Annotated in this window: 54 protein-coding genes (2 of these 54 only partly in view); 43 read left to right on the top strand and 11 right to left on the bottom strand. The window is 64.7% G+C overall.

Annotated features, from left to right (window positions below; genetic code table 11):
- The 8 genes in view from ABID59_RS01890 to ABID59_RS01855 are tightly spaced (at most 27 nt apart) and all read left to right on the top strand, a layout consistent with a single transcriptional unit that may run on beyond the window.
- On the top strand, nt 1–723 hold the 3' portion of the coding sequence (locus ABID59_RS01890; protein ID WP_354082261.1) for an ABC transporter ATP-binding protein. Its footprint begins 318 nt before the window's first position; 723 of the gene's 1,041 nt are visible here — the last part of the coding sequence; the start codon falls outside the window, past its left edge; its stop codon occupies nt 721–723.
- On the top strand, nt 720–1,595 hold the full coding sequence (locus tag ABID59_RS01885) for an ABC transporter permease (protein ID WP_354032336.1): 876 nt from the start codon (nt 720–722) through the stop codon (nt 1,593–1,595). The genes ABID59_RS01890 and ABID59_RS01885 overlap by 4 nt, the downstream gene beginning before the upstream one ends.
- A complete protein-coding gene (locus ABID59_RS01880) occupies nt 1,592–2,398 on the top strand; it encodes an ABC transporter permease (protein ID WP_354032335.1) in 807 nt (268 codons plus the stop codon). Before ABID59_RS01885 ends, ABID59_RS01880 begins: the two co-directional genes overlap by 4 nt.
- An 8-nt stretch (nt 2,399–2,406) precedes the next feature.
- A complete protein-coding gene (locus tag ABID59_RS01875; RefSeq protein ID WP_354082260.1) occupies nt 2,407–3,543 on the top strand; it encodes an NAD(P)/FAD-dependent oxidoreductase in 1,137 nt (378 codons plus the stop codon).
- A gap of 27 nt (nt 3,544–3,570) precedes the next feature.
- Nucleotides 3,571–3,867, top strand: a complete 297-nt coding sequence (locus ABID59_RS01870; RefSeq protein ID WP_018641635.1) for a (2Fe-2S)-binding protein — start codon at nt 3,571–3,573, stop codon at nt 3,865–3,867.
- Complete coding sequence (locus tag ABID59_RS01865) at nt 3,864–5,282, top strand: FAD-dependent oxidoreductase (protein WP_354032333.1); 1,419 nt, start codon at nt 3,864–3,866, stop codon at nt 5,280–5,282. The genes ABID59_RS01870 and ABID59_RS01865 overlap by 4 nt, the downstream gene beginning before the upstream one ends.
- Nucleotides 5,279–6,400, top strand: coding sequence for an NAD(P)/FAD-dependent oxidoreductase (locus tag ABID59_RS01860; RefSeq protein ID WP_354082259.1), 1,122 nt, complete (start codon nt 5,279–5,281; stop codon nt 6,398–6,400). Before ABID59_RS01865 ends, ABID59_RS01860 begins: the two co-directional genes overlap by 4 nt.
- A gap of 15 nt (nt 6,401–6,415) precedes the next feature.
- Nucleotides 6,416–6,763: a RidA family protein gene (locus ABID59_RS01855; RefSeq protein ID WP_354032331.1), complete on the top strand. Its 348-nt coding sequence runs from the start codon at nt 6,416–6,418 to the stop codon at nt 6,761–6,763.
- Between the two features lie 5 nt (nt 6,764–6,768).
- Here ABID59_RS01855 and ABID59_RS01850 read toward each other — a convergent pair whose 3' ends face one another.
- Nucleotides 6,769–7,686, bottom strand: a complete 918-nt coding sequence (locus tag ABID59_RS01850; RefSeq protein WP_148754036.1) for a LysR family transcriptional regulator — start codon at nt 7,684–7,686, stop codon at nt 6,769–6,771.
- 128 nt (nt 7,687–7,814) lie between these two features.
- Here ABID59_RS01850 and ABID59_RS01845 point away from each other — a divergent pair, with 128 nt between their 5' ends.
- From ABID59_RS01845 to ABID59_RS01830, 4 genes are all read left to right on the top strand, one after another.
- Nucleotides 7,815–9,107 (top strand): MFS transporter, encoded by a 1,293-nt coding sequence (locus ABID59_RS01845; protein WP_354082258.1) that lies wholly within the window; start codon nt 7,815–7,817, stop codon nt 9,105–9,107.
- A gap of 55 nt (nt 9,108–9,162) precedes the next feature.
- Nucleotides 9,163–9,663, top strand: a complete 501-nt coding sequence (locus ABID59_RS01840) for a GAF domain-containing protein (RefSeq protein WP_354032329.1) — start codon at nt 9,163–9,165, stop codon at nt 9,661–9,663.
- Nucleotides 9,664–9,675: 12 nt separating this feature from the next.
- Nucleotides 9,676–10,923 (top strand): metal-dependent hydrolase family protein, encoded by a 1,248-nt coding sequence (locus tag ABID59_RS01835; RefSeq protein ID WP_354082257.1) that lies wholly within the window; start codon nt 9,676–9,678, stop codon nt 10,921–10,923.
- 131 nt (nt 10,924–11,054) lie between these two features.
- Nucleotides 11,055–12,668, top strand: a complete 1,614-nt coding sequence (locus ABID59_RS01830; protein ID WP_354082256.1) for an ABC-F family ATP-binding cassette domain-containing protein — start codon at nt 11,055–11,057, stop codon at nt 12,666–12,668.
- Between the two features lie 251 nt (nt 12,669–12,919).
- On the opposite strand, the gene ABID59_RS01825 is transcribed toward ABID59_RS01830, so the two are convergent.
- Nucleotides 12,920–14,248, bottom strand: coding sequence for a dicarboxylate/amino acid:cation symporter (locus ABID59_RS01825; RefSeq protein WP_354082255.1), 1,329 nt, complete (start codon nt 14,246–14,248; stop codon nt 12,920–12,922).
- Between the two features lie 124 nt (nt 14,249–14,372).
- Between ABID59_RS01825 and ABID59_RS01820 the strand changes: the two genes are divergently transcribed.
- The 12 genes from ABID59_RS01820 (at nt 14,373) to ABID59_RS01760 (ending at nt 32,242) form a co-directional block, all read left to right on the top strand.
- A complete protein-coding gene (locus ABID59_RS01820) occupies nt 14,373–15,692 on the top strand; it encodes a solute carrier family 23 protein (RefSeq protein WP_354082254.1) in 1,320 nt (439 codons plus the stop codon).
- A 76-nt stretch (nt 15,693–15,768) separates the two neighbouring features.
- Complete coding sequence (locus ABID59_RS01815; protein WP_148754030.1) at nt 15,769–16,620, top strand: SDR family oxidoreductase; 852 nt, start codon at nt 15,769–15,771, stop codon at nt 16,618–16,620.
- 228 nt (nt 16,621–16,848) lie between these two features.
- Nucleotides 16,849–17,961, top strand: coding sequence for a hypothetical protein (locus tag ABID59_RS01810; RefSeq protein WP_354032325.1), 1,113 nt, complete (start codon nt 16,849–16,851; stop codon nt 17,959–17,961).
- 190 nt (nt 17,962–18,151) lie between these two features.
- The gene (locus ABID59_RS01805; protein WP_354032324.1) at nt 18,152–22,102 is read left to right on the top strand and encodes an autotransporter family protein; all 3,951 of its coding nucleotides are present in this window, start codon (nt 18,152–18,154) and stop codon (nt 22,100–22,102) included.
- A 240-nt stretch (nt 22,103–22,342) separates the two neighbouring features.
- Nucleotides 22,343–22,741: a hypothetical protein gene (locus ABID59_RS01800; protein ID WP_430640192.1), complete on the top strand. Its 399-nt coding sequence runs from the start codon at nt 22,343–22,345 to the stop codon at nt 22,739–22,741.
- 33 nt (nt 22,742–22,774) lie between these two features.
- A complete protein-coding gene (locus ABID59_RS37380; protein WP_502916391.1) occupies nt 22,775–24,193 on the top strand; it encodes a hypothetical protein in 1,419 nt (472 codons plus the stop codon).
- Entirely contained in the window at nt 24,121–24,942 is an 822-nt protein-coding gene (locus ABID59_RS01785; RefSeq protein WP_354082253.1) for an NAD-dependent protein deacetylase, read from the top strand. Before ABID59_RS37380 ends, ABID59_RS01785 begins: the two co-directional genes overlap by 73 nt.
- Nucleotides 24,943–25,083: 141 nt before the next feature.
- Nucleotides 25,084–27,168: a hydantoinase/oxoprolinase family protein gene (locus tag ABID59_RS01780; RefSeq protein ID WP_354082252.1), complete on the top strand. Its 2,085-nt coding sequence runs from the start codon at nt 25,084–25,086 to the stop codon at nt 27,166–27,168.
- Between the two features lie 2 nt (nt 27,169–27,170).
- Nucleotides 27,171–28,829, top strand: coding sequence for a hydantoinase B/oxoprolinase family protein (locus tag ABID59_RS01775; protein ID WP_354082251.1), 1,659 nt, complete (start codon nt 27,171–27,173; stop codon nt 28,827–28,829).
- A gap of 449 nt (nt 28,830–29,278) precedes the next feature.
- On the top strand, nt 29,279–30,994 hold the full coding sequence (locus ABID59_RS01770) for a pyrroloquinoline quinone-dependent dehydrogenase (RefSeq protein ID WP_354082250.1): 1,716 nt from the start codon (nt 29,279–29,281) through the stop codon (nt 30,992–30,994).
- Between the two features lie 94 nt (nt 30,995–31,088).
- A complete protein-coding gene (locus ABID59_RS01765; protein WP_354082249.1) occupies nt 31,089–31,436 on the top strand; it encodes a c-type cytochrome in 348 nt (115 codons plus the stop codon).
- A gap of 38 nt (nt 31,437–31,474) precedes the next feature.
- Nucleotides 31,475–32,242: a substrate-binding periplasmic protein gene (locus ABID59_RS01760; protein ID WP_354082248.1), complete on the top strand. Its 768-nt coding sequence runs from the start codon at nt 31,475–31,477 to the stop codon at nt 32,240–32,242.
- 86 nt (nt 32,243–32,328) lie between these two features.
- Here the strand turns inward: ABID59_RS01760 and ABID59_RS01755 are convergent, their stop codons facing one another.
- On the bottom strand, nt 32,329–32,973 hold the full coding sequence (locus ABID59_RS01755; RefSeq protein WP_354082247.1) for a glutathione binding-like protein: 645 nt from the start codon (nt 32,971–32,973) through the stop codon (nt 32,329–32,331).
- Between the two features lie 107 nt (nt 32,974–33,080).
- Here ABID59_RS01755 and ABID59_RS01750 point away from each other — a divergent pair, with 107 nt between their 5' ends.
- On the top strand, nt 33,081–33,749 hold the full coding sequence (locus ABID59_RS01750) for a TetR/AcrR family transcriptional regulator (protein WP_354082246.1): 669 nt from the start codon (nt 33,081–33,083) through the stop codon (nt 33,747–33,749).
- A gap of 5 nt (nt 33,750–33,754) precedes the next feature.
- On the opposite strand, the gene ABID59_RS01745 is transcribed toward ABID59_RS01750, so the two are convergent.
- Nucleotides 33,755–35,722 (bottom strand): methyl-accepting chemotaxis protein, encoded by a 1,968-nt coding sequence (locus ABID59_RS01745; protein WP_354082244.1) that lies wholly within the window; start codon nt 35,720–35,722, stop codon nt 33,755–33,757.
- Between the two features lie 109 nt (nt 35,723–35,831).
- Nucleotides 35,832–36,797 (bottom strand): 2-hydroxyacid dehydrogenase, encoded by a 966-nt coding sequence (locus ABID59_RS01740; protein ID WP_148754020.1) that lies wholly within the window; start codon nt 36,795–36,797, stop codon nt 35,832–35,834.
- Between the two features lie 144 nt (nt 36,798–36,941).
- Here ABID59_RS01740 and ABID59_RS01735 point away from each other — a divergent pair, with 144 nt between their 5' ends.
- The 4 genes from ABID59_RS01735 to ABID59_RS01720 all read left to right on the top strand — a co-directional run bounded on the left by ABID59_RS01735 (nt 36,942) and on the right by ABID59_RS01720 (nt 39,750).
- Complete coding sequence (locus ABID59_RS01735; protein ID WP_354082243.1) at nt 36,942–37,310, top strand: YciI family protein; 369 nt, start codon at nt 36,942–36,944, stop codon at nt 37,308–37,310.
- Nucleotides 37,307–38,608: an RNA polymerase sigma factor gene (locus ABID59_RS01730; RefSeq protein WP_148754019.1), complete on the top strand. Its 1,302-nt coding sequence runs from the start codon at nt 37,307–37,309 to the stop codon at nt 38,606–38,608. Before ABID59_RS01735 ends, ABID59_RS01730 begins: the two co-directional genes overlap by 4 nt.
- A 101-nt stretch (nt 38,609–38,709) precedes the next feature.
- Nucleotides 38,710–39,246, top strand: coding sequence for an SRPBCC family protein (locus tag ABID59_RS01725; RefSeq protein ID WP_148754018.1), 537 nt, complete (start codon nt 38,710–38,712; stop codon nt 39,244–39,246).
- A gap of 90 nt (nt 39,247–39,336) precedes the next feature.
- On the top strand, nt 39,337–39,750 hold the full coding sequence (locus tag ABID59_RS01720; RefSeq protein WP_148754017.1) for a VOC family protein: 414 nt from the start codon (nt 39,337–39,339) through the stop codon (nt 39,748–39,750).
- 74 nt (nt 39,751–39,824) lie between these two features.
- On the opposite strand, the gene ABID59_RS01715 is transcribed toward ABID59_RS01720, so the two are convergent.
- The 4 genes from ABID59_RS01715 to ABID59_RS01700 form a co-directional block, all read right to left on the bottom strand.
- Nucleotides 39,825–39,980, bottom strand: a complete 156-nt coding sequence (locus ABID59_RS01715; RefSeq protein WP_347340241.1) for a hypothetical protein — start codon at nt 39,978–39,980, stop codon at nt 39,825–39,827.
- A gap of 626 nt (nt 39,981–40,606) precedes the next feature.
- Nucleotides 40,607–40,951, bottom strand: a complete 345-nt coding sequence (locus ABID59_RS01710; protein WP_148754061.1) for a hypothetical protein — start codon at nt 40,949–40,951, stop codon at nt 40,607–40,609.
- Between the two features lie 285 nt (nt 40,952–41,236).
- Entirely contained in the window at nt 41,237–41,674 is a 438-nt protein-coding gene (locus tag ABID59_RS01705) for a hypothetical protein (RefSeq protein WP_354082242.1), read from the bottom strand.
- A gap of 171 nt (nt 41,675–41,845) precedes the next feature.
- Nucleotides 41,846–42,634 carry an SDR family NAD(P)-dependent oxidoreductase gene (locus ABID59_RS01700; protein ID WP_354032313.1) on the bottom strand — a complete coding sequence of 263 codons (789 nt, stop codon included), beginning with the start codon at nt 42,632–42,634 and terminating at the stop codon, nt 41,846–41,848.
- A 202-nt stretch (nt 42,635–42,836) separates the two neighbouring features.
- Between ABID59_RS01700 and ABID59_RS01695 the strand changes: the two genes are divergently transcribed.
- The 5 genes from ABID59_RS01695 to ABID59_RS01675 all read left to right on the top strand — a co-directional run bounded on the left by ABID59_RS01695 (nt 42,837) and on the right by ABID59_RS01675 (nt 45,531).
- The gene (locus ABID59_RS01695; RefSeq protein ID WP_354082241.1) at nt 42,837–43,241 is read left to right on the top strand and encodes a YciI family protein; all 405 of its coding nucleotides are present in this window, start codon (nt 42,837–42,839) and stop codon (nt 43,239–43,241) included.
- A 59-nt stretch (nt 43,242–43,300) separates the two neighbouring features.
- Nucleotides 43,301–43,666, top strand: coding sequence for a YciI family protein (locus tag ABID59_RS01690; protein ID WP_148754012.1), 366 nt, complete (start codon nt 43,301–43,303; stop codon nt 43,664–43,666).
- A 128-nt stretch (nt 43,667–43,794) separates the two neighbouring features.
- On the top strand, nt 43,795–44,547 hold the full coding sequence (locus ABID59_RS01685) for a TetR/AcrR family transcriptional regulator (protein ID WP_354082240.1): 753 nt from the start codon (nt 43,795–43,797) through the stop codon (nt 44,545–44,547).
- A 119-nt stretch (nt 44,548–44,666) separates the two neighbouring features.
- Entirely contained in the window at nt 44,667–45,161 is a 495-nt protein-coding gene (locus ABID59_RS01680) for a DUF2852 domain-containing protein (RefSeq protein ID WP_148754010.1), read from the top strand.
- 190 nt (nt 45,162–45,351) lie between these two features.
- Nucleotides 45,352–45,531, top strand: coding sequence for a hypothetical protein (locus tag ABID59_RS01675; protein WP_354082239.1), 180 nt, complete (start codon nt 45,352–45,354; stop codon nt 45,529–45,531).
- Nucleotides 45,532–45,558: 27 nt separating this feature from the next.
- Here ABID59_RS01675 and ABID59_RS01670 read toward each other — a convergent pair whose 3' ends face one another.
- Nucleotides 45,559–46,722, bottom strand: a complete 1,164-nt coding sequence (locus tag ABID59_RS01670) for an acyl-CoA desaturase (protein ID WP_354082238.1) — start codon at nt 46,720–46,722, stop codon at nt 45,559–45,561.
- Between the two features lie 471 nt (nt 46,723–47,193).
- Here ABID59_RS01670 and ABID59_RS01665 point away from each other — a divergent pair, with 471 nt between their 5' ends.
- Nucleotides 47,194–47,904 carry an SDR family NAD(P)-dependent oxidoreductase gene (locus tag ABID59_RS01665; protein ID WP_148754008.1) on the top strand — a complete coding sequence of 237 codons (711 nt, stop codon included), beginning with the start codon at nt 47,194–47,196 and terminating at the stop codon, nt 47,902–47,904.
- A gap of 40 nt (nt 47,905–47,944) precedes the next feature.
- Here ABID59_RS01665 and ABID59_RS01660 read toward each other — a convergent pair whose 3' ends face one another.
- Nucleotides 47,945–48,463, bottom strand: a complete 519-nt coding sequence (locus ABID59_RS01660) for a DUF2231 domain-containing protein (RefSeq protein ID WP_354032308.1) — start codon at nt 48,461–48,463, stop codon at nt 47,945–47,947.
- A 399-nt stretch (nt 48,464–48,862) separates the two neighbouring features.
- On the opposite strand from ABID59_RS01660, the gene tolQ reads away from it, so the two are divergent.
- The 8 genes from tolQ to ybgF all read left to right on the top strand — a co-directional run.
- Nucleotides 48,863–49,579, top strand: a complete 717-nt coding sequence (gene tolQ / locus ABID59_RS01655) for a protein TolQ (RefSeq protein ID WP_027532430.1) — start codon at nt 48,863–48,865, stop codon at nt 49,577–49,579.
- A gap of 43 nt (nt 49,580–49,622) precedes the next feature.
- The gene (gene tolR / locus ABID59_RS01650) at nt 49,623–50,075 is read left to right on the top strand and encodes a protein TolR (RefSeq protein ID WP_148754006.1); all 453 of its coding nucleotides are present in this window, start codon (nt 49,623–49,625) and stop codon (nt 50,073–50,075) included.
- 4 nt (nt 50,076–50,079) lie between these two features.
- A complete protein-coding gene (tolA, locus tag ABID59_RS01645; RefSeq protein WP_354082237.1) occupies nt 50,080–51,039 on the top strand; it encodes a cell envelope integrity protein TolA in 960 nt (319 codons plus the stop codon).
- Nucleotides 51,040–51,062: 23 nt separating this feature from the next.
- The gene (tolB, locus tag ABID59_RS01640; protein WP_187435174.1) at nt 51,063–52,430 is read left to right on the top strand and encodes a Tol-Pal system beta propeller repeat protein TolB; all 1,368 of its coding nucleotides are present in this window, start codon (nt 51,063–51,065) and stop codon (nt 52,428–52,430) included.
- Nucleotides 52,431–52,675: 245 nt separating this feature from the next.
- The gene (locus ABID59_RS01635) at nt 52,676–55,012 is read left to right on the top strand and encodes a putative bifunctional diguanylate cyclase/phosphodiesterase (protein ID WP_354082236.1); all 2,337 of its coding nucleotides are present in this window, start codon (nt 52,676–52,678) and stop codon (nt 55,010–55,012) included.
- A gap of 169 nt (nt 55,013–55,181) precedes the next feature.
- Nucleotides 55,182–55,910: an N-acyl amino acid synthase FeeM domain-containing protein gene (locus ABID59_RS01630; RefSeq protein ID WP_148754002.1), complete on the top strand. Its 729-nt coding sequence runs from the start codon at nt 55,182–55,184 to the stop codon at nt 55,908–55,910.
- A gap of 253 nt (nt 55,911–56,163) precedes the next feature.
- Complete coding sequence (pal, locus tag ABID59_RS01625; protein ID WP_148754001.1) at nt 56,164–56,652, top strand: peptidoglycan-associated lipoprotein Pal; 489 nt, start codon at nt 56,164–56,166, stop codon at nt 56,650–56,652.
- 184 nt (nt 56,653–56,836) lie between these two features.
- Nucleotides 56,837–56,918 carry the start of a tol-pal system protein YbgF gene (gene ybgF, locus ABID59_RS01620; protein ID WP_354082235.1) on the top strand. Its footprint extends 941 nt past the window's final position, so the window shows 82 of its 1,023 coding nt (coding positions 1–82); the start codon lies at nt 56,837–56,839; the stop codon falls past the right edge of the window.

Raw genomic sequence — 56,918 nt, 5'->3', positions numbered from 1 at the left:
CGTAACGAGCTGGCCGAGCGCGTGCGTGCCGCGCTCGCAATGGTGGGCCTTGCCGGTTACGAGGAGCGCCATCCGCGCCGCATGTCCGGCGGCCAGCAGCAGCGCGTCGCGCTGGCGCGTGCGCTGGTAATCAAGCCGAGCGTGCTGCTGCTCGACGAGCCGCTGTCGAACCTCGACGCAAAATTGCGCGAGGAGATGCAGATCGAGCTGCGCCAGATCCAGCGCACCATCGGCACCACCACGATCCTCGTCACCCACGACCAGAACGAGGCGATGTCCCTGTCCGACCGTATCGTGGTCATGAGCCAGGGCAAGATCGAGCAGATCGGCACACCGCAGGAGACTTATGAGAAGCCGGTCTCGGCCTTCGTCTCGCAGTTTTTGGGCAAGACCAACGATTTTGCCGGGACGATCGATCGGACTGCAATTCCGGCGCGGTTGGTGGCGGGCTCCTGGAGCGCGCCGGCGCCGGCCGGGCTCAGTGGCCCTGTCACCGTCAGCATTCGTCCTGAACGTATCGGCTTTGGCGATGAGGGCCTCGGCGCAAAGATCGTCACGCGTATCTTCCAGGGCAATCACTGGCTGTTCCAGTGCGACAGCGAATGCGGCCCGGCGATCGTGATCCGCCAGAATGATGGTGAGAGGCAGCCAGCCGAAGGCGACGCCGTTCGTCTCACTTGGCGCCCCGAGGACATGAGCGTGCGTGCAAGGACCGTCACATGAGCGGGGTCGCCGAGGAGCGCAACGCGCGTGCACCTTGGGGGCTGACGGCGCCTGCCCTGATGCTGTTCGTCGGTGTGCTGCTGATCCCGCTCGCGATGACCGTGATGCTGTCGTTCCACGATTGGGGCCAGTACAAGGGCATCGAGCCGGTCTTCATCCTGAAGAACTGGCAGGAGATCGCCACCGATCCCTATTACGCAGAAATGTTCTGGCGGACGTTTCGGATCGCGATCCTGACCACGCTGCTCACCGCTCTGCTCGGCGCGCCCGAAGCCTACATCCTCAACCGCATGGACGCACGCTGGAAGAGCTTTTTCCTGCTCGTGATCCTCGGGCCGCTGCTGATCTCTGTGGTGGCGCGCACGCTCGGTTGGGCGCTGCTGTTCGGCGGCAACAACGGCCTCGTCAACAAGCTCTTGATGTCGGCCGGGGTGATTCGCTTCCCCATTCCCTTCATGTTCACCGAGACCGGCATGGTCGTCGCGCTCGCGCATGTGATGATGCCGTTCATGGTGCTGTCGGTCTGGGCCGCACTGCAACGGCTCGATCCGCAGATCGAGAACGCCGCGATGTCGCTCGGTGCTGGTCCCGTGACTATCATCCGCCGCATCATCATGCCGCAGATCATGCCGGGCGTGCTGTCGGGGGCGATCATCGTGTTCTCGCTCTCGGCCAGCGCCTTCGCGACACCCGCGATCATCGGCGGCCGCCGCCTCAAGGTCGCGGCGACGCTCGCCTATGACGAATTCCTCAACACGCTGAACTGGCCGCTCGGCGCAGCCGTCGCCACGCTGCTGCTGGTGGCGCTGGTGCTGATCGTGGTCGGCAGCAACGCGCTGATCGAACGCCGCTACGCCGAGGTGTTCCGATGAGACGGAACGGCCCGTTGGCGCTGATCTTTCACACCATCTTCGTTGTCGTGATGGTGGCGCCGATCCTGGTGGTGTGCCTCGTCGCCTTCACCCCCGAAGGTTTTCTGTCGCTGCCGACCAACGGCTTTTCGCTGCGCTGGTTCAGGGCGATCGCCAACTATCCCGAATTCATCCACGCCTTCTGGGTCAGCCTTGGGTTAGGGGCGCTGTCTTCCTTCGTAGCGCTGCTGTTCGCGGTGCCGGCGGCGCTCGCGATAGCGCGCTATCGCTTCCGCGGTCGCGACGCGCTGGCGGCGTTGTTCCTGTCGCCGCTGATGATCCCGCATGTCGTGCTCGGCATCGCCTTCCTGCGCTTCTTCACCTCGGCCGGGCTCGGCGGCAGTTTTACGGCTCTGATCATCGCCCATGTCATCATCGTGTTTCCGTTCGCGCTGCGGCTGACGCTGGCAGCGGCAACCGGCATGGACCTTTCGGTCGAGATGGCGGCGGTCTCGCTCGGCGCCGGCGGCTGGACGCTGTTTCGCCGTGTGACCTTGCCGCTGATCCTGCCCGGCGTCATCAGCGGCTGGGCGCTCGCCTTCATCCAATCCTTCGACGATCTGACCATGACCGTCTTCCTCGCAGCGCCCGGCACCGAGACGTTGCCGGTGCGCATGTTCCTTTATATCCAGGACAACATCGATCCGCTGGTGACGTCGGTCTCGGCCTGCGTGATCGCGATCACCATGACCGCCCTCATTCTGCTCGACCGCTTCTACGGGCTCGACCGCGTGCTCGCCGGCAAGGGCGATCCGGGACGATAGGAGAACTCATGTCAGGAGAATACGACGTCGCCGTCGTCGGCGGCGGATTGCTCGGCTCCGCCATTGCCTGGGGCCTGGGCCGGCTTGGCAAGAGCGTGGCCGTGCTGGACGAAGGCGACATCACCAAGCGCGCCTCACGCGCGAACTTTGCGCTGGTCTGGGTCCAGAGCAAGGGGCTCGGCATGCCCGCCTATACGGTGTGGACCGTGCAGGCGTCGCAAGCTTGGGGCCGGCTGGCCTCCGAATTGAAGCAACAGACCGGTCTCGACGTCGCGCTTCAGCAGAACGGCGGCTTTCATCTCACCCTCGGCGAGGACGAATTCGGCCAGCGCGCCGAGCTGGTCAAGCGCATGCACAACCAGGCGGGTGCTGCCGACTACAACATGGAGATGCTGTCCGCCTCCGAGGTGAAGAAGTCGCTGCCGCTGATAGGGCCGGAGGTTTCGGGCGGCAGCTATTGTCCGCTCGATGGCCACGTTAATTCGCTGCGCACCTTTCGCGCCTTCCACACCGGCTTCAGGGAATTCGGTATCGATTATTTCCCGGAGCAGCCGGTCTCGGCGATCAGCAAGAATGGCGGCGAATTCCGCCTGACCACGCCGAAGGGCGAGCTTCGCGCCGCCAAGATCGTGCTCGCAGCCGGCAATGCCAATCAGACGCTGGCGCCGATGGTCGGCCTCTATGCGCCGATGGGCCCGACCCGCGGCCAGATCGTGGTGACCGAACGCACCATGCCGTTCCTGCCGCATCCGCTGACCACGATCCGCCAGACCGACGAGGGCACGGTGATGATCGGCGACAGCAAGGAGGACGAGCTCGACGACCGCGCGCTCAAGCACTCGATCAGCGCGGTGATGACCGATCGCGCGCAGCGGATGTTTCCGCATCTGGCGCGGCTCAACGTGGTCAGGAGCTGGGCCGGCATTCGCGTCATGCCGCAGGACGGCTTTCCGATCTACGACCAGTCGGAGACGCATCGCGGCGCTTTCGTCGCCTGCTGTCATTCCGGCGTGACGCTCGCCTCCAACCACGCCTTCGAGATCGCGCGGATGGTGGCGCAAGGCGCGCTTGAGCCGGAGCTGGTCGGCGCGTTCTCAGCGAGCCGCTTCGCCGGCGCGGGCGCTGCGAACACCAGCGGCTATTAGAGATATCAAGGAGCCAAGAGGCATCCCATGTTTAGACGATCCGAACAGGACAAGCGCCCACAAGTGCAGATCTTCGTCGACGGCGTTGCCGTCGCTGCACGCCAGGGCGACACCGTCTCCGCCGCGCTGCTGGCATCCGGCCAGGACGCGCGACGTTCCACGGCGGTGAGCGGCGCGCCGCGTCTGCCCTATTGCATGATGGGCGTGTGCTTCGACTGCCTCGTCACCATCGACGGCGTCGGAAATCGCCAGGGCTGCCTCGTGCCGGTCGCCGAGGGCATGCAGATCGAAATCCAGAAGGGCAAGCGGGAGATCGGAAGATGACTGTGGCTCCCAAGCGCGAAGATTATGACGTCGTGGTGATCGGCGCCGGGCCAGCGGGCCTCGCGGCCGCCGCGACATCCGCCGAAGCGGGCCTGTCGACGTTGCTGCTCGACGAGAACATCGGTCCCGGCGGCCAGGTGTTTCGTGCCATCTCCTCGACGCCGGTGACCGAGCGCAGCCAGCTTGGTGCCGACTATTGGGTCGGTGCCGATCTCGTGCAGTCGCTCCGCGCGAGTAGCGCCGAGGTCATCCACCGTGCCACGGTCTGGAGCCTCGACCGCAACCTCGACATCGCGGTCTCGATCGGGGGCGCCTCGGCCTTCGTCAAGGCGAAGCGTGTCATCCTCGCGACCGGCGCGCTGGAGCGGCCATTTCCGATTCCCGGCTGGACATTGCCGGGCGTGATGACGGCAGGCGCCGCGCAGACGATGCTGAAATCGTCGGCGCTGGTGCCTGATGGCCGCACCGTGATCGCGGGGCAGGGGCCGCTGCTCTGGCTGCTTGCCGCGCAGATATTGCGCCTCGGCGGCCGCATCGACCGCATCCTCGACACGACCGGGCGCGCCAACTACCTCGCCGCGCTCCCGCACGCCTTCGCCTTCCTGACCTCGCCCTATTTTGCCAAGGGCCTGTCGATGATGCGCGAGGTGAGAGCGAAAGTGCAGGTCGTCTCCGGCGTCACTGAGCTTGCTGGCGCGGGTGACGGCCAGCTCGCGGGCGTCAGCTATATCGCCGGTGGCAAGCGCGAGACCATCCCTGCGGATCTCCTGCTGTTGCATCAGGGCGTCGTGCCCAACGTCAACCTTGCGATGTCCGCAGACGTTAAGCATCGCTGGGACGATTTGCAGCTGTGCTGGTCGCCCGTGCTCGACGCCAGCGGCAATTCGTCGGTCGCTGGAATCGCGATCGCCGGTGACGGCGCCGGCATCGGCGGCGCGAATGCTGCCGTGGTGCGCGGTCGCATCGCGGCGCGCGCGGCGGTGGAAGCACTGACGCCCGCCGCTGCTGCGAAGCTTCCCGCGATGGCCACGCTCCGCGCCGATCTCGCCAGGGCCGAGCGCGGCCGCGTCTTCCTCGACACGCTGTTCCGCCCGTCGCTGCAGTTCCGCATTCCCTCGGGTGACACCATCGTCTGCCGATGCGAAGAGGTCACCGCAAAGGACGTTCTCGATTCCGTTGCGATCGGCGCGACCGGGCCGAACCAGCTCAAGGCCTATCGCCGCACCGGCATGGGCCCGTGCCAGGGCCGGCTCTGCGGCCTCACCGTCACCGAGCTGATGGCGCAGGCGCGTGGCAAGAGCCCGCAGGAGATCGGCTATTACCGGCTGCGCGCGCCGGTGAAGCCGATCACGCTCGCCGAGCTCGCCGCCGTTCCGAAGGGCGAGGACGACGTCAAGGCGGTGGTGCGCGGATGACCCAAAACGTGGATGCGATCGTCGTCGGCGGCGGCATCCATGGATGCTCGACGACGCTGCATCTGTGCCTTGCCGGCTTGAAGCCGCTGCTGATTGAGAAGGACTATGCCGGCCGCCACGCCTCCGGCGTCAACGCAGGCGGCGTGCGTCAGCTCGCGCGGCACATCCCCGAGATCCCGCTCTCGATCCGCTCGATGGGGATCTGGGAGAAGATTACTGACCTACTCGACGATGATTGCAGCTTTGAGAGCTACGGCCAGGTCCTGGTAGCCGAGAACGAGGAGGAGCTCGCCGTCTGCCGCGCGCGCGTCGCCGAGCTCAACGCACTCGGCTTTACCCACGAAGAGCTGATCGACGCGACCGAGCTGCGGCGGCTGGTGCCGGCTGTCGCCGAAACCTGCCCCGGCGGCGTGGTTTCGCGCCGTGACGGCGCGGCCAATCCGGCGCAGACGACGACGGCATTCCGTCGCAAGGCCGAGCAGCTCGGCGCGACCGTGCGCGAGGGCGTAGCCGCCAGCAACATCCGCTACAGCGACGGTCTCTGGCATGTCGATGTCGGCCCTGAAACCTTTGCTGCGCCGGTCCTCGTCAACGCCGCCGGCGCCTGGGCCGGCAAGATCGCGGCTGCGCTTGGCGAGCCGGTGCCGGTCGAGACCGTGGCGCCGATGCTGATGATCACCTCGCGCGTGCCGCATTTCATCGACCCCGTCGTGATCCTGCGCGGGCGAAAGCTCTCCTTCAAGCAATTCTCCAACGGCACCGTGCTGATCGGCGGCGGCCATCTGGCCACGCCCTATCAGGACCGCAACGAGACGGTGCTGGACTGGAAGAGCCTCGCGACCAGTGCGCGCACCGTGTTCGAGCTGTTCCCGGTGATGCGCAGCGCCACCATCGTCCGTGCCTGGGCCGGCATCGAGGCGAAGATGAAGGACGACATTCCCGTGCTCGGGCCGAGCAGCCGCCATAAGGGCCTCTATCACCAATTCGGCTTCTCGCTGCACGGTTTCCAGCTCGGCCCCGGCGCCGGCGCCGTGATGGCGGAGCTGATCGTCAATGGTGGCACCCAGACCCGAATCGGCGAGCTCGGCATCGACCGCTTCCATGCCTCCACGCTCTAGGAACAAGAGGACATCATGAGCATCACCCGCAGCATCCGCACGCCCATCATGCACCGCGCCGTCGAAGCCAACGGCTTCGTCTTCGTCGGCGGCACCATTGCCGACGACACCTCGGTCTCGATGGGCGACCAGACCCGCAACATCCTCGGCAAGATCGCCGGCTATCTGAAGGAGGCCGGCACCGACCAGACCCGAATCGTCAGCGCCTCGATCTTCGTCACGGATCTCTCCAGGAAAAAGGAGATGGATGCGGCCTGGACCGAGTTCTTCGGCGACAATCTGCCGGCCCGCGCCACCGTCGGCGTCGCCGATCTCGGCGGCGGCGCGCTGATCGAGGTGGTGGTCACCGCCCTCAAGGGCTGATCCGGTCAGTCAGATTGGGCAAACATCCCGACCAGAGTCTCGCGCAGCCAGCGTTGCGCGGGGACGGTATCGTTACGCTGGTGCCAGAACAGGCTGACGATGCGCGGCGGCGCCTGGAGCGGAAGCGGCATCGCATGCAGGAACGGCGCGTGGCGCGACTGCGAGCGGAGATCGCGCGGCAGCACCGCAACGAGATCGGACTGCCGCACGATCTCGTAGGCAGCGCTGTAATGATTGACGGTCGCGACCAGATTGCGCGACAGCCCGCGCGAGGCGAGAAAGAGGTCGTAGGACGGCAGCGTCTTTCCGGCGAGGCTCACATCGACGTGCCCCGCGTTGAGGAAGGCGCGCGTGCTCAGCCGTTTTCCGGCGGCGAGCGGATGATCGCGCCGCATGAAGCAGGCATAGTCGACGGTCCAAAGTGAGCGTGAGCGAATGGCGGCCGGCTGCTGCGCCTCGTTGACATAGACGCTCAACACGCAGTCCACCCGGTTGTCCTCGAGCTGGTCGGCGATCTCGATGACGGTGTTGGGAACGGTATGGACGCGTGCCTTCGGCGCGATCTCGCCAAGATGGTTCACGAGCTTCGGCATGACCAGCGAGGCCACGTAATCCGACATCGACAGGCTGAACTCGATCTGCGCGCGGCCGGGATCGAACACCCGCTCGTCGAGCGCGCCGCGCATGCTTTCGAGCGCCTCGCCGATCGGCTCCCACAGCGCCACGGCGCGCTGGGTAGGACTGATCCCGGTGCCTGACCGCACGAACAGAGGATCGCCGAGCGCGTCGCGCAGACGCGCGAGCGCGTTGCTGACGGCCGGCTGCGTCATCGTCAGCGCGTTGGCCGCGCGCGTGACGCTGCCCTCGGTCATCAGGGCCTCGAACACTTTCAGGAGGTTGAGGTCGAGCGCGCGGAACGACACGGGCGGATATTCACCATGGTGATATATTAGATCATGATTATAAATTATGACGATAATGTCACCTTGTCTATGGTTCCCTCCCGAACGACACGCGGCGCGCCGGGGCCGTCAGATCGAGGGGGACTTTCATGTCGATGATATCGGCGCGCATCGAGCGCCTTCCGTTCGCGCGCTTCCACACACATCTCCTGCTGATGGGCGGGCTCGGCTACACGTTCGACGCGATGGATGCGGCGGTGCTCGCCTTCATCCTGCCGGTGCTGCGCACGGCCTGGAATTTGTCGAGCGTCCAGATCGGTGTGCTCGGCAGCAGCACCTATATCGGCTTTCTGTTCGGAGCATTGCTCGCCGGCACGCTCGGCGATTTGATCGGTCGCCGCGCGGTGATGATGTCGGCGCTGGCGCTTTACTGTGCGGCGTCCATCGCCAGCGCGATGGTGGATAGCTGGCCGTCCTTCTTCGCAGCCCGCGTTGTCGCCGGCATGGGCACCGGCGCGGAGAGTGCGATCATTGCACCCTATCTCGCCGAATTCGTGGCGCGGCGTTACCGCGGCAGCTTTACCGGCGCGCTGGCCGGCTTCTTCTCCTTTGGGTTCGTCGCCGCGGCCTTGCTCGGTTACTTCATCGTGCCCGCCTATGATAACGGCTGGCGCATCGTACTGGTGATCACGGCGGTGCCGGTCGTCATGCTGCTGTGGTGGCGGAAGGCCTTGCCGGAATCGCCGCGCTGGCTCGAAAGCCGGGGACGGGAGAAGGAAGCCGAAATCGTCCTCGACAGGATCGAGGCACGCTTTGCGCGCGAAGGCCTTGTCCTGCCGCCGCCGGTCGTCGAAGCCACAACACCGACCGGTACGGGTGGAACGCTGCTGGCCAATTTCGCAGCGCTTCTGGCGGCCCGCCAGGCGCGCATCACCATCATGACCTGGATCATGTGGCTCGCGATCACCTTCAGCTATTATTCCTTCTTCGTCTGGATCCCAGGTCTTCTGGTCCAGAACGGCATGAGCATCACCAAGAGCTTCGCCTATTCGATCGCGATCTATTGCGCGCAGATTCCCGGCTATTTCAGCGCCGCGTATTTCAACGAGCGCATCGGGCGGCAGGCAACGATCGCGACGTACATGGTGCTCGGCGGCGCCAGCGCACTCGGCCTCGCCTTCGCGCAGAGCGACCAGCAGATCATGGCCGCGGGAATCTTGCTGTCGTTCTTCATGAACGGCACCTATGCCGGCGTCTATGCCTACACGGCCGAGGTGTTCCCGACGGAACCACCGGCGCCGGGCTTGCTTCCGCGATCGGCCGCATCGGTGCGATCGTCTCGCCGATCCTGGTCGGCTACCTCTATCCCAATTTCGGCTTTGCCGGCGTATTCGGCGTTACCACCACCGTGCTGCTGCTGGGGGCGGTCACCGTCGTGCTGATGGGCGTACCGACGCGCGGCCGGTCGCTGGAAGAGATCGCGGCGGGCGAGGTTGCATGACGCGGATCAAACCAAAGGCTGATCCCTGGCTCTGCGCCGTCGCGGCAGCGCAGAGCAGCGTGGACCAGCCGAATGCGTTGTTCGCAGCGCTCGACCAGGCCGTGAAGTCGGCGATCGGGCACAAGCTGTTCACGATCCTGGCATACGACGACGCCAGCGGCGAAGCGGCGCGGGTCTATTCCAATCTTCCCGGACCCTATCCCGCGGGCGGACGCAAGCGCCTGGCGCCGGGTCCATGGACCGAGGCCGTGCTCGACCGCGGCGAGGCCTATATCGGCCGTACGCAGGACGATTTGCGCAACGTATTTTCCGACCACGAGCTGATCACCTCGCTTGGCTGCGCCAGCGTGCTCAACATGCCCGTGCGCTGGCGCGGACGCACGCTCGGCTCGCTCAATCTGCTGCACGAGGCGGGCTGGTATGACGAGGACGACGTCGCCGCCTGTCTCCCGTTTGCCCAGCTCACATTGCCGGCACTGCTTGCGCAGGCGCCCTGACAGGAAACCACCATGCCCAGCATCCTCTTCAAGAATGCCGCTCTGCTTGACCCGCTCCAGGCGGAGTTGCTGAGCGGCCATGACGTACTGGTCGAGAACGATCTGATCAGGGAGGTCTCGGATCGGCCGATCAAGGTCGCCGCCGATCGAACCATCGATCTGAAGGGCAAGACGCTGATGCCCGGCCTGATCGATCTTCACGTGCACACCATCGCGATCGAGCTCAACCTGGCGCAGCAGGTCCACATTCCCAACGTGCTGGTGACGCTGCGCTCGACGCTTCTGTTGCGCGGCATGCTGCGGCGAGGCTTTACGACCGTCCGTGATGCCGGCGGCGCCGGCCACGCGATGAAGCAGGCGATCGAGACCGGCCTGACCGACGGTCCGCGGCTGTTCGTGTCCGGCCGTGCGCTGAGCCAGACAGGCGGCCACGGCGACATGCGGGCGCGTTCGGACTACCTCGCCAGCGACGCGGTCTGTCCCTGCTGCGTGCGCGTCGGCGCGCTGGCGCGTGTTGCCGACGGTGTCGACGGCGTGCGCAAGGCGGTGCGCGAAGAGCTCCAGATGGGTGCCGACCAGATCAAGATCATGGCGTCCGGCGGCGTTGCTTCTCCGACCGATCCGGTCGGCGCCTTCGGCTACTCCGAGGACGAGATCCGCGCCATCGTCGAGGAGGCGCGAGGCCGGCAGACTTATGTGCTCGCCCATGCCTATACCGCCGCGGCAATCGCGCGCGCGGTCCGCTGCGGCGTGCGCACCATCGAGCACGGCAATCTCGTCGACGAGCCGACCGCGCGCCTGATGGCCGAGAAGGACGCGTATGTGGTGCCGACGCTCGTGACCTATGAAGCCCTTGCCAATGAGGGCGCGCAGTACGGTCTGCCGCCGGAGAGCGTCGCCAAGATCGCCGACGTCCGCGACGCCGGCCTGCGCTCGCTCGAGATCTATCGCAAGGCCGGGGTGAAGATGGGCTATGGCAGCGATCTGCTTGGACCGTCGCAGCGCCTCCAGAGCGATGAATTCCGCATCCGCGGCGAAATTCAGGGCGCACGCGAGGTCATCGCCAGCGCGACATTGGTCGGCGCCGAGGTGCTCGGCATGGAGGGCAAGCTCGGCCGGATCGTGCCCGAAGCTCTCGCGGATCTGCTGGTGGTCGACGGCAACCCGTTGCGCGACGTGACGTGCCTGCTCGGTCAGGGCGAGCGCATTCCGCTGGTGATGAAGGCGGGCAAGGTCCAATTCGACAGGCTGGCCGCCTAGCGGGTCTCGCCGAGGACAAGGCTTGATCTTGGCGCCCGGCGGGATTATCAGCGGGCACCCAACAAGGATATTCGCAGCCATGGATCTTACCCCGACCGCAACGCCGATCCGCTTTGCTCACGGGGAATTCCATGCCTGCTTCAATCATCCTGTCGCGCCTGTCGCTGGCCACGCCTGACGGCCGCTCGCTCCTCTCCAACATCGATCTGACCTTCGGCGCTGAGCGAGCCGGGCTCGTCGGCCGCAATGGCGTCGGCAAGACAACTCTGTTCGCCGCGATTACGGGCGAGCACGTTCCGCAGTCGGGGCGTGTGATCGCAAACGGAACCGTCGGGCTTCTGCGCCAGGACGCCCAGCTCCGCGCGGGTGCTGTGGTCGTCGACCTCTTCGGCCTGCGCGATGCGCTGGACCTGCTGCGCCGTGCCGAGCGTGGCGAAGCATCGGCCGAGGATGTCGCCGAAATCGACTGGACTCTCGAGACGCGGCTCGCATCCGCCCTTGCTCGCGTCGGGTTCAATATCGCGCCCGACACGGAATTGGACCGCTTGTCGGGCGGGCAGGTCACGCGGGTTCGTCTCGCGGCGCTGCTTTTCACCGGGCCGGACTTCCTGCTGCTGGACGAGCCCACCAACAATCTCGATCGGGACGGGCGCCGTGCCGTGATCGATCTCCTGGCGGCCTGGCGCGGCGGCGCGATCGTGGTCAGCCATGACCGGGCCCTGCTCGAGACGATGGACGCTATCGTCGAGCTGACCTCGCTCGGAGCAACGCGCTATGGCGGCAATTGGAGCAGCTATCGCGCGCAGAAGTCCGTCGAGCTCGCCGCCGTCCGGCACGACCTCGCGCATGCCGAGAAGCACCTGTCCGAGATCGACGGCAAGGCGCAGGAGGCGGCCGAGCGGAAAGCGCGCAAGGACAGCGGTGGCAAGAGGAAGCGCGCCAAGGGCGACATGCCGCGTATTCTCGCTGGTGCACGTCGGGATCGCAGCGAGGACAGCGGTGGCAAGACTGCGCAGATCACTGAACGGCGGCGCGCGGAAGCGCTCGATGCAGTCGACACCGCGCGCCGGCGCATCGAGGTCCTTCAGCCGCTGTCCGTAAAGCTGTCCTCGACGCAGCTGCCGGCGGGGAGGGAGGTGGTCTGGCTCGATTGCGTCAGTGCTGGCTATCAGCCGGAGCGACCGGTCTTGCGTAATCTATCGCTCACCATTGTTGGGCCGGAGCGTGTCGCGATTGTCGGGCCGAACGGCTCCGGCAAGACGACGCTGTTGAAGCTCATTGCTGGCGAGATGCGCCCCGTCTCGGGCACCGTGCGGGTCAGGCCTGACTTCGCGCTGTTCGACCAGAAGGTCAGCCTGCTCGATCCCGCGATCTCGATCCTCGACAATTTCGGGCGCCTCAATCCAAGGGCCGGCGCGAATGAGTGCCATGCTGCGCTGGCGCGCTTCATGTTTCGCGCCGATGCCGCCCTGCAGATCGTCGGCAGCCTGAGCGGCGGCCAGCTGTTTCGCGCGGGGCTCGCCTGCGTGCTGGGCGGATCGAGGCCGCCGTCACTGCTGATCCTGGACGAGCCGACCAATCATCTGGACCTCGAGTCCATCGAAGCCGTCGAAGCCGGCTTGAGGGCCTATGACGGCGCGCTGCTCGTCGCCAGCCATGACGAGGCGTTCCTGCAGGCCATCGGCGTCACGCGCCGGGTCGATCTTGCCACCTCGCGGCAATTGTTCGGCGCGGTAGAGCAATGATGCCGACCCGCGGCTGATTATCCTTCGCGGGAAAAGGGCAGTTGCGCGCCAATGGCGGATCATCTGATCCCGCCCGATCGTTCGGATATATTCTCAAAAACCCGACGCTCTGCCCCCAGCGCGTCGGGTGGAATGAATGAGTATCAATCGGTGATCCCAATGCCGTTGTTGTGACGCTTGCTGCACCAATTGACCACTCCGGGAAACTACCGCATCGGAACCAGGCTGCGACTGCCTGTGCGTCGCGGCGTCTAAGCGCTGCCGCCAGGCTCCAGCGCTTCGCCCATCTCCAGCGGATGCGCCATCGCCTCGTGCAGCGCGTCGCGGTCGAGCTCTCCTTCCGAGATGCTGATGACGACGCAGGCGACGCCGTTGCCGATGAGGTTGGTCAGCGCGCGGCACTCACTCATGAACTTGTCGATGCCGACCAGGATCGCGATCGACTGGATCGGAATGTCGGGCACGATCGAGAGCGTCGCGGCGAGCGTGATGAAGCCGGCGCCGGTCACGCCCGATGCGCCCTTTGAGGTGATCATGGCGATGCCCAAGATGCCGAGCTCCTGCCAGATCGTCAGATGGGTGTTGGTCGCCTGCGCGAGGAACAGCGTCGCCAGCGTCATGTAGATGTTGGTGCCGTCGAGGTTGAAGCTGTAGCCGGTCGGAATCACGAGGCCGACCACCGAGCGCGAGGCGCCGAGATGTTCCATCTTCTGGATCATCTGCGGCAGCACCGTCTCCGACGACGAGGTGCCGAGTACGATCAGCAATTCGTCCTTGATGTAGGCGATGAAGCGCAGGATCGAGAAGCCAGAGAGCCGCGCGATCGAGCCCAGCACGATCACCACGAACAGGATGCTGGTGAGATAGAACGTGCCGATCAGGGCGGCGAGGTTGAGCAGCGAGCCGAGGCCGTAGGCCCCGACGGTGAACGCCATCGCGCCGAATGCGCCGATCGGCGCCACGCGCACGATGATGCGGATGATGCCGAAGAACATCTTTGCGGCCTTGTCGATCGCCTCCGCGATCGGCTCGCCGGTCTTGCCGAGGAAGGCGATGGCGAAGCCGGAGAGGATCGAGACCAGCAGCACCTGCAACAGGTCGCCGCGCGCGATTGCGCCGACATAGCTGTCGGGGATGATCGCCATCAGATGGGCGACGATGCCCTCCTCCTTGGCTTTGGTGACGTAGGTCGCGACCGACTTCGGGTCGATCGTGGCGGGATCGATGTTGAAGCCGTGCCCGGGCTGGAGAATCTCGCCGACCAGGAGGCCGATGGCGAGCGCGACGGTTGAGACGGTCTCGAAATAGATCAGCGATTTCAGTCCGACCCGGCCGACGCGCTTGAGGTCGCCCATCGAGGAGATGCCGTGCACCACGGTGCAGAAGATCACCGGCGCGATCATCATCTTGATCAGCGCAATGAAGCCGTCGCCGAGCGGCTTCAGCGCCTTGCCGAGGTCCGGGTAGAAATAGCCGATCAGCACGCCGAGCGCGATCGCGATCAGGACCTGGATGTAAAGGATCTTGTACCAGGGTTGATACCGACGATGAACGGCTGGCTGGATCGCGACTTGTGTCATATTATTCGGTCCGGAACGCCTTGATCTTGCATGATTTACATCATGTGATGTCCGCCGCATAAGCAACAATCACATTTTTGTCGGATCGCACGAACATCAATCGCTGCACCGCAAACGGGGGAACATGTCGAACGCAACGGGCTCGGACGAGCAGGCGCATAGCTATTTTCCGCGTTGGAAGCTGAAGACCTCGGGCGTAATCATGCCGGAGGAGCGGCTGTCATGGGGACAGACCTTTGTTTCCGGTCTCCAGCATTGCGTTGCAATGTCGGGGTCGACGATCATCGCGCCGCTGCTGATGGGATTCGATCCCAATGTTGCGGTCCTGTTCTCCGGCGTCGGCACGCTGATCTTCTTCATCATCGTCGCGGGCCGCGTACCGAGCTATCTCGGCTCGAGCTTCGCGTTCATCGCCGTCGTCATCGCCGCCACCGGCTATGCCGGGCACGGGCCGAACCCGAACCTGTCGGTTGCGCTCGGCGGCATCGTCGGCGCTGGTGTGTTGTACGGCGTGATCGCGCTGATCGTGATGTGGTCGGGCATCGGTTGGGTCGAGCGCCTGATGCCGCCGGCCGTCACCGGCGCCGTGGTCGCCGCGATCGGCCTCAACCTCGCGCCCGTGGCCGTCAAGGCGGTGAGCGCCAACGCGTTCGAGACCTGGATCGGGCTCGCGACCGTTCTGATCATCGGCGTGGTCGCCGTTGCGGCTCCCGGCCTGTGGCGCCGTCTGCCGATCATCCTCGGCGCAATCGGCGGATATCTGTTGTATCTGCTGTTCGCGAACGGCCTCGGCTTCGGTAAGCCGATCGACTTCACGCAGCTCGCGGCCGCGCCGTGGTTCGGCCTGCCGAACTTTACGACGCCGACCTTCCATGCCGATGCGATCTTTCTGATCGCGCCGGTTGCGGTCATTCTCGTCGCCGAGAACCTCGGTCACATCAAGGCCGTCGGCGCCATGACCGGCCGCAGCCTCGATGGCTATCTCGGCCGCGCTTTGTTTGCCGACAGCCTCGCGACGATCGTCGCCGCTTGCGGCGGCGGCACTGGCGTAACCACCTATGCCGAGAACATCGGCGTCATGGCGGCGACGAAGGTCTATTCGAGTCTGCTGTTTGCCTTCGCCGCGACCGTGTCGCTGCTGCTCGGCTTCTCGCCGAAATTCGGTGCGCTGATCCTGTCGATCCCCGGTCCTGTTATCGGCGGCCTTTCGATCGTGCTGTTCGGTTTGATCGCGGCGATGGCGGGCCGGATCTGGGTCGAGAACAAGGTCGATTTCGCAAACCCTGCGAACCTGATCACCGTCGCCGTCGCGCTGACCGCAGGTGCCGGCGACCTCACGCTGAAATTCGGCGCGTTCACCATCGGCGGAATCGGCACCGCCACCTTCGGCGCGATCATTCTCTACCAGATCCTGACCTCTCCGATCGCACGCCGCGCGGAATGAATCGCAGGGATGCGCTAGTGGATGGAACAAAACACCGGTTCCGTCCATGATGAGGCATCCCGGAGAAAGAAAGCTCATGCCACAGACCGATCTCTCGACGACCGATCTCTCAACCATTTTTCCCTCACGCCTCGTTGGCCGATATGCCCTGGTGACCGGTGCCTCCCAGGGCATCGGCCGCGCCGTTGCTATCAGGCTCGCCCAGGAAGGGGCGACCGTTGCCATCAATTATGTCGATCACCCCGAGAAGGCGGAGGAGACGCTTGCGCTCGCAAGGACGGGATCGGGCGATCGCGGTCACGGCAAGCTCGACCATGTCATCGTCAAGGCCGACGTCAGCAACGACAAGGAGGTGGCTGCGATGTTCGAGACGATCCTGGCGCGCTGGAAGCGCCTCGACTGTCTCGTCAACAATGCCGGCTTCCAGCGCGAATCGCCAAGCGAGGCGCTCGACATCGAAACCTATCGCCGCATCATCGATGTCAATCTCAATGGCGCCGTGCTCTGCGCGCAGAAGGCGCTGGCGCATTTCGTCGCGCGCGGCGCTGGCGGCAGCATCATCAACTGCTCCAGCGTCCACCAGATCGTCCCGAAGCCGGGCTATCTCGCTTATTCGATCAGCAAGGGCGGCATGGCCAATCTGACCCGCACGCTGGCGCTTGAATTTGCCGGTCGCGGCATCCGCGTCAATGCGGTCGGTCCCGGCGCGATCGACACGCCGATCAATGCAGCCTGGACCGGCGAGGCTGAAAAGCGGGCCAACGTCGCGAGCCACATCCCGCTCGGGCGCGTCGGGGCCCCAGAAGAGATCGCCGCCGTATTTGCCTTCCTCGCATCGGACGATGCGAGCTACATCACCGGCCAGACCATCTATGCCTGCGGTGGCTTGACGCTGTTCCCCGAGTTCCGGGAGAACTGGGCGAGCTAGCCCAAACATCGCGATGCAATCCAGCAACAGTCGGAAAAAAACCGGGCCGTCGGCGTTGCATGCACAGGCGAATTCAACCGAACGGTTGATGTCCGGCCCGTCGTCTTGACCCACGTTCGCGGCGGCCGTAGCCGGCCAACGATCGGGATAGACCCGGACCTCTGGACCTGAGAGCGCAAATGCTTCGTGCGATCCCTAACGCGATGTTTTGTTTGATCGATGTTTTGTTTGATCAAAGCCTTGGCTGCAGCCGTGGTGCTCGCCATGTTCGTCTTGACGCTTGATCTGGCGCCCGCCGCCGCGCAAGGGGTCTGCGGCGCGGCGGTAACAGGCACTGCGCTCGGTTCTGCGCCTGGCGCCGGCGCCGTCGCTTGTGGCGGCCAAGCGACCGGTAACGGCAGCGTGGCGATCGGCCAAAGTCAGGCAGCGGGTACCGCCAGCACGGCAGTCGGTGGGGCCAGCAAGGCGGACGGAACGGGCGTGACGGCAAGCGGGTTCGGCAGCACGGCGTCTGGAGTCTACAGCACGGCGACCGGTATCGAAAGCCTAGCAGCCGCTGACTACAGCACGTCGACCGGCGGCTACAGCGCCGCGGCGGGCGTCGGCAGCACCGCGATGGGCGGCGGCGAGTTCATTGGTGGCGTTGAAACGGGTGCCTCCGCGTCCGGGAATTATAGCGTCGCGATCGGAGGTGGCGGCGACGGAGCCGCCGGCGTAGGCGCGCATTCCAACGGCGACAAATCGATCGCGATCGGCCTGACTAGCGTTGCGACGGGGGCATCTGCCACCGCGATCGGGAGCGGAGCCAGCGCCAGCACAACAAACGCCCTCGCCCTGGGCAACGCGGTGACGGCAAGCGGCGGCAATTCCTTCGCGGCCGGCAACAACTCCCACGCCACCGGGGCGAGCGCTGTCGCGATCGGCGATGGCGCAACCGCTGGCACGGGCGCCAATGCGATTGCGATCGGCACGGGCGCCGTCTCGACCGGATCGATCGCAGTCGGCGCAGATTCGGCCGCAGCGTTCGGCAACACAGCCGTCGGCGACGGCGCGAAGGCAAGTGCCGCCGCCGGCAGTTCTGCCTTCGGCAACGGCGCGACCGCGTCCGCGCTCAATGCGACCGCGATCGGTGCAGGAGCCTCGGCTGGTTTTACCAACTCCACCGCGGTCGGTGCCGGCGCAGCGGCCACCGCCGCCAATCAGGTTGCGATCGGGACGGCGAGCAACACCTATCGCATGGCCGGCGTCGCATCCGCGGCGAGCCTCGCAGCGCAGAGCGAAGTATTCGAACGGGGATTCGCGTCTCCGTGCAACAGTGGGAATTGCGGTGCGTGCGAATAATGGAATCGAGACGAAATCCGGCGAACCGTCGTCGCGGCGTTGTCGCACCGCTAACCGGCAATATGGATCTCAAAGCGGTGGATCAGGCGCGGGGTTTCGGAACCTAGAGGATGACGACCTCCGCCACCGCACCCGTCCGCGCCGGATGTCTCGGGCCGGACTATTAGGCGGCACCGCCGTTATTCTTATCATGGCGATCGCGGTTGCGCCGGCACGCGCAGATGGTGGTGGCGGAGGCGCTAGTCCCCCCTTCAGTGGTGGCGCAGGCGGCATCGATAGCGCAACGAGCACCGGCGGCGCTGGAGGCGATAACGCCCAAGGTGGCGGTGGCGGCGGCGCCGGAACCACCGGAGGCAAGGGCGGCACGTCGACGGCCAGCACTTTCCTGGGTGGTCCACCTGTATTGGGAGGAGCCGGAGGAGCTGCGCCAGGGGCGGCCGGCGCAAATGGTGCCTCCTACCTTGGTGGCGGCATCAACGGCGGCGGCGGCGGCGGCGGTGGCGGCGCCCACGGCTCTGTCCAGGCAGGAGTTCCAATCGGCAATGTCAGCGGTGGCGCCGGCGGCCGCGGAGGCAACGGGGATATCTCCAACTCCGCAGACGGTGCCGGCGGCGGCGGGGCTGGCGGCTGGGGCGCGGTCGTCACTGGCGGCGGCAATCTCGGCACGCTCTCGTCAACCGTTACCGGCGGCGCGGGCGGTGATGGGGGCGATGGCGGAAATGATCGACAAAGCATTGGGGCGCAAGGCGGTTCCGGGGGCATCGGGCTCGCGCTCGCACCCGGAGCCGGCAGTGCCGCGCCTGCAATCACCATCGACGCGAATGCCATCGGCGGCGGTGGCGGCGGCGGTGGCTCCTCCCGAGGAGTAGGCGGTGCGGGCGGTAGCGGCGGCGCCGGCTTCAGCGCTGGACTAAACACGGTCGACGCCAACGTGACTATCATCGCGGGCAGGACCGTCGCTGGCGGTGCGGGCGGTAGTGGCGGCATCAGCTTCGAGGCGATGGCTGGCCCGGGTAGGAACGGCAATCTGGGCCCTGCCGGTAACCCCGGCGGCAATGGCGGCACTGGCTTCAGTGGTGATCCCACCGGCGTTGGCGGCGCAGGCGCCGCGGGCGGTCTTGGTGTCACGTTCATGGCTACCGCCACGTTGACCAACGCAGGCAGCATCATCGGCGGCAATGGTGGCAGCGGCGGTAGCACCTTCGGCGGTACCGGTGGCGACGGTGGCGTCGGTGGCCAAGGCGGTCCTGGCGGCCCACCCGGCAAGGGTGGCAATGGCGGTGACGGCGGCTTCGGCGGCTTCGGCGACGCTGGCGGCGCCGGGGGGACTGGCGGCATCGCTGTGATGTTCGCGGCGGCCGGCACGCTCTTCAACACCGGCACAATTACCGCTGGCGCCGGAGGCGGCGCCGGCCTGGCCGTGGGCGGCCACGGCGGCTTCGGCGGCATCGGTGGCTTCGACATCGGCGGCGGTGGTGGCATCGACGGCGCGGGGGGACACGGCGGTATCGTCCGCGGCGGCAGCAACGGCGGCGATGGCGGCATTGCCGTCATGTTCGCGGCGACTGGCGCGCTGTCTAACACCGGGACCATTCTCGGTGGCGTTGGCGGCACCGGCGGCGACAGCATTGGCGGCACCGGCGGCGTGGGTGCCGGCAACGGCGGCAACGGTGGCGACGGCAGCGCCGGCGGCAACGCCGGCAACGGTGGCATCGCCGTCATGTTCGCCGGGGCCGGCACACTCTCCAACACAGGAACCATTACCGCGGGTGCCGGCGGCAGCGGCGGCCAGAGCGCTGGCGGCGGTGGCGGCGCAGGCGGCGGCTTCAGCGATAATGGCGGCAATGGCGGCAACGGCAGCAATGGCGGCACCGGCGGCAACGGTGGGACCGCTGTGATGTTCGCGGGGGCCGGCACACTCTCCAACATCGGGAGCATTATCGGCGGCGCAGGCGGCAACGGCGGCCAGAGCACGGGTGGCGGTGGCGGCCGCAGCAACGGAAGCGCCGGCCAGAGCGACATCGGCGGCGCTGGCGGCGGCGGCGGCAGCGGCGTGATGTTCGCAGGCGGCGGCGTGCTCGCCAACACCGGCAATATCACGGGCGGAGCTGGTGGCCTCGGCGGTATGGGCAGCAGTCTTGGCGCCGTTGGCCTCGGCGGTGCTGGCGTTTACGGCACCGACATTACCGTCATCAACAGCGGTTCGATCTCCGGCGGCCTCTCCGGCGATGGCGTGACCCGCGCCAGCGCGGTCACCTTCACCGGCGGCGCCAACATCCTCGAACTCCGAGCAGGATTCAGTTTCACCGGCAACGTCGTCGACCAGACCGGCAACGGCACCTTCCAACTCGGTGGCGGCACCGCCGCGAGTTTTGACATTTCGCAACTCGGCGCGCCGCAATATCAGGGCTTTGCCTCCTTCGCCAAGGTTGGTGATTCCACCTGGACGCTGACCGGCACCAGCACCTTCGCCGGTCCCGTGAACGTCAACGCAGGCACCTTGTCTGTCGAGGGCAATCTGGCATCCGCTACGAGCCTTACCGTCAACACGGGCGGCGCACTCGACGGCACCGGCACCGTCGGCAATACGGTGATCGCAAGCGGCGGCAGCTTCGCACCGGGCAACGGCACGCCCGGTTCGTCGATGATGGTCATGGGTAATCTAGCGTTCCAGTCCGGCGCGATCTATCTGGTCGCGCTCAATTCGGCGACGGCGTCGTTCGCCAACGTCACTGGCGCGGCGACACTCGGCGGCGCCTCGGTCAACGTCGCGTTCGCGGCGGGGCCGTTTGTAAATATATCAAAGACCTACACCATTTTGAGCGCCGGCAGCGTCAGCGGCACCTTCGGTTCGCAGGTCAACAGCAATCTGCCGTCCGGCTTCCAGGGTTCGCTGCGCTACGACCCGACGCATGCCTATCTCGACCTGGTGCTGAATTTCGTGCCGCCGTCCGGCAGTGGACTCAACCGCAATCAACAAAACATCGCCAACGCGTTGACCAATTCGTTCACCACCGCCGGCAGCATTCCCATGGCGTTTGGCGCGCTGACACCGACGGGCCTGACCCAAGCCTCCGGTGAGGTGGCGACCGGATCGCAGCAGACCACCTTCAATGCGATGAACCAGTTCATGGGCCTGATGACCGATCCCTTCATGAACCGCGGCGGCGGCACCGGCTCGGCGGGCGCCACCGGCTATGCTGAGGAAGCCGCCAGCGCCTATGCCGCGCGCAAAAAGAACACCGATGCGTTTGCGATGTTCACCAAGGCACCGCTCGCGCCCTCCTTCGAACAGCGCTGGAGCGTGTGGACCGCGGGCTATGGTGGATCGCAAACCACCGATGGCAATTTGGCACTCGGCTCCAACAACACCACCAGCAGCGTTTACGGCACTGCTGTAGGCGCCGACTATCTGTTCTCACCCAACACCGTCGCGGGTTTTGCGCTGGCCGGTGGCGGCACCAATTTCAGCGTCAACGGATCGGGCAGCGGCCGCTCGGATTTATTCCAGGCCGGTGCCTATGTCCGCCACACCGAAGGCGCGGCCTATATCACGGCCGCTTTGGCCTATGGCTGGCAGGACATCACCACCGATCGTATCGTCACCGCTGGCGGTTTCGGCCATCTGCGCGCCGAGTTCGATGCCAACGCCTACTCAGGTCGGGTCGAAAGCGGCTATCGCTTCGTGACGCCGTTGGCCGGCGGGATCGGGATCACACCGTATGCCGCGGGCCAGTTCACTACCTTCGACCTGCCGGCCTATGCCGAAAGCGTGCGGGCCGGCAGCGGCGCGTTCGCACTGGGCTATGGCGCCAGGAGCGTCACCGATGTCAGGAGCGAACTCGGCATCCGCACCGACAAATCCTACGCGCTCGCCGATGGCATTCTGACCCTGCGCAGCCGCTTTGGCTGGGCGCATGATTACGATCCCAGCCGTTCGGTGGCCGCCACCTTCCAGGCGTTGCCCGGCGCGAGCTTCGTCGTCAACGGTGCGGCACAGGCTTCCGACAGCGCACTGACCACTGCCTCAGCCGAACTGAAATGGCGCAACGGCTGGTCGGTGGCTGCGACCTTCGAGGGCGAATTTTCGAAGGTGACCAACAGCTACGCCGGCAAGGGCGTGGTGCGATACGCTTGGTGATGGGGGCCCGGAGCGTGATCCGAAAAAGTGTGAAGCGGCTTCCTGAAAACTTCATGCTCCAACAAGGAGCTGAAAACGCCATGACGATCCAACCTGATCTTATAGCGCGTTAACCCGCCGCCCGGACGAGATCAACATTGAGGCCGGCCGCGCCACCGCCGGACCGGGCGCCGCCGCCGACGTCAGGCGCGCCCGCTGCGGCCCGGCGACGGCCACGCCAACAAGACCGGGAACTACACCGTGCTGCGCGATCTCAGCGCGCCCGGATTCCAGACGAACACCGCCGCAAAGCTTGCGGAGATATTTGCCAAGCAGCGCGGCGACAAGCTCGATCTCTCCGGCGTCGCTGTCATCGATCCGCAATTGTCGCTGCTGCCGCAGATCGAGCCGAACGGTCTCCTGCACATGGCAGGATTTTTTCCGTCGGTGCCGTCGCAGGTGAACTTCGAGCTGTTGTTTGCGCCGGTCGAAGGGCAATGGCGCGTGTTCGGTGTTTCCTTGTCGGTCGGCCAATCCGCCCCCGTGGCGCCGCCGGCGCCTGAGGCTCCGCCGGGCAAGGCCGTCGTCTCGCAGAAGCAATCCACGCCGCCGAAACCGAGCGTGCCTGCAAAACAGCCGGCCCCGTCCGCGACGCAGTGATGGTGAACGGAACTGACGCGGCTTTGCTCAACGATGGAGCAGGGCGGTCCGCCTCTTGAGTCCAACTGGCGGCGCCATGCCGCTTCATCGCGCAACGCGCTTCTCAATATTCGTGCATGCGGAGTTTTGCAGCGGTCATGCACCTTGTGGTACAGTGCGACTGAAGGCGCGAATGCCCTGCGAATTGTTCGGAATGATGAAGAGCTGGTTGTGACGTCTGAAGCTGCTCTGCTGTCAGAGCTGATCGGCCTGATTTACGATGCCGCGCTCGACCCTGCACTTTGGCCCCGTGCCCTGGAGCAGGCCTGCCTGTTCGTCGGCGGCTCCTCCGGCGCCTTGTTCTGGCACGACGCAGCCACCGAGCAAACCGCGGTGCTGCACCTCTTCAATGAAGAGCCGCACTACACAAGGCTCTATCTCGAGAAATATCTTCCCTTAAATCCGTGCTTTCCAGCCGCCACTTTCTGCGAGGCTGGTCTCGTCTATGCATCCACCGATTTCGTCCCGTTCGAGGAAATGGCGGAGACGCGCTTCTATGAAGAGTGGATGAAGCCACAGGACATGATCGATGCGCTCGGGTCGAATCTGGAGAAGGGGGCCACCAATTCATCGATCGTCAGCGTCCGGCTGCATGAAAAGGACGGCCTCGCCGATCCAGACAATCGGCGCCGCTTTGCGCTGATCGTGCCGCATTTCCAGCGAGCCGTGTCGATTGGGCGGTTGTTCGATCAGAGCAAGTCGGCTCAGGCGGTGCTGACCCAGACGCTCGACAGTGTGGCGGCCGCGGTCTTCCTGGTCGGTCCCAATGGACGCCTTGTCTTCACCAATGAGCCGGCTCGGCTCATCCTCGATCAGGGCGGGCTGGTCATCGAGCGGAAGGGAGCCTTGGCCGCGACGGCGCCCGACGCCCAGCGTGCGCTGCGCGAGGCGCTTTTCGCCGCCGAGAACGGCAATGCCACCTCTGACAACGGCGGCTCGATTCCGATCGTCAGCGCGCAGGGCCGCTGGTTTGTCGATGTGCTGCCATTGACCTCGGGCGACCGCCGGCGCACCGGGGCGCTGCATTCGGCGGTGGCCGCCGTCTTCGTCCGCAAGACCTCGCCTGCAAGCCCCGCCGCCGCTGGAAGCGCTGGCAAAGCTCTACAATCTCACGGCCAGCGAGATCCGTGTGCTCGATGGCGTCATGAAGGTGAGCGGGGTGAAGGCCCTCGCCGAGGCCCTCGGGCTGACGCAGGCCACCGTCAAGACGCATCTCCACAATGTCTTCCGCAAGACCGGCACGGCGCGGCAGAGCGAGCTCGTGAAGCTGATCGCGGGATTCGAGCCGTCGGAACGGTGCTGATCTGGCAAAACCGGCCTGCGCAGACTACATCTGCGCCATGGCAAAACCTCCGCTGGCAAACCGTCCGCTCGAAGATTTCGTCGGCCGCCACGAAAATCTGTTCGTGCTGACCGGCGCCGGCTGCAGCACAAATTCGGGGATTCCCGATTACCGAGACAGCCACGGCAACTGGAAGCGGACCCAGCCGGTCAACTTCCAGGCTTTCATGTCGGAAGAGCAGACGCGCCAGCGCTATTGGGCGCGCAGCCTGATCGGCTGGCGGCGGTTCGGCCAGGCGCGGCCGAACGATGCGCATCATGCGCTCGCGCGGCTCGAGGCGAGCGGGCGCTGCGGCATGCTGCTGACCCAGAATGTCGACCGGCTGCATCAATCCGCCGGCCACCGGCAGGTGATCGATTTGCATGGCCGGCTCGATCTCGTCCGCTGCATGGGCTGCGGGGCTAAGACGCCGCGCAACGAATTCCAGGATGCGCTTGGCCGCGCCAATGCGGGATGGCTGACGCTCGATGCGGCGGACGCGCCTGACGGCGACGCCGACCTTGAGCATGCGGATTTCTCGTCGTTCAAGGTGCCTCCTTGCGAAGCCTGCGGCGGCATCCTCAAGCCCGACGTGGTGTTTTTCGGCGAGAACGTCCCGCGCGACGTGGTCGCGACCGCGCAGGATCATCTGTCGCAGGCCGACGCCATGCTGATCGTCGGCTCATCGCTGATGGTCTATTCCGGCTTCCGCTTCGTGAAGGCTGCCGCAGATCGTCAGATTCCGATCGCCGCGGTCAATCTTGGACGCACCCGCGCCGACGATCTGCTGACGCTCAAGGTCGAGGAGCGCTGCGAGGCGGCGCTTGCATTCCTGCTCTGAACTCGCGCGAAGCGAACACGTCTTGCCTATTGCATGGGTGCCAAGCAGAATAACCGGGCGCAGCGTCGCCGGCACGCTCGATGGCATGAAATTTGCTGCGTTTTCACCCCGATCTTGACGATCAGCACGGAGAATTTTGGAATGTTTGAGGGAGCCGAAATGCGGCTTGCCGTTGATATCGGTGGCACGTTCACCGACATCGTGCTGGACGTGGGTGAGGTGCGCAAAACGCGCAAGTTGCTGACAACGCCGCAGCGGCCGGAGCAGGCGGTGCTGGATGGCATGCGGCTCATCCTTACCGATGCGCGCGCGCATATCAGCGACATCGACGTGTTCATCCACGGCACGACGCTCGCGACCAACGCCATCATCGAGCGGCGCGGCGCCAAGACCGCGCTGATCGCGACCGACGGTTTTCGCGACGTGCTCGATATCGGCACCGAGAGCCGTTACGACCAGTATGACCTCGGCATCGACAAGCCGAAGCCGCTGGCGCCGCGCAGCCTGCGCTTCACCGTGCCAGAGCGCATCGACGCGCACGGCGCGGTCCGCCTCCCGCTGGATGAAGCAGCCGTGCGCGCGCTCGCGCCGAAATTGCGTGAGCTGAATGTCGAAAGCGTCGCGATCGCATTCCTGCATTCCTATGCCAATCCCGAGCACGAGCGCCGCACGGCTGCGATCATCAGTGAGGAGATGCCCGGCATCTCCGTGACGGTGTCCTCCGCCGTGTGCCCCGAAATCCGCGAATATGAGCGCACCTCGACTGCGGTTGCCAACGCCTATGTGCAGCCGCTGATCGACGGCTATCTCGCCCGCATGTCCGATGCCTTGCAGGTCGAGCAGTATCGCGGTGCCATCTATCTCGTGACCTCCGGCGGCGGTGTCACCTCGATCGAGACGGCGCGGCGCTTTCCGGTGCGTCTTGTCGAATCCGGCCCTGCCGGCGGCGCGATTTTTGCGGCGCAGATCGCGGCGCGTCTTGGCGAGAGCAAGGTGCTGTCCTTCGACATGGGCGGCACCACCGCAAAGATCTGCCTGATCGAAAAATATCAACCCGAGACCTCGCGCGTGTTCGAGGTCGATCGCGCCGCGCGCTTCCTGAAAGGCTCAGGCCTGCCGGTGCGCATCCCCGTGATCGAGATGGTCGAGATCGGCGCCGGTGGCGGCTCGATCGCCCATGTTGACGCCATGAAGCGTGTCACCGTCGGCCCCGAGAGTGCGTCTTCTGAACCGGGACCGGCCTGCTACGGCCGCGGCGGCCAGCGTCCGGCCGTGACTGATGCCGACGTTGCGCTCGGCATGATCGATCCCGATGCTTTTGCGGGCGGCACGATCAAGCTAGATTCAGAGCTTTCGAAGCAAGCGCTGCTACGCAGCGTCGGCGAGCCGCTTGGCTTGTCGGCGGAAACTGCGGCCTATGCCGTGCACGAGGTCGTCTGCGAGAACATGGCGAGCGCTGCGCGCGTGCACGCGGTCGAACGCGGCGAGATCGTTGGCCAGCACACGCTGATCGCCTTTGGCGGTGCCGCGCCGCTCCATGCCGCGCGCGTCGCCGAGAAGATCGGTGTCTCCCGGGTGATCGTGCCCTCGAATGCCGGCGTCGGTTCGGCGGTCGGATTCCTTGCGGCTCCCATCGCCTATGAACTCGTGCGTAGCCGCCACGTCCGGCTCGATGACTTCGACACGGGCGCGGTCTCCGACCTGCTTCAGGAGATGGTGACCGAAGCACGTGCGCTGGTCGAGCCCGGCGCTGCCGGCCAACTGGTGCGCGAACGTCGCGCGGCCTTCATGCGCTATGTCGGCCAGGGCCACGAGATCACCGTCGAGCTGCCGAACCGGCCGCTGACATCAGCCGATCTCGCCGGCCTGCGCCAAAAATTCGAGGCGGACTATTCGGCGATGTTCGAGCGTCCGATCCCGGGCGCGGCGATCGAGGTGCTGAGCTGGTCGGTGCTCGCGACCACCGAAGCGCGCAATCCGCCCACGGTTGCGGCCGTGACACGCAAGCCCGCAAGTAAAGCCTCCGGCAGCCGCAGATTCTTCGACGGCCGCGCAGGCAAGCTGATCGAGATCCCGCTCTATCGCCGCGAGGACATGGCGCCGGGCGCGACGATTGCGGGTCCTGCCGTGATCGCCGAGGACGAGACCTCCACCTTCGTCTCGAACAGTTTTGACGCCCATATCGACGGTGCCGGCAGCATCGTCATGGAACGAAAGGCGGCCTGATCATGAGCAAGGCAAGTGGCGCGAGCCTGATCGACCTTCAGATCATGTGGCACCGGCTGATCGCCGTGGTTGAGGAGCAGGCGCAGGTGCTGCTGCGCACCGCCTTCAGCCCCATCGTGCGCGAATGCGGCGACCTCTCCGCCGGCGTGTTCGACCTCAGGGGGCGAATGCTGGCGCAGGCGGTGACGGGCACGCCCGGTCACGTCAACTCGATGGCGGAATCGGTCAAGCACTTCATCAATCATTTCCCGCTGGAGACGATGAAGGAAGGCGACGCCTACATCACCAACGATCCCTGGATGGGCACCGGCCATCTCAACGACTTCGTCGTCACCACGCCCTGCTTCAAGGACGGCAAAATCGTCGCGCTGTTCTCCTGCACCAGCCATCTCATGGACATCGGCGGTATCGGCTTCGGGCCTGATGCCACCGACGTGTTCATGGAGGGGCTCTACATCCCCATGCTGAAGCTGATCGACCAGGGCGTCGTCAACGAGACGCTGATGGCGATGATCCGCACCAACACGCGGTTGCCGATCGATACCGAGGGCGACACCTATTCGCTCGCCGGCTGCAACGATGTCGGCTGCGAGCGCCTGGTCGAGATGATGACCGAATCCGAGATCGAGACGCTCGACGAGCTCGGCGACTACGTCTGCGACCGCTCGCGCGAGGCGGTGCTGGCAGAGATCGCGAAGCTGCCGAAGGGGACGTGGCGCAACAGCATGGTGGTCGACGGCTATGACGCGCCGGTCACGCTGGCGGCGACGCTGACGATCTCGGATACTGGCATTCACGTCGATTTCGACGGCACCTCGGCCGCCTCGAAGTTCGGCATCAACGTGCCGCTCTCCTACACCACGGCCTATACCGTGTTCGGCCTCGGTTGTGTCGTCGCCTCGCAGATCCCGAACAATGCCGGCTCGCTCTCGCCGCTGACGGTGTCGGCGCCTGCTGGCGCGATCCTCAATGCGCCGAAGCCGGCGCCCGTGGCGTCGCGTCACATCGTCGGCCAGATGCTGCCCGACGTGGTGTTCGGCTGCCTGCGCCAGATCATTCCCGAGCGCGTGCCGGCGGAAGGTACCTCGTGCCTGTGGAATCTCAATGTGCGCGGACAGACCCGCTCGGGGGCTGGCGGCAATTACGGGTTCTCGATGGCTGTCACCAGCAATGGCGGCACCGGCGCGCGCTTCGGTAAGGACGGGCTGTCGGCCACCGCCTATCCCAGCGGCGTGCGCGGCACGCCGGTCGAGATCGCGGAGACGCAGACGCCGCTGATCTTCTGGCGCAAGGAGCTGCGCCCGGATTCCGGCGGGGCAGGACGCACCCGCGGCGGCCTCGGCCAGATCATCGAGGTCGGCACCGGCATCGATGCGCCCTTCGACATCCTCGCTGCCTTCGATCGCATCGACCATCCGCCACGCGGACGCGATGGCGGCCAGAACGGCGAGGCTGGTTATGTCGGCCTGAAGTCCGGCCAGAAGATGCGTGGCAAGGGCTTTCAGACCGTGCCGCGCGATGATCGCCTGGTGGTGATGACGCCGGGTGGCGCCGGGATCGGCGATCCCCGGGAGCGTATGCCAGAAAGCGTGCGCGACGACCTCGAAAGCGGATTGGTGTCTTCAGACAATGCCGCGGCGATCTATGGGCGTGCGGGGTGAGGTGACTCGACTCCATCGCCTGTGTCGCGCCGCTCTATCTCATCATGATGATCGACTTCGTGCTGCTGCCGACGACCTGGCCGAGCATCGCCATGATGGTGCCGAAAGTGCTTTACGGCTAACCCGCGTCAGTCCGGGATTGGTCGATTGAGACGAAACGGTCAGTGCCGCTGCCGTTTCAAATGGGCCGTCGCGCGTCGAATTCGCGCCGCGCATGCGTTCCGTCTTTGCACTCCCTGCGTTCCGGCGTACGCTATGCCTGCGAGCAGAAGCGCAATAGCAATCACTCCGTTGAACGTAACTCCTTTGGCGATATGCGCCGAAAGGCGGGGATATTCGTTGGCAGATCATGTCCGATGGAGAGCAATCGACGCGTACTGAACTGCAAACGCCCCTCGCAGCGGTGCTCATCACGCAATCAATAAACACGAAAGCGGGAGGAAGTGCATATGAGGAAGCAGTGGCTTAACTCGGGTTTACCTGTTCTTGTCGGCGCGACGCTTGCGGCGTCGGCGGCGTTGGCTCAAACCGTGGATACGGCCCGGATCGAGGCCGGCGGTCAGAACGATTGGCTCACCTATCACGGTTCATACAAATCCTATCACTACAGCCCGCTCGCGCAGATCAATGCGAATAATGTCGGCAATCTGGGCGTAGCCTGGATACACATTCCCGGACGATCGACGCGTGGCCTGCAGTCAATGCCGCTCGTGGCCGACGGCGTGCTCTATTACTCGGGTTCTTACAGCCGTGTCTTTGCGCTGAACGGCACGACGGGCGAGGTGATCTGGTCGTTCTTTCCGGAGCTGGATGAGGCGCTGATCAGCCGACAGACCCACTCTCCTTACAACCGCGGCGTAGCTCTCGGTGAAGGCAAGGTCTTCGTCGGTACGATGGATGGTCGTCTCATCGGGCTGGATGCGAAGACGGGAAAGGTCCTCTGGGACACCAAGCTGATCGACTCGCAGAAGCTCACGGTCGGCTTCACCGGCGCGCCGCTTTACGCGAAGGGGAGCGTGATTATCGGCGCGCAAGGTGGTGAATGGCCGGGCCGTGGCCCGATCTTCGCTGTGGATGCCGCCACCGGCAAGAAGAAGTGGGAGTTCCTGACGGTCGCAGGCACCGACGAGGCCATGAAGACCTGGGGCAGCGATTCCTGGCGGACCGGCGGTGGTGGCGGCTGGATGCCGGGCACCTACGATTCCGAGACCGGCACCATCCTGTGGGGCACCGCAAACCCGGCGCCGCTCTACGATTGGTCAGGCGCTGATTACAAGACGCAAGGTGCGCGTCCCGGCGACAATCTCTATACGAGTTCGGTGATCGGTCTCGATATCGATACCGGCAAGCTGAAATTCTACCATCAGGAACTGCCGCACGACGCCTGGGACTTCGACAGCGCGGTCGGCGAGTTCGTGATGCTCGAGCGCGACGGCCAGAAGTACGTGGTTCATCCGAACAAGAGCGGCTACATCTTCGTCTATGACCGCAATCTCGGTTTGAAGAACGTCTGGCGGATCACCCAGAACAGCAATTTTGTGAAGGACATTGATCCCAAGACGGGTGAGCTGATCGGTCGTCGCGACTTCTCCGCCGGCAAGGTTTCCGAGCCGTTGTGCCCGCACATTTCCGGTGGGGTGAGCTTTAACGCCGGGTCGTACAACCCGAAGACGGGGCTCTATTACAAGCTCGGCCAGGAATGGTGCATGACGCTCGAGGTTCTGAAGACGACTCCGATCGTTGCTCCTCAGGCTCAGCTCAACATCGGCGCCGACTTCAAGATCGCGCCGCCGCCTGGCGGTGAAATCTATGGCCATCTCGACGCGCGCGACCCCATCACCGGCGCCAAGAAGTGGGAAGTCCGCTACCCTGAGCCACCGCTCGGAAGCGTCTTGTCGACCGGAGGCAATCTCGTGTTCGTGCCGGATTCGCGGGGCACAGTTCATGCCTACGATGCCGAATCCGGGACCGAGCTGTGGAATCACTCTGACGGCACCGGCCATCAGGGCGGAATCATCAGCTACTCCGCCGGCGGCAAGCAGTATATCGCGGTGACCGCCGGCTTTGGCGGCATGGCATCGGACGATTACGCGCCGACCTTCGGCGGCGTCTACAAGAGCATGCCGCGCGACGATGGCGCGCTGATCGTCTACAGCTTGAAATAGGTCGCTCGGAGGACCTGTCGGGGAGCGGGGACACTCCCGCTCCCCACGCATTTCAGTGCCTGATGAGGCTTTGCGAAAAACGGAGCGGGACCCCGTGAAATCGAATTTGGGGAAAATGACGTTGCTGCCGGCGGCACTGGCCGTCTCGGTGGCATGTGCCGTGCCGGTCCATGCGCAGTCCGCCACTCCTGCGCCGAACGAGGAGACGTTCGACGTCGGGCAGTTGTTTGCAACGACCTGTGGCTGGTGTCATTCCGATGGGGGGCGCGCGGCCGGCAAGGGGCCGCAGCTCATGAATACGACCCACGACGATGATTATCTTCGCAGCCGCATCAAGAACGGTAAGCCAGGTGCGATGCCCGCATTCGGCGAGACCTTCAGCGACGCGCAGATCGACCAGATCATCACATACATCCGGCAACTCAAGCCGCACGAGGGCTGAGCCGCCGAGAACCCTATCCATCCAAATGAGGACGCGTAATGAAGGCAATTGTCCCGGTCATCGTTTGTGCCACCATCATTCTATCGGGACCGGCGCAGGCGCGAACCCTGGACGCGATCCGCTCGAGTGGCGAGATCGGGCTATGCGCGCATCCCAACTCGCTTCCCTTTGCGCGCAAGGCCGGCGATCCGCCCGGCTTTCAGGTCGAGTTGGGCCAGGCGCTGGCACGCGAACTCGGTGTCTCGCTGCGGCTCGACTGGATCATCACGCAGTACCAAATGCGTAGCGCGGGCTGCGACATTGTTCTGGACGTTATCGCCGACCGTGAAGCGCAAGGCGAAACCCGCTTGAGGATCTCCAAGCCCTATTATCGAACGGGCGTCGCACTCGCCGTGCCGTCATCCAGCACGCTCGCCTCGTTCCAGGGCCTCAACCAGCATACCAAGGTGGGGGTGCAGGTCGGATCCGTCGCAGCCATGATCATCGGTCAGCGGCACGTGCCCACATCGACCTTCGGCTTCGAGAGCGACAGCCTCGACGCCGTGTCGAACCATGAGATCGACGCTGCCGCGGTCACGCCCACGGCGGCGAGCTATTTCAATCTGACGCATCCGGACAAGGCGCTCCGCATTCTGGATCGCGACGAGAGCGTGGCTGATCTCAACTGGAACGTCGCCGTCGGCATGGTCCGTCCGGACGATGCGTTGCGCGAAGCCATCGATGGAGCGCTGGAACGGCTGCGGAACGAAGGCACGATCGATCGGATATACGGCCGCTATGGGGTCATACTGCAAGCGCCGAGGTAGCTGCGGGTGCCAGGCGCGGTCGAGAGCAGACGCGATGTTTCTGTCGCCGCCCCGGCCGGGGTGGCCGGGACGGAGTCCGAATGTCGCTACGCCGCCGCCTTCTTCCGCGCCTGCTCGACCTGGTACAGCTCGAACTCCTCCGCGATCGCTTTCGCGATCGAGGGCCGCGTCCGTAGCCGCTCGTAATAGGCCCTCACGTTCGGCCATTTGGCGAGCTCGATCGGCGGCGTCGCCATGGTCCAGTTGATGACCGTGACGAGATAGGCGTCGGCAACGCTGAAATGGTCGAGCAGGTAGTCGCGGCCCTTCAGGTAGTTATCGAGATAGTCGAGCCGCGACAGGTTTTTCTCCAGCACATAGGCCTTGACCTCCTGCGGCGCCTTGCGGTCGAGCACGGGGATGAACAGGCCCTTGTGCAGCTCGGTGCCGATGAAGCAGAGCCATTGATGTAAGCGCGTCCGATCGATGCCCGCCGCCGCGCCAAGGCCGGACTGCGGAAATCGGTCAGCGACATATTGCAGGATCGCGGCGTTCTCGGTCAGCACCACGCCCTCGTCGGTGCGCAGCGTCGGCACCAGGCCGATCGGATTGACGGTGCGAAAGTCGGAGCCGTCGTTGAGCACCTTCTTGGTCGGCGGATCGACTTCGAGATAATTCGCCTCGGCGCCGGCTTCATAGAGCGCGACGCGCGTCGCCATGGAGCAGGCGAGCGGGGAGAAATAAAGATCCATCGTGGGCCTCCTTGGGCAATTCTCTTTGTGAGTGTCGCTCAACCTGGCCAGATTGATTTTTGTACCATCTTGCATATTATGGGTGCGGTCAAGGATTAACTTGCGACATGGTACAAAAATCGAAGCCGCCAGCTGCTGCCACTGCGCCCGAGCGCCGCGGCGAACCCAAGCGCCGCGGCCGGCCGCGCGCCTACGAGCCCGATGTCGCGCTCGGCAAGGCGCTCGACCTGTTTCGCAGGCAGGGTTTTGCCGCGACGTCGCTCGACGATCTCAGCGAGGCCACCGGCATGAACCGGCCGAGCCTCTACGGCGCCTTCGGCGACAAGCGCGAGCTCTACATCAAGAGCTACCAGCGCTACCGCGACGACGCGCGCGCCTCGATGGCCGAGATCTTTCGCGAGGAGATGCCGGTGCGTCAGCGCCTGGAGGGCATCTTCGCATGCGCGCTGAACATCTATCTCTCCGGCGAAACCGGTCCTCGCGGCTGCTTTACCGTGGTGACGGCGGCCTCCGAAGCGGTCGGCGATCCCGAGATTCGCGCCATGGTGCTGGAGGGGCTGACCGATCTCGACAAGGCTTTTGCGAATTGCTTTCGCCGCGCCAGGGAGAATGGCGAGCTGCCGGAGAGTGCCGATCCGGTCGTGCTGGCGCAGCTTGCATCCGCAACTGTGCACTCGATTGCTATCCGCTCCCGCGCGCGCGTCTCGCGCAAGGAGCTGGAGGCCATTGTGAATGGCGCAATTGATGTGATGGTGGGAGCCAAGCTTAAGCCTTAGCCCCGTTACGCTGCCCGGATCTGTGCGAGGAAACGATCCACCTCGTCGCGCAGGCGCTGCGACTGCTTTGACAGCTCGATCGCCGAGACCAGTACCTCTTCCGCGGCCGTGCCCGTGGCGGCGATGCCGTCGGTGACGCCGGCGATGTTCTGCGAGACCTCGCTGGTGCGCGCGGCGGCCTGCTGGACATTCTGCGCGATCTCCTGCGTCGCCGTACCTTGCTGGCCGACGGCTGCCGCGATCGCGGCGGAGATTTCGTCGACTTGCTGGATCGTCGCGCAGATCGACTGGATGCCCTCGACGGCGCCGGTGGTTTCGCCCTGAACGGCCGTCACCTGCGCGCCGATCTCTTCCGTCGCCTTCGCGGTCTGGGTCGCGAGCGCCTTGACCTCGGAGGCGACCACCGCAAAGCCGCGACCGGCTTCGCCCGCGCGCGCGGCCTCGATCGTCGCATTCAGCGCCAGCAGATTGGTCTGCCCGGCGATGCCATTGATGAAGGAGACGACGTCACCGATTTTTTGCGCGGCCTCTGCCAGGCTCTGCACCCGTTCGTTGGACTGCCGGCCGTCGCTGGCGGCCTTGCCCACCACTTCGGTCGCATGGGCAAGGCGGCGGCTGATCTCGGTCATCGACGAGGACAGCTCTTCCGCTGCGGCCGCCACCGTCTGCACGTTCTCCGAGGCGAGCGCCGAGGCCGACGACACCGCACGGGTCCGATTGCGCGACTGCTCGACGATATCGGACATCGAGCGCGCGGTGTGCTCCATCTCGACCGCGGCCGAGGACACCGTGGTGACGACGTCGCGGATGCTGGCCTCGAAATTGTTGGCGAGCGCTGCAAAGGCGCGCCGCTTCTCGGCCTCCGACTGCGCCTTGGCCTCGAGCTGATCGGCCTGGAGCTTGCTGAAATTGACGGCGTTGTCACGGAATACCGCGACCGCCTTCACCATCGCGCCGACCTCGTCGTTTGCCTTGCTTTCGGGGACCGCGACGTCGAGCCGGCCGTCGGCGAGCTCGCGCATCACGCTGGTGATGGAGAGGATCGGCCGCGAGATGCCGCGGGCAATGAGATAGCCGACGATCGCAGCCAGCACGAGCCCGAGCGCGGCGATGGCGATTGCGAGCATCCACGCACGGTCGGCGGAGGCCACGTAATCGGCGTTGTCCATCACCAGCTCGACGGCGCCGAGCGGTTTTCCGGAGAAGTCCTTGATCGGCCCGAGCAGCGCGGCGATCGGCGTCGCGTCGAGCTTACCCTGCTTCACGGTGAACCCGCCGCCGGCGGCGCGGCCATAATCTGCCGCGTCGAAGAAGCTCTTGCCCTTCAGCGTGCCGCCGAACAGCTTGAAGCCCGTGCCATCGGCGAGATGGAAGGCGATGTCGACGTGGCGGTTGAGCTTGAAATCGTCGAGGAAGGACTGCCCGAAGCTCAGGCCGAATTCCACCGAGCCGAGATGTTTGCCGGCTTGTGCAATCGGTACTACGCCGCGGATGCCGAGCCCGGCGACGCCGCCTTCGAGGCCGATCACGACCTTGTGCTCCTGATTGGCGTCGACAACCGTCTTGCGGAAGCTTGAGAGGTCGTCGCCGAACTTCGCCGGCTGGTGCACGCGCAGGAAGGAGGTCGCAGGCGGCGTATGGAACTGGAACTGCTCGACGCCGTATTCCGAATTGGTGGCGGCAAACACCGGCCCGAACAAGCGCACCAGCGCCTCGCGATCCTGCTTGGCCATCGCCTCCTGCGTCGCCGGCATCGCGGCCACGACGGCGCTCATGGCGGCGGCGCGATGGGACTCTTCCGCGATCCGCGACAGCAGCGCATCATAATGGCTGCGCAGCTCGCGCTGGTCGGCGCGGTCGATGATGCCCGCGATGATCCACATGGCCCCGAGTACGGCAATCAGCGCGGTCGCCGCCGCCGTCAGCGCCAGCGCAACCGTAATCCGCATCCTGAGGCCGAGGCTCGCGCGCATGTCCGACTCGTTCGTTGAGCGTTGATTAACAATGCCTATCAACTTCTCGCTAAGAGAGCGTGAACGAGGTGGAGAACGGGGTAGTGTGAGGTAGAGACGCTGAGGAGCCCTAATACCCCCGCCCCAGATCCACGACATTCTCCAGCGCGCCACCCGCCTCGAACCTTGCGATCTGCTCGGCGACATAGGCCGAGATCGCATCCGCGTCGGTGTCGGCGGCGTTGTGCGGGGTCAGCATGACCTTGGGATGGGTCCAGAACCGGCTGTCGTTCGGCTGCGGCTCCTGGACGAAGACATCGAGCGAGGCCGCACCCAACGTGCCGTCGTCGAGGCAGGCCAGGATGTCGGCTTCGTTCTGCAAGCCGCCGCGGCCGGCATTGATGAGCACCGGCGCGCCGAGCGGGCTCGCACGGTTGAGCTTTGTGAAGACGTCACGGTTGAGGATGCCGTTTGTGTCAGGCGTCAGCGGCAATAGCGACACCAAGATGTCGGTCTTGCGCAGGAACGCATCCATTCCGGCCGTGCCGTGGAAGCACTCGACGCCCTCGATCGAGCGCGGGCTGCGGCTCCAGCCGGCGACGCGAAAGCCGAGCTGCCGCAGCACATCGGCCGCGTCTGCGCCGAGCGTGCCGAGGCCCATGACGCCGACCGTGACCGCGCTCGCCGGCCACTGATATTTCGGCTCCCAGCGTTTCGCGCGCTGCGAGTCCCGCAGGTAGAGCTCCTGGCGGTGGTGCATCAGCACGTGCAGCACGACATATTCGGTCATGCGGTTGGTGAGGTCGGGCACGGCGACACGCACCAGCGGCACGTTGGGCAGGCTCTTGTCCGCCATCAGCGCATCGACACCGGCGCCGAGATTGAAGATCGCCCGCAGATTGGGGAAAGAGCCGAGGTCGCCCGGTACCGGCTTCCACACCGCGGCATAGTGTATCTCGGCGGGATCGAGCCCGGCATCCGGCAGCAGCACCACGCGGCGGCCGCCGCAGACCGCGTCGAATCGGGCCTTCCAGCGCTCCGGCAGCCAGTTCTGCTGCGTGCTGTTGATCAGGACGGCCAGTATGCCCAGGGTCATTCGAAGTGCCTCATAAGGTTCCGCTTTTGAAGGCTCTCCTTGGCACGATCTGCCGGATTTTTCTCGCAAATTTTTTCCGCAGCCCTGTCGGGGCGGGGCATAGTGGATCGTCTTTAAAACAAGCGTTCAGGGAAGGTGCTGCCCATGCTTTATGCGATCCTTTGCTATCACGACGAGGACTTCGTTGGCTCCTGGAGCAAGGACCAGGACGAGGCCGTGATGAAGAAGCTCGCCGTGGTGCAGGATAAGCTCACGCAGCAGGGCCGGCTCGGGCCGGTGGCCCGGCTGCTGCCGACCACGGCGGCGGCGACCTTGCGCAAGGAAGACCCGCCGCTGGTGCTCGACGGCCCCTATGCAGAGACCAAGGAGCAGCTGCTCGGCTTCTACATCGTCGACTGCAACAACCTCGACGAGGCGCTCGACGTCGCGCGCGACCTCGGCGCGGCCAATCCCGGCGGCGCCTATGAGGTGCGGCCCGTCGGCGTATTCCGGCCCGGAGGAATTTCGGCGTGAGCGAGGCCGATACCGGCTGGATCGAGACCGCGCTGACCTCGGCGCGTCCGCAGGCGGTGGGTGCGCTGCTGCGCTATTTTCGCGATCTCGATACGGCCGAGGAGGCGTTTCAGAACGCCTGCCTGCGCGCGCTGAAAACCTGGCCGCAGAACGGGCCGCCGCGCGATCCCGCAGCCTGGCTGATCATGGTCGGCCGCAACGTCGCGATCGACGAGGTGCGCCGTACCCGCAAGCAGCAGCCGCTGCCCGAGGACGACCAGGCGATCTCGGATCTCGACGACGCCGAAGGGGCGCTCGCCGAACGGCTCGACGGCTCGCACTACCGCGACGATATCTTGCGGCTGATGTTCATCTGCTGCCATCCGCAATTGCCGGCGACGCAGCAGATCGCGCTCGCGCTGCGCATCGTCTCCGGCCTGACCGTGAAGCAGATCGCGCGCGCCTTCCTGGTCTCGGATGCGGCGATGGAGCAGCGCATCACCCGCGCCAAGGCGAAAGTCGCGGAAGCCGGAACGCCGTTCGAAACGCCCGGCGCGATCGAGCGTTCCGAACGCCTCGCCGGTGTCGCCGCGATGATCTATCTGATCTTCAACGAGGGCTATTCGGCAAGCGGCGACACTGCCGAGATCCGCAAGCCGCTGTGCGAGGAAGCGATCCGGCTGGCGCGGTTGTTGCTGCGCTTGTTCCAGGGCGAGCCCGAGATCATGGGCCTGACTGCCCTGATCCTGTTGCAGCACGCGCGCAGCGCCGCGCGCTTCGCCAAGGACGGCTCGCTCATTCTCCTGGACGACCAGGATCGCTCGCTGTGGAACCGCACCATGATCGCGGAGGGCCTCGCGCTGATCGACAAGGCGATGCGCCATCGCCACAGCGGGCCCTACCAGATCCAGGCCGCGATCGCCGCGCTGCATGCGCGTGCGGCGACGCCGGAGGAGACCGACTGGACCCAGATCGACCTGCTCTACGGTGCGCTCGAAGTGGTGCAGCCCTCGCCGGTGGTGACGCTCAACCGCGCGGTCGCGGTCTCCAAGGTGCGCGGGCCGCAGGCCGCGCTCGACCTGATCGAGCCGCTGGCGCCAAAACTTGCCAACTACTTTCATTTTTACGGCGTGCGCGGCGCTTTCCTGATGCAGCTCGGGCGCAACGACGAAGCCCGCATCGCCTTCGACCGCGCCATCGCGTTGGCCAACACCTCGGCCGAGGCCGCCCACATCCGCATGCACATTGATCGCCTGATCCGGGACAGCCAGCCGAAGGGAGCCAATGGCGGCGCCAGGCAGGGCGCGAAGGCCAAGTGATGGCCAAGCGACGGTCAAAGTGACGGCCCAAAATTTCGTCCCGCCGATTGTCGGTTCCCGCCGTCTCCCTTCGTCTTAATCCCATATCCAGGGAGTCCTTCATGCGCAAAGCCATTGCCATCGTCGCTGTCCTGCTCGCGGTTGGGATCGCGGGCATCCTCGTTTTCGCCCTCACCAAACCCGACACGTTTCGTGTCGAGCGCTCGCTCGCGCTGAAGGCGCCGGCCGAGGCGATCTATCCGCTGGTCTCCAATTTCCACTTCTGGACCAGCTGGTCGCCCTATGAAGGGCGCGACCCCGCCATGAAGCGCGCCTTCGGAGGAACCGCGGCAGGGAAGGGCGCGACCTATGCCTGGGACGGCAACAACAATGTCGGCGCCGGCCATATGGAAATCCTCGAGGCGAGCACGCCGTCGAAACTCCGCATCAAGCTCGATTTCGAACGGCCTTTCGAGGGCCACAACACCGCCGAGTTCACCTTTATGCCGCAAGGCGATGCCACACTGGTCACGTGGGCGATGTACGGTCCGGCGCCCTTCATGTCCAAGGTGATGCAGGTCTTCATCAACATGGACACCATGATCGGCAAGGACTTCGAGGCCGGCCTCGCCAGCCTGAAGAAGCTCACCGAGAAGTAGCACCAGCCACCGCCCCAAGGGACTGCCAAGGAACTGCCAAGGAAGCGAAGACAAGCAAGCGAAGACAAGCAAGCGAAGAGGAGAGAAACGATGCTCAATCCCTATCTGTTCTATCAGGACAATTGCGAAGCGGCATTCAACTTCTACGCCAAGATCTTGGGCGGCAAGATCGACGCCATGATGCGGGCGTCGGACGCGCCGTCGGACATGCCCGCCGCGCCCGGCCGCGAGAAGACAATTATGCATGCGCGGCTGTCGCTGCCCGACGGTAGCGTGTTGATGGCCTCAGACTCGCCGCCCGAGCATGTTCAAAAGCCGCAGGGCTTTTCGATCTCGGTCACGGTCGCGGACCCCGCGGAGGGTGAGCGCAAGTTCAACGCGCTTGCCGACGGCGGCACCGTCACCATGCCCTTCAGCAAGACGTTCTGGGCCAAGGGCTTTGGCATGTGCGTCGACAAGTTCGGCATTCCCTGGATGGTGAACTGCCCCGCCGAAGGAATGTGAGCGCAACGCCCGGCTGATTCCCTAGGCTGCCGCTTCCTCTCTCGATTGTCTTGAGAGAGGGAGCGCGCGCCTCGTCAGCGGATCGATCCGGTCACGTCCTCTCCCGGCGGCTGCGTCACGCAGCTGCGGCAGATCACGAGCTTCGAGCCGAGTTGCCTGTCGTTCTCGGCCTCGATCTCGTCTTGCACGGCCCACCATGCGTCGGAATAGGGACGCAGCCTGGCCAGCACCCGTTGCCGCTCAACATTGGGATCGCTCTCAGGTGCTGAGTGATTCGCAAGGCGGCGTTTTGTGACAGCAGAACGATTGGGATCCTGACCGAGTCCGTCCCACGCGATCGGACGACGCTCCGCCGCCGGCGCGCTTGCGCATCCCGCGAGCGCTGCGCAAAAACTGAGCAAGACGAGAATATGTCGAGCCATGCCGAACCTGCCGTGCGCTACGCCACGCAAATCCGCGTGGAAAACTTTGCATCGCGACGCTTACCCGGGACTTAAGGGAAAACGACGACACCGGCATGGCCGAAAGGAGATTCGTGCGCTCGATTCACTTTGCGAGAACAGCGCGAGCGGGTTTGTGACATGAAGCGAATTGCATCGCACAACAACTGGCGCAAGATTAGGCTGTGAACTTCGCGCCCGAATCGCTAACTTTGTTCACAATACCTACAAATTAGGGTGGGGCGTGACTTGGAAGGGAGCGACCGATGGCGGCGGCGCTACAAATCAATTTTGCTCTGTGGGGAATGCTGATCTGCGCCAGCGTGAAGCTCGCGCCGGTGGTGCAGGTCGTTTTTCAGTAGACGGCCACGGCTCCCTGTGCACTGCGTATGGTTGTCGGCGCATGACGCCATGCATCAGCTGATGAACAGCGCGATCAGCATGAAGCTCATGCCCACCGCGACCATCATGGGAACAATAAAGTCGCGCTGACGTGACGGTCGTCGCGGCAACGGCCTTCGTCGTCGCGGCGTCTCACTCACGTGCGCAGCCGGCTCCGACGGCGCGAGCGAGACCTTGGCGTCCGAGCCGGTGTACTTGACGTACAACTCGAGCAGCCGCAGTTCCGACGTCAGGTCGATCAGGCCCTCGCGGTCGCGCCGCGACAGCTCCTCGAATTCGAGGGTTTCTTCGGAACTCAGCGGGCCGAGGACGATCCGTCCCTGATCCGACAGGCGATAGCGAAAATCGATGGACTCCATATGGATGCTATTTGAAAATGACCGATCTCGAAAAAGTGGAACCACCATATTCCGCCGCCACTGCTGGGATATGACGGTCCCGCAGCCATCGCGAGCCGGGTGGGTCTCGGTCTGGCCTGCATCATCATAGGCGCTGGGAAAAAGCTGGAAACCGCGTAAATTGTGCACGCGTTGCGAAGCACCTAAGCGGATTTCGCTCCGGCAGGGCCGAAATCGCCGGGAACTGCCTAATCGTCGGACAGCGGAGGATTCATTGCGGTCACACCGCCGCCTGCAACCGAATTGTCATCGGCAGCGCGGATAGATCGCGGCGAGGTCGCGCCCCTTCAGTAACAGCAACCGCGAGGTGAGGCCGCCGCGACGGCTGATCCAGTCGCGAACGGGGCCCGGATATGCCGCAAGCACGGCTTCGGATGCTTCCGGCTCAGCATAGAAGAGGCCGCGCCGGTCGACCGAACGCGCGGCATGGAAACCGAGCACGGCACGCTTGGTGACGCAGATGCGTTCGCGCGGCACGATGCTGAGCACCAGCGTGCAGGCCGACAGGCAGGGACCGTCGATCACCACGCGGTCGCCGCTCTCGCGCACCTTCTCGAACAGATCGAGGAACGGCCCGACCTCTCCGCCGGGACTCTGGATGATGCGGATCTCGGCCCTGGCCGGGACAGAAGCGAGCAGGGCGGTTGCGAGGATCCAGGCTTTGACGAATGCAATGCGTCGCATGAAGTCTCCACCAACTCGGTTCCGCAGTCCGGTAGGGTGGGTTAGCACTGCGGCTGCGCGAAGCGCAGTCCGCTGGCGTAACCCACCACTTTTGTCGCCGCGTGAGAAGAGGTGGGTTACGCCCTGCAGATGCGCATCGCGCATCTGCAGGGCTAACTCACCCTGCAAGATTTACCCGTTCCGCCGCTCGCCGCGCAGCGTCGGCAGGCCGATGCCGGCTGCATCGAAGCCCCCATCGACGGCCAAAATTTGGCCGGTGATGTAGCTCGCACGCTCCGAGCACAGGAAGAAGATCGCTTCCGCGAGCTCCTCCTCCAGGCCGTAGCGGTTGAGCGGGATGGCGTCGTGATAGTCGGCGCGGATTTCCCTGGTGTGCACCTGCTTCGCCATCGCGGTGTCGACCGGCCCTGGTGCGACCGCATTGACGCGGATGTTGAGCGAGGCGAGCTCGACCGCGAGCTGCTTGGTGAGGTGCGCAAGCCCGGCCTTGCTGGTGCCGTAGGCCGAGCGCAGCGTCGAGGCGCGCACGGCTGAGATCGAGGTGATGTTGACGATAGCGCCGCCGCCTTGCTCGCGCATCAGCGGGGCGGCCGCCTTGGTGCAGAGGAACGGGCCGGTGAGGTTGACCGCCATGATCCTGTTCCAGTCGGCATCGCTGGTCTCCAGCACCGGCGCAAACATGGCCACGCCGGCATTGTTGACGACCGCATCGAGCCGGCCGAAGCGGCTCATGATAGCGGCCATTGCAGCTCCCACGGCGGCGGCGTCCGACACGTCGCAGGTGATCGCCAGCGTATTGTCGGGATTGTTCAACGCCGCTGTCGCGCCAGCCTGCAGCTCTCCCTCGATATCGAGCAGCACCACGCGCCAGCCTTCGGCGAGAAAGCGCTTCACCGTCGCCAGCCCAATCCCGCGCGCGGCGCCGGTGATGAGGGCAACTTTGGCGGGGGAGGAGGTCATGACGTGGTCCTTTGCTCGGATCCGCGGCATGACAGTTTAGCCGGTCCCGCGCAAGGGATCACGATGAGCGATCAGAATATGGGGCTAGCGCCGCAATGACCTCCGAATAATTTTCACGGCCCTGTCTGCTTGGTCAAAGCTCGTTCGTCTTACCAGGGAGCGCGGGCCATGCGGCCCGCTTATGTCCTCAGTGAGGAACCGCATGCGATTCATGATGCTGATGATCCCGCTCGGCTACGAGATCGCGCCGGCGGATGTGCAACTCGATCCCGAACGCGTCGCCGCGATGATGCGCTACAACGAGGCGCTGAAGGATGCCGGCGTGCTGATCACGCTGGACGGCCTGCATCCGCCGTCGACGGGCGCCCGCGTCTCGTTTGCGACCGGCGTGCCTATCGTGACCGACGGCCCCTTCACGGAGGCCAAGGAAGTGCTGGGCGGCTACTGGATGATCGAGGTCGGCTCGCGCGAGGAGGCGATCGCCTGGGCGAAGAAGTGCCCGGCCTCGGCCAATGAGATCATCGAGATCCGCCAGGTGCAGGAAATGTCCGACTTTCCGCCGGAGGTGCAGGCGGCCGCCGCCGGTTTCGACGATCTGAAGACCTAACCACGGCGGTCGCGCCGGAAGCGCGGCTGTCGTCCATTCATCAACATGGGAGAGAACCGATGAGCGCCGAACACAAATTTCTCGCCGTCTACCTCGGCAGCATGAGCGGGTCGAAAATGGCGGCCTGGAACGCGCTTCCCGAGGCCGAACGGAAGGCCAGGGAGCGCGAGGGCATGGCCGCGTGGCATGGCTGGGTCGAGAAGCACAAGGACGTCATCGTCGAGATCGGCGGTCCGCTCGGCAAGACCCGCAAGATCGATGCGAGCGGCATCACCGAGGTCAGCAATGCGCTGACCGGTTTCACGGTGGTGCGGGCTGCCTCGCAGGAGGCCGCTGCAAAACTGTTCGAGAACCATCCGCACTTCGCGATCTTTCCCGGCGAGGCCGTCGAGGTCATGCCCGTGCTGGCCCTCCCGCAGATGTAGGTCCGAGAACGTCGTGTCCGGGCGCGATGCTGCCGCATCGGCCCGGGCCTGACCGTGGAAGTACGGGTTGATCAAGCCCCCATCGCCGCTAGTGACCTTGACCGCCGGCTCATGTAAAGGTCGTTCACATGAGCTGGCGCAAGGAGCAAGGCCGCGCCGAGCGCGGCTATCACCACGGCAATCTGAAGGAAGCCCTGTTGCAGGCCGCTCTCGGGCTGATCGCCGAGAAGGGCGCGGCCGGCTTCACCTTCGCCGATGCCGCGCGCATGGCCGGCGTCAGTGCTGCCGCGCCTTACCGGCATTTTCGCGACCGCGACGAGCTGCTGTCCTCGATCGCCCAGCGCGGTTTTGAGCAGTTCGAATCGCGTCTCACGGCAGCCTGGGACGACGGGCGCCCCGACACCGTCACTGCGTTCGAGCGGGTCGGCCGGGCCTATCTCGCCTTCGCCCGCGAGGAGCCGGCTTTCTACAACGCGATGTTCGAATCCGGCCTGCCGGTCGATGCCAATGCAGCGCTGCAGGCCGCAAGCGAGCGCGCTTTTAACGTTATTCGCGCTGCCGCGGAGCGGCTGGCGGCGCTCGCCCCGCCCGGCACGCCGCGTCCGCCGGCGATGATGATGGCGCTGCACATCTGGTCGATGGCGCATGGCGTGGCCTCGCTGTTCTCGCGTGGCGATGCCGCGCGCCGAAAACTGCCGATGTCCCCGGATGAGCTGCTCGAAGCCGAGCTGCTGATCTATCTGCGCGGCCTCGGCTTCCCGACCGACCGCCGGCCGCAGGCGAAAAGCGCAGAGCCGCCGCCGGTCCCGCCGGAGGCATCCTCCGGTTCTGGCGTGCCGCCCGGCGGTGCTCCAGCTGGTCCTTGGGGCAGACCGAAATAAAGTTGCGCAAATAATTCCGCGGACCTGTCGGGCCGCCGGCTTGACAAAATCGCGGGATGGTCTAGCTATGTAAATGTTATTTACATTCACAACGGCAGATGCCGTGATGGAGAAGGGAAATGGCCTACACCGCTGATGTCAATCGCTGGCGCGGCCCCTCGGACCAACAGCAACAGTATGAGCGGCCCCACATGCTCGATACGCCATGGCATCCCGGCTGGATTGCCGTGACCATCCTCGGCTTCATCATCTGGTGGCCGATCGGACTCGCCCTTCTCTTTTTCACACTCGGGAGCAGAAGAATGTCGTGCTGGAGCAACCAGGATCGCTGGCAGAACAAGATGGAGCGGATGCAGTACAAGATGGACCGCATGCGCGGCCGCATGGAGCGCCGTGGTTTCGGCTTCGGCTTCGGCCCGCCGTCCTCCGGCAACCGCGCCTTCGACGAATACCGCACCGAGACGCTGCAGCGGCTCGAGGAGGAGCAGGTCGAATTCAAGAACTTCCTCGATCGTCTGCGCCACGCCAAGGACAAGGAAGAGTTCGACCAGTTCATGGCCCAGCACAAGACGCGTCCGACCCCGCCGCCGCCGACCGACCAGCCGCAAGGCTAAGCCCGGGGCCGACACCTCTCAAAGCCTTCAGGCGCATGCCCCCAAAGTCCTGATGGCCCGAGCCGCCCGCCTGCGCATCCCGCAGGCGGGCGGTTTGGTTTTAACGGCCGGCTAGCTAGAACCTGGATCCCTTCATCCGGCACTAAGACTTGCGCGCGCCGTCTCATTGAGGCGCGCTGCTGATGTCTGGATGGCGCTTATGGACCTCACCACCCGCCTATTGCTCGGCGTGACCGCCTTCGCGGTGCTCGGCTATATCAGCTTCGTTTATGGCAGCTGTGCCGTCGATCCCGACTGTCATCTCCGCACCTGCGGCCGCCAGGTCTGCGGTGTCGTCCACAGCCACGCTCAGGACCGCGCGGCGCCATAGAACCCCTTCCCACGCGGCCCGCGAGCTTCAGCGCACTGTCACGAGCTGCGCGCGGACCGACGTCAGGAAGTGCTCGTAGGCGTGGTCGACGATCTCGTTGAGTGATCGGGTCCGCGCGAACATCGCCTTGGCTTCAGCGAGAAACTCGTCGCGGGTCGGAATCCTCGGCAGATGCAGGTGTGTCAGCGCATCGACGCCGTCATGCGCACGATCGAGGATGTCCTGCAGCGTCGGCAGTTGCAACGCGGCCAGTTCGGCCCGCTGTAGCGCGGACGAGATCGCGTGCGCGAGAGCGTGCGCATCGAACCGCCCGGCAAGCTCGCGGGCCGCACGATTGATGACACGTGCGCCAAGCGGCTGCTCGTTGCGCAGCACCAGCTCGGGTGGCGTCTTCATGTTCCAGACGATTCCGAGCCAGGACAGCACCTTCAGGACGTAATAGGTCACGTCAATTTCCCACCAGCGAAAGCCTTGTCGCACGCTGCTCTGGTAGGCGTGGTGATTGTTGTGCCAGCCCTCGCCCAAGGTAAGCAGCGCCAGCAGCCAGTTGTTGCGGGAATCGTCGCCCGTCACGTAGCGCTTGCGTCCATGCACATGCGCGAGGGAATTGATGCAGAAGGTCGCGTGATAGACCAGCACCGTGCTCCACACGAAACCGACGACCAGACCCGACCAGCCCGCAACCAGGAAGCAGAGCACCGCAAGCGCAACGGCCGGCAGAAGCTCAAGCCGGTGCAGCCACATCAGCTCCGGATAGACCGCGAGATCGCCGACTTTCACCAGGTCGGTCGTGTCGTGCCGCCGGTCAAAGATCCAGCCGAGATGGCTGTACAGGAACCCGCGCTGACGCGGCGAATGCACATCGTGTTCAGTATCGGAATGCAGATGATGGTGCCGATGCTTGGCCGCCCACCACAACACGCTCTTCTGCGCGGTACTTTGCGCAAGACAGGCCAGGATGAACTGAAACACCCGGCCGGTCGCAAAGGCCTTGTGCGAGAAATAGCGGTGGTAACCTGCGCCAATTCCAAACATCCGCACGACATACAGCGAGCCGCAGATCGTGAGAGCCTGCCAGGTGACGCCCGACCAGATGGCCGCAATGCAGCCGAGATGGACCAGCAGGAACGGCACGGCGGAGGGGTACATGATGTCGTCGTGTTGGTCGTCGGCGGGCGCGTTGGGCGACATGTCTAGGCGTGACCTTGGGTGAGGGGTCTCGTGTCGGCAGCGAGGGCCGCCGGGTACGAAAAACCCGCGGATGGCTGACCACCGCGGGGTCTCGAAAAGAGATGCTTTTGCGTCAACATCCCCCGGCCAAAGCTGCGTCGGCCGACAATTCAACGATTATATGGTCCCGGATGCCTGGCTTGCAAGCACGTAGCCTCACGGGGACCTGCGGCATGGTGCTCGGATAGCGACAGTTCCGCTGACGTGGCGTGGCGCGCGGCTTGCCCACCGCCTATATTCGATCTGTACGTAAAGTACCGGAGGCGGCGATGATGGCGGCTGCGACGGCGACCAACAACAGTCTCTGGCAGACGATACGCGACCAGGCGCAGCGTGCGACGAACTGTCCCGACCCTGCTTCTGCGGCGTGAGCCATTCACCCCAGCCTGAGCCAATCACCTCCTCATCAGCGTTCAATCGTCGGAGCGTGCAATGAAGACAGCAATCGTGATCGGCGTCGGACCGGACCGCGGCCTTGGCGCCCAGCTCTGCAAGCGTTTTGCTGCCGAGGGGCTCAGGGTGATCGTCGCGGGCCGGACGCCGTCGGCGTTGCAGGCGGTCGTGGACGACATCGCAAAGGCCGGCGGTGTGGCCACGCCTGTCGTCGCGGACGCGACCAAAGAGAGCGACATCACCGCCTTGTTCGATGCCGCCGGCGAAGACCTCGACCTCGCGATCTACAACGCCGGCAACAACACGCCGGGAAAGATCATCGAGATGGACGCCGATTATTTCGAGAATGCCTGGCGCGTGGTCTGTTTCGGCGGCTTCCTGTTCGGCCGCGAGGCGGTGCGCCGCATGGTGCCGAAGAAGACCGGCACATTGCTCTTCACCGGCGCCAGCGCCTCGCTGCGCGGACGCTCCGGCTACGGCGCGTTCAACTCGGCCAAGGCAGGCGTGCGCACGCTGGCGCAGGCCATGGCCAAGGAATATGCGCCCGACGGCATCCATGTCGGCCATGTCGTGGTCGACGGCGCGATCGCCGGCGACAAGATCTTCTCGCGCTTTCCCGACGCCGCAGGCCGCGAGGACAGCCTGATCAGCATCGCGGGCATCGTCGATGCCTTCGAATTCCTCTACCGCCAGCCCGAGCGGGCCTGGTCGTTCGAGCTCGACGTCCGGACCTCGAAGGAGAAGTGGTGAGGGACCGGGTTTGCGGTTCTGCCGTTGACGTCCCGCTCGCTCAAGCCGCGCGCCGATGGCTCTCGCCGCCATGGTGCGGCGTGACCGGCTCCGAACTGGTCTGGCCCGGGGCGTCCACGACGGCAACGTGATGCCGGTAGACCATCTCCCAGCCCTTCCATCCCGTGAACAGGAGGATACCGACGACGATCAGCGAGAGCACCACGCCCCACGGCTTGATCGCGGCCTCGGCGCCTTGCGCGTAGCGGAGATAGAAATTGATCAGGGCCAGCACGACCGCGGTGAGATTGCCGGCCATGTGGTACCAGGCATCGTTGAGGTTGCGAATGCGGGAATCGCTCAAGAAGTCGGTAAAGCCGGCGACGGCGGCAGCCAGCGCCATGACGATACCGGCGCCGATCAGCCACATTGCGGCCCTGGCCCAGAAGCCGTCGCCGGTTCCAATGAAGGCCAGGTCCGCGATGGGCGCGGCGACCAGGAAGGCCACAGGAAACGGGATGAGCATGGGGTGGAGCGGGTGCTCGCCGATGGCGGCGGTCGTCTTGGGGTTGATGGTCATGGCAAAACCTCGCCAAAAATGAACGTCCGGATAATCCACCGGGGCGAGAGCTGGTTCCTCCAAGCCGTGGTGTGAGCAACCGCCGCGCCCGCAGCTTGCCAAACCGCTGCATTGCCTACCTTTCTCGCAGCCAAATGCGGTCCCGGTAACTCCGCATTAACCATCGTCGGGGTCAGGTAAAAGCCGGTAAGTCGCGCCCAAAGGCTTAGTCGAGGCCCTTAGTTTTGACATCTTGGCGGGGAATGCAGGCGACGGCTTTGGACAAGCCCCTGCACCCCAGAAAGACAAGGCTTTGAACGGGCTTGCCGGCCGCGCCGGTGCTAGCGCGGCTGTTGGGGAACCGGCCGCCATTCGGCTCACCGGGGCATAGGTAACGATCGCCTTGAGAGGATACTGCTGATGAATCCGGCCGACGTGGCTCAGTCCGCCCTTCCGGTTGCCGCCTCCGCCGACGTGTCGCTGATCGCGCTGTTCTGGCAGGCTCACTGGATCGTGAAATGCGTCATGCTGGGCCTGCTGTCCTGCTCGGTCTGGGTCTGGGCCATCGCGATCGACAAGATCTTTCTTTACGCGCGCACCCGGCGTTCGATGGACCGGTTCGAGCAGGCGTTCTGGTCCGGCGAGTCGATCGAGGAGCTTTATCGCACGCTCTCGGCCAAGCCGACCCATTCCATGGCGGCCTGTTTCGTCGCCGCGATGCGCGAATGGAAGCGCTCTTTCGAAAGCCACGCCCGCTCGGTCGCGGGCCTGCAGATGCGCATCGACAAGGTCATGAACGTCTCGATCGCCCGTGAGGTGGAACGGCTGGAACGCCGGCTCCTCGTGCTCGCGACCGTCGGCTCCGCCGGCCCCTTCGTCGGCCTGTTCGGCACGGTCTGGGGCATCATGTCGAGCTTCCAGTCGATCGCGGCGTCGAAAAATACCTCTCTGGCGGTGGTGGCGCCCGGCATCGCGGAGGCGCTGTTTGCGACCGCGGTCGGCCTTATCGCCGCCATTCCTGCCACTATTTTCTACAATAAGTTCACCTCCGAGGTGAACCGGCAGGCCCAGCGGCTCGAGGGCTTCGCTGATGAATTTTCGGCCATTCTGTCGCGTCAGATCGACGAGCGGGGCTGACGGACGGTATGTATAGTGTGAAGGCGAGATTGGGCACCAAGCCATGGGCATGAACGTAGCCAGTTCGTCCGGAGGCGGCGGACGCCGCGGCCGGCGCAAGCCGGTCATGGCCGAGATCAACGTCACGCCGATGGTCGACGTGATGCTGGTGCTGCTCATCATCTTCATGGTGTCGGCGCCGCTCTTGACCGTGGGCGTGCCGCTCGACCTGCCGCAGACCCAGGCCAAGAGCCTCGACCAGAACGACCAGAAGCCGCTGCAGATGTCGGTCGACATCAAGGGCAAGGTGTTCATCAACGACGCCGAGGTGGCGCTGACCGATCTGATCCCGAAGCTGAAGGCGATCACGGACGCGCGCGGCGGGCTCGAGGAACGCATCTACCTGCGTGCCGACAAGAAGGCGGATTACGGCACGGTGGCGAGGGTGATGGGCTTGTTGTCGGGCGCGGGCTTCAAGAAGCTGGCGCTCGTCACCGAGGCGGATCAGGGGTCCTAAGCCGGTGAAGGGGAACGTCGACAAGACACTCGTTGCGTCGATTGCCCTCCACGTCCTCGTGTTTGGATGGGGGTTAATCACCTTTAGCAGCAGCGCTTTCGCACCGGCGGAAGAGTCGCTTCCGATCGACATCATCTCTAGCGATCAGCTGGCGCAAATCACCAACGGGCAGAAGACCGGCAAGAAGGAAGAGCCGAAGCCCAAGGTCGAGAAGATCGCCGAGGCCAAGCCCGAGGAAGACGCCGTCGGCAAGGTCACCGAGAAGAAAGAGCTGATCAAGACCAATTCGACGCCGGAGCCGCCGCCAAAACCCGTCGAGAAGCCGGTCGAGAAGAAGCCCGAGCCGCCGAAACCCGTTGCCGAGGCCAAACCAAAGGAAGAGCCGAAGCCGGAAGAAAAGAAGCCTGATCCGGCCAAGGAAGATCCGATCGCCGAGCTCCAGAAGAAACTGGAGACAAAAAAGCCGCCGCCCAAGCCGCCGCAGCCCAAGGTCGCGGCCGTGCAGCCGCAGCAGCAGCCAAAGCCCAAGGAACGCACGTTCGATCCTGCACAGATTGCTCGCGACCTCGACAAGCGCGATTCGACGCGGCACGAGCTCACGGGGACAGCGCTCAACGCGTCGGCTTCCCTTGGGTCGACAACCGGAACCGCCAACAACAACGTCGCGACCTGGCGGGGCGCGTTCATGACGGCGGTCAGACGTTGCTTCAACTCCACGTACAACGGGCAGGACGCAGATCAGTATGCGGCTGACATCGACATTCCCATGAAGATCGACGGAACGCTGGCGTCAGAGCCGATCATCGTTGCGGTGAGGGGACCGTCGCGGTCGATTGCCCAGGCCATTGCCGAAAGCGCGAAGCGTGCCATCGTGCAGTGTCAGGTCTATTCGTTCTTGCCGAAGCAGCAGTACGAAACCTGGAAGAAGATCGAGACGACTTTCACCCTCAACGATACGCTGTGATATCCGAACAAAAGAATTTTCCGATGAATGACGTCCGACCGATCAACCGCCGCCGCTTCATGACCCTGACCGGATCGGGGCTTGCGATGCTCGGGGGCGGACGTGCCTTCGCCCAAGCTCCGCAGGGGCGGCTCCGCATCGATCCCACGGAGTTTCGTCCGATCCCGATCGCGATCACCGGTTTCGTGGCGGGCTCGCCAGCCGACGGCGATGTCAGCAACGGCGTCACGCAGGTCATCACCAACAATCTGAAGCGCTCGGGCCTGTTCGCTCCGATCGACCAGGCCGCCTTCATCGAGCGCATCAGCAACATCGACGTCGCGCCGCAATTCCAGAACTGGAAGACCCTCAACGCGCAGGCTCTCGTCACCGGCCGCATGACGCGGCAGCCGGACGGCCGGCTCAAGGCCGAATTCCGCCTGTGGGACGTGGTCACCGGCCAGCAGCTCGCCGGCCAGCAATATTTCACCTCGCCGGAATATTGGCGCCGGATCGCCCACATCATCTCCGACCAGATCTACGAGCAGATGACCGGCGAGAAAGGCTATTTCGACAGCCGCGTCGTGTTCGTCGACGAGTCCGGGCCGAAGGAGCGCCGCGTCAAGCGGCTCGCGATGATGGACCAGGACGGCGCCAATGTGCGCTATCTGACACGTGGCGCCGACCTCGTGCTGACGCCGCGCTTCTCGCCGAACTCGCAAGAGATCACCTATATGGAGTTCGGCCAGGGCGATCCGAAGGTCTATCTGTTCAACATCGAGACCGGCCAGCGCGAGATCGTCGGCAATTTCCCGGGCATGACCTTTGCCCCAAGATTCTCGCCGGACGGCCAGCGCGTCATTATGAGCCTGCAACAGGGCGGCAATTCCAACCTGTTCGTGATGGATTTGCGCTCGCGCTCGACCACGCGCCTCACCGACACGCCGGCGATCGACACGTCTCCGTCCTACTCGCCGGACGGCACCCGCATCTGCTTCGAGTCCGATCGCGGCGGCAGGTCGCAGATTTATGTGATGGCGGCGGGCGGCGGACAGGCGCAGCGCATCTCCTTCTCCAAGGACGACAACAACGCCACCTACTCGACGCCGGTATGGTCGCCGCGCGGCGATTACATCGCCTTCACCAGGCAGGGCGGCGGGCAGTTCTCGATCGGCGTCATGAAGCCGGACGGCTCCGGCGAGCGGCTCCTCACCTCCGGCTATCACAATGAGGGCCCGACCTTCTCGCCGAACGGCCGCGTGCTGATGTTCTTCCGCGATCCCGGCGGCAATGGCGGACCGTCGCTGTTCTCCGTCGACATCTCCGGCCGCAACGAGTTGAAGGTGCCGACGCCGGGCTTCGCCTCCGATCCGGCCTGGTCGCCGCTGCTGTCCGCGACCGCAGGTCAATAGACCGCGCGCGTCCCGCAACGCGCGATGTTTTTCGAAAAGAAGCGCCGATTTTTCGGGTTTCTGCGTGCCCGGCAAGCTTTCCTTCACCTTGAGCCCGGCAAGGCTTGCCTAGTTGCTTGATATTCTAGCAGAAACAGCTTCGCTATTGCCGAAAAACAACTCGACTTTAACGATGTTCCCTCAGAAAGGCTTCATCTGGTCTGGGTAAAAGTACCCGTCAAACAGGACGCGCGTACAAAACCAAAATGCAGTTCGCAAACCAGACCGGAAAACCCGATCGAGGACAGACGGCGCCCCCGGTGTCGGCGGCGCTGAATGATTCCCTGTTCGAAGCGCCCGGTCCGCTGCTTGCGGGTATCGTCTTCGTCGCCATCGGGGCCGCCATCACGGCGCTGAGGACCGGACAAAACCTGACCTGGGCGACGGTGGCACTGATCATCCTGGCCGGAGCTCTCCGGTTGTTCGATCTGCGACGCTTCCTGCCGCGCAAAGCCACCCTGACCGCCGAAGAAGCCGTGCTCTGGCAAAGGCGCTACCTGATCGGCGCGCTGATCCAGGCCGGTGCGATTGGAACGTGGTGCGGGCTCGCTTTGGTGAGCACTGACGACGCCGTCGTCCACATGATCGCCCTCTCCATCACCACCGGGATCGTCGGAGGAGGCGCTGGACGAGCCTACGGACGGCCGTCGATATACCATCTGCAGGCCGGCCTGATGTTCGGTCCCGCCGTCATCGCGCTCGCGTCGCACGGTACGCCCTACTACATCGCCATGGCCCTCGTGAGCGCCGCATTCCTGCTGGCGATCATGCAGCTCTCGGCCAATCTGCACAGAATATTCATGCGCGCGGTCGTGGCTCGGGAGCGCGAAGCGGCGCTTGCGGGCCAGTTCGATACCGCCCTGAACAACATGCCGCACGGTCTGTGCATGTTCCGCGTCGACAGGCAGCTCGCGGTGATGAATCACCGCTTCAGCGAGATGCTGGACCTCCCCAGCGATCTCGCCCGGAACGGCATCAGCGCGCGTGATATCCTGGCCGCGTGCGTCAGCTCGGGCTCGATCTCGGCCGCGAGCGGCGAGATGATCGTCACCGAGATCGAGAATTCGCACGCGAACGAGATCGTGACCGTCGATCCGGACGCGGAGAGAAATCGGTCATTGTCCTGGACGGTCCAGCCGATGGCCGACGGCGGCGCAGTGCTGCTGCTCGAAGACGTGACCGAGCGGTGCAATGCCGAGGCCAAGATCACCCATCTTGCCCGTTACGACGAATTGACCGCGCTCCCCAACCGCGTCCATTTCCGCAACGAGATCGATTCCTTGCTGGCGGCCTCGCGTCATTCCGACCGGCTCTCCGCGCTGCTGTTCGTGGACCTCGACCAGTTCAAGCAGGTCAACGATACGCTCGGTCATCCCTGCGGCGACCAGCTGCTCTGCGCGGTGGCCAACCGGCTGCGCGAGATGCTGCGGCCGGAGGATTTCGTCGCCCGCTTCGGTGGCGACGAGTTCGTCGTGTTCCAGCAGAACATCAATGCGGCCGAGGATGCCGCCAGCCTTGCCCGCCGCATCGTCGAACGGCTGAGCGAGCGCTACCGCATCGACAATCATCTGGTCGAGATCGGCGCCAGCGTCGGCATCGCGCTGACCTCGCCGGAGGGTGTCAGCGCCGACACGCTTTTGAAGAACGCCGACATGGCGCTCTACCGCGCCAAGGCCGACGGCCGCGGCACGTTCTGCTTCTTCCGCGACGAGATGGCGGCCACCGTCGAGGCCCGGCGCATCCTCGAGCTCGACCTGCGCAAGGCGCTCGCCAACGAGGAGTTCGAGCTGTTCTACCAGCCGCTGGTCAATCTGAAGACCGGCAAGATCTCCACCTGCGAAGCGCTGCTGCGCTGGAATCATCCGGTGCGCGGCACGGTCTCGCCGGTCGACATCATCCCGGTCGCCGAGGACATGGGCCTGATCGTCGATCTCGGTCGCTGGATCTTGCGCCGCGCCTGCATGGAATGCATGAAGTGGCCGGATGGCGTCAGCGTCGCCGTCAACTTCTCGCCGCAGCAATTCCACCAGCGCGACGTGCTGAGCGAGATCCGCTACGCGCTCGAAGTCTCGGGCCTGCCCGCGCACCGCCTCGAGATCGAGATCACCGAATCCTCGCTGCTGCGCAATACCCAGCTCACCCATGATATCCTGTCGCAGCTGCACGCGCTCGGCGTGCGCATCTCGCTGGACGATTTCGGCACCGGCTATTCGAGCCTCAGCTACCTGCACAACTTCCCGATGCAGAAGGTCAAGATCGACCGCTCCTTCCTCGAGGGCATCGACACCGACCGCCCGCTGACGCTGCTCCGCGGCGTGGCGCGGCTGTCGGCCGATCTCGGCATGGCGGTCGTCGTCGAGGGCATCGAGACCAACGAGCAGCTCGAGCTCGTGAGCGCCGACGGCACAGTCTCCGAAGGGCAGGGCTACCTGTTCAGCCGGCCCGTTCCGGCCGTCCGGATCCGTCAATTGCTCGACGCCTCGCATGGTCGCCGCATCGGAGACGCTCAGATCGTCTCGATCTCCTCGCGGTCGTTCGGCTAGCGTCGCACTCCCGGCCCTCGCCATTTCCTCCATGTTTCCCTGTATTTTCCCGGGGTTTTGCGGGCGATGATCCTTAACCCTAACGGTTCGAACCCTTTGCAATTCGGTTAAGGAGTCATTAATCTCGTCCACACTCGCGGAAGTTGCCCTGAGTGGGCGGGAGTATGAGATGAAGTCAGGAGCCGAGCCGCGCGCGCCGCTCGAAATGCGAGGGGCGGGGTTGTTCGACCGCCTCGACTATCGCCTCATCGAAACTCCCGAGGACCGTGATGCCGTCTACGCGATGCGCTACAGGGCGTATCTGCACGGCGGACTGATCTCACCATCGGCATCTCAACGGATCATCGACACTTACGACGATGCACCCAACGCCTGGATCTTCGGGATCTATCTCGACGGAGAACTCTGCAGTTCTCTGCGCCTTCACGTCCTGACGTCAGAACGGCGGATGTCCTACACCACGGAATTGTTCGGCGATGTTCTCAACTCTCGCCTCGATCGAGGCGAAGTTTTCGTCGATCCCGCGCGTTTTGCGGCAGATCCGGACACGAGCCAGCGGTTTCACGAGCTCCCTTATCTGACGCTGCGGCTGGCCTATCTCGCCTGCGATCATTTCAATGCCGATCTCGGACTGGCGATGGTGCGTACCGACCACCAGGCGTTTTATCGCCGGATCTTCCTGCATGAGACCCTCACCGAGCCGCGTCCGTTCCCCGGCTGGCATTCGAGGAAGGTGGTCCTGATGGCCTCCGATTTTGCAAAACTCCGGGAGCGGGTCCTGACCCGCTTTCCCATCATGCGCTCGAGCGCCTTTGAGCGAAGGATGCTGTTCGACCGTGCCGCCCAGACCCAGGCCGTGTCCCGGCCGGTGCTCGTTCCGGCCATTACCGTGGCCTGATCGGGCCACGCCGGTTCCCGCCGGAGTCCCCGCGCCCAAAATTCCAGCGGAGCCGGGGATTTTGCCGGCTAACGCGGCTTGCCTTCACCCTCGCGCCACATTTACAACCCATTAACCACAATGGGTGCTTTTCGCTGGTTGGGGGCATTTGACCGGCTGAGGCAAGGTTCCGTCAAGGTTGACGGAACGTTCGCTTAACCAACCCCCTGTAGACCGGACAGCAGTGGACGAACGTGAGCGTGGAGGCTCCGGAATGAAATATCCTATGCGTATCCTCCAGGGATTGAAGCTGGCCGCGGTGCTTGCCATCGCTTTGTCGATGGGCGCCTGCGCCAACAAGAACGTGGGTATGGACGCGAACGCGAGCGCGGCGACGCCGGGCAGCCAGCAGGACTTCGTCGTGAACGTGGGCGACCGCGTGTTCTTCGAGAGCGACCAGACCGATCTGACCCCGCAGGCGATCGTGACGCTGGAGAAGCAGGCGCAGTGGCTGCAGACCTATCCGCGCTACTCCTTCACCATCGAAGGTCACGCCGACGAGCGCGGCACCCGCGAATACAACATCGCGCTCGGCGCCCGCCGCGCCCAGTCGGTGCGCTCGTTCCTCGCCTCGCGCGGCATCGATGCCAACCGCATGCGCACGATCTCCTACGGTAAGGAGCGCCCGGTGGCCGTGTGTAACGACATCTCCTGCTGGTCGCAGAACCGTCGCGCTGTGACCGTGCTGAACGCGAGCTCCTGACATTCGGTCAGCCGCCGTTCATCTTTGGAAACCGAATATGCCGGCGCCCTCTCGGGCGCCGGTTTCGTTTCAGCGATCTGTGACAGAAACCCCGTGGTGCCAGTCACATTTTTGGCGTACTGCCTTTCAAAGTGTGGCGCGTCGCATGTTCCGTCGCAGATTTTGTTTTCGTCGTCAGGGCAAGATGTCATCCAAATTCAAGGCAATTAACGGCACCGTGGCGATCGCCGCGCTGCTCTCTTTGTGCTCGCCCGTATTCGCCCAGT

It is taken from the genome of Bradyrhizobium sp. S3.3.6 (assembly GCF_040546905.1).
Taxonomy (GTDB): Bacteria; Pseudomonadota; Alphaproteobacteria; order Rhizobiales; family Xanthobacteraceae; genus Bradyrhizobium; species Bradyrhizobium cytisi.
This window is presented reverse-complemented; position numbering and strand designations above follow the sequence as displayed.

Excerpts from the sequence above, each read along its gene's own strand:
- ABID59_RS01815 (WP_148754030.1), top strand. The coding sequence starts at position 15,769 with ATGCCACAGACCGATCTCTCGACGACCGATCTCTCAACCATTTTTCCC.
- ABID59_RS01755 (WP_354082247.1), bottom strand. The coding sequence starts at position 32,973 with ATGGATCTTTATTTCTCCCCGCTCGCCTGCTCCATGGCGACGCGCGTC.
- ABID59_RS01660 (WP_354032308.1), bottom strand. The coding sequence starts at position 48,463 with ATGACCATCAACCCCAAGACGACCGCCGCCATCGGCGAGCACCCGCTC.
- ABID59_RS01775 (WP_354082251.1), top strand. The coding sequence starts at position 27,171 with ATGAGCAAGGCAAGTGGCGCGAGCCTGATCGACCTTCAGATCATGTGG.
- ABID59_RS01720 (WP_148754017.1), top strand. The coding sequence starts at position 39,337 with ATGCTCAATCCCTATCTGTTCTATCAGGACAATTGCGAAGCGGCATTC.
- ABID59_RS01690 (WP_148754012.1), top strand. The coding sequence starts at position 43,301 with ATGAGCGCCGAACACAAATTTCTCGCCGTCTACCTCGGCAGCATGAGC.
- ABID59_RS01675 (WP_354082239.1), top strand. The coding sequence starts at position 45,352 with ATGGCGCTTATGGACCTCACCACCCGCCTATTGCTCGGCGTGACCGCC.
- ABID59_RS01835 (WP_354082257.1), top strand. The coding sequence starts at position 9,676 with ATGCCCAGCATCCTCTTCAAGAATGCCGCTCTGCTTGACCCGCTCCAG.
- ABID59_RS01700 (WP_354032313.1), bottom strand. The coding sequence starts at position 42,634 with ATGACCTCCTCCCCCGCCAAAGTTGCCCTCATCACCGGCGCCGCGCGC.
- ABID59_RS01865 (WP_354032333.1), top strand. The coding sequence starts at position 3,864 with ATGACTGTGGCTCCCAAGCGCGAAGATTATGACGTCGTGGTGATCGGC.
- ABID59_RS01630 (WP_148754002.1), top strand. The coding sequence starts at position 55,182 with ATGAAGTCAGGAGCCGAGCCGCGCGCGCCGCTCGAAATGCGAGGGGCG.
- ABID59_RS01770 (WP_354082250.1), top strand. The coding sequence starts at position 29,279 with ATGAGGAAGCAGTGGCTTAACTCGGGTTTACCTGTTCTTGTCGGCGCG.
- ABID59_RS01820 (WP_354082254.1), top strand. The coding sequence starts at position 14,373 with ATGTCGAACGCAACGGGCTCGGACGAGCAGGCGCATAGCTATTTTCCG.
- ABID59_RS01635 (WP_354082236.1), top strand. The coding sequence starts at position 52,676 with ATGCAGTTCGCAAACCAGACCGGAAAACCCGATCGAGGACAGACGGCG.
- ABID59_RS01705 (WP_354082242.1), bottom strand. The coding sequence starts at position 41,674 with ATGCGACGCATTGCATTCGTCAAAGCCTGGATCCTCGCAACCGCCCTG.
- ABID59_RS01885 (WP_354032336.1), top strand. The coding sequence starts at position 720 with ATGAGCGGGGTCGCCGAGGAGCGCAACGCGCGTGCACCTTGGGGGCTG.
- ABID59_RS37380 (WP_502916391.1), top strand. The coding sequence starts at position 22,775 with ATGGAGCAGGGCGGTCCGCCTCTTGAGTCCAACTGGCGGCGCCATGCC.
- ABID59_RS01870 (WP_018641635.1), top strand. The coding sequence starts at position 3,571 with ATGTTTAGACGATCCGAACAGGACAAGCGCCCACAAGTGCAGATCTTC.
- ABID59_RS01725 (WP_148754018.1), top strand. The coding sequence starts at position 38,710 with ATGCGCAAAGCCATTGCCATCGTCGCTGTCCTGCTCGCGGTTGGGATC.
- ABID59_RS01855 (WP_354032331.1), top strand. The coding sequence starts at position 6,416 with ATGAGCATCACCCGCAGCATCCGCACGCCCATCATGCACCGCGCCGTC.
- ABID59_RS01740 (WP_148754020.1), bottom strand. The coding sequence starts at position 36,797 with ATGACCCTGGGCATACTGGCCGTCCTGATCAACAGCACGCAGCAGAAC.
- ABID59_RS01680 (WP_148754010.1), top strand. The coding sequence starts at position 44,667 with ATGGCCTACACCGCTGATGTCAATCGCTGGCGCGGCCCCTCGGACCAA.
- ABID59_RS01745 (WP_354082244.1), bottom strand. The coding sequence starts at position 35,722 with ATGCGCGCGAGCCTCGGCCTCAGGATGCGGATTACGGTTGCGCTGGCG.
- ABID59_RS01760 (WP_354082248.1), top strand. The coding sequence starts at position 31,475 with ATGAAGGCAATTGTCCCGGTCATCGTTTGTGCCACCATCATTCTATCG.
- ABID59_RS01875 (WP_354082260.1), top strand. The coding sequence starts at position 2,407 with ATGTCAGGAGAATACGACGTCGCCGTCGTCGGCGGCGGATTGCTCGGC.
- ABID59_RS01785 (WP_354082253.1), top strand. The coding sequence starts at position 24,121 with ATGGCAAAACCTCCGCTGGCAAACCGTCCGCTCGAAGATTTCGTCGGC.
- ABID59_RS01845 (WP_354082258.1), top strand. The coding sequence starts at position 7,815 with ATGTCGATGATATCGGCGCGCATCGAGCGCCTTCCGTTCGCGCGCTTC.
- ABID59_RS01830 (WP_354082256.1), top strand. The coding sequence starts at position 11,055 with ATGCCTGCTTCAATCATCCTGTCGCGCCTGTCGCTGGCCACGCCTGAC.
- ABID59_RS01710 (WP_148754061.1), bottom strand. The coding sequence starts at position 40,951 with ATGGAGTCCATCGATTTTCGCTATCGCCTGTCGGATCAGGGACGGATC.
- tolQ (WP_027532430.1), top strand. The coding sequence starts at position 48,863 with ATGAATCCGGCCGACGTGGCTCAGTCCGCCCTTCCGGTTGCCGCCTCC.
- ABID59_RS01880 (WP_354032335.1), top strand. The coding sequence starts at position 1,592 with ATGAGACGGAACGGCCCGTTGGCGCTGATCTTTCACACCATCTTCGTT.
- ABID59_RS01825 (WP_354082255.1), bottom strand. The coding sequence starts at position 14,248 with ATGACACAAGTCGCGATCCAGCCAGCCGTTCATCGTCGGTATCAACCC.
- ABID59_RS01670 (WP_354082238.1), bottom strand. The coding sequence starts at position 46,722 with ATGTCGCCCAACGCGCCCGCCGACGACCAACACGACGACATCATGTAC.
- tolR (WP_148754006.1), top strand. The coding sequence starts at position 49,623 with ATGGGCATGAACGTAGCCAGTTCGTCCGGAGGCGGCGGACGCCGCGGC.
- ABID59_RS01840 (WP_354032329.1), top strand. The coding sequence starts at position 9,163 with ATGACGCGGATCAAACCAAAGGCTGATCCCTGGCTCTGCGCCGTCGCG.
- ABID59_RS01805 (WP_354032324.1), top strand. The coding sequence starts at position 18,152 with ATGGCGATCGCGGTTGCGCCGGCACGCGCAGATGGTGGTGGCGGAGGC.
- ABID59_RS01750 (WP_354082246.1), top strand. The coding sequence starts at position 33,081 with ATGGTACAAAAATCGAAGCCGCCAGCTGCTGCCACTGCGCCCGAGCGC.
- ABID59_RS01735 (WP_354082243.1), top strand. The coding sequence starts at position 36,942 with ATGCTTTATGCGATCCTTTGCTATCACGACGAGGACTTCGTTGGCTCC.
- ABID59_RS01665 (WP_148754008.1), top strand. The coding sequence starts at position 47,194 with ATGAAGACAGCAATCGTGATCGGCGTCGGACCGGACCGCGGCCTTGGC.
- ABID59_RS01780 (WP_354082252.1), top strand. The coding sequence starts at position 25,084 with ATGTTTGAGGGAGCCGAAATGCGGCTTGCCGTTGATATCGGTGGCACG.
- ABID59_RS01860 (WP_354082259.1), top strand. The coding sequence starts at position 5,279 with ATGACCCAAAACGTGGATGCGATCGTCGTCGGCGGCGGCATCCATGGA.
- pal (WP_148754001.1), top strand. The coding sequence starts at position 56,164 with ATGAAATATCCTATGCGTATCCTCCAGGGATTGAAGCTGGCCGCGGTG.
- tolB (WP_187435174.1), top strand. The coding sequence starts at position 51,063 with ATGAATGACGTCCGACCGATCAACCGCCGCCGCTTCATGACCCTGACC.
- ABID59_RS01685 (WP_354082240.1), top strand. The coding sequence starts at position 43,795 with ATGAGCTGGCGCAAGGAGCAAGGCCGCGCCGAGCGCGGCTATCACCAC.
- ABID59_RS01695 (WP_354082241.1), top strand. The coding sequence starts at position 42,837 with ATGCGATTCATGATGCTGATGATCCCGCTCGGCTACGAGATCGCGCCG.